Source organism: Marinobacter algicola DG893 (assembly GCF_000170835.1).
GTDB lineage: Bacteria > Pseudomonadota > Gammaproteobacteria > Pseudomonadales > Oleiphilaceae > Marinobacter > Marinobacter algicola.
Window position 1 is genome coordinate 57,672 of the sequence record NZ_ABCP01000010.1, and the last position, 44,148, is coordinate 101,819.

Annotated in this window: 40 protein-coding genes (1 of these 40 cut by a window edge); 19 read left to right on the forward strand and 21 right to left on the reverse strand. The window is 55.2% G+C overall.

Translation table 11 applies throughout. The features are described 5' to 3' along the window. Window positions 1-470, reverse strand: the 5' portion of a protein-coding gene (locus tag MDG893_RS09265) for a TetR/AcrR family transcriptional regulator (RefSeq protein WP_040474463.1). Its footprint begins 160 nt before the window's first position; the window shows 470 of its 630 coding nt (coding positions 1-470); it begins with the start codon at window positions 468-470; the stop codon falls past the left edge of the window. A gap of 122 nt (window positions 471-592) precedes the next feature. On the opposite strand from MDG893_RS09265, the gene MDG893_RS09270 reads away from it, so the two are divergent. Beyond that, a complete protein-coding gene (locus MDG893_RS09270; protein ID WP_050776487.1) occupies window positions 593-2,194 on the forward strand; it encodes a 4-hydroxyphenylacetate 3-hydroxylase family protein in 1,602 nt (533 codons plus the stop codon). Window positions 2,195-2,531: 337 nt separating this feature from the next. Beyond that, window positions 2,532-3,323, forward strand: coding sequence for a DMT family transporter (locus MDG893_RS09275; RefSeq protein WP_007153509.1), 792 nt, complete (start codon window positions 2,532-2,534; stop codon window positions 3,321-3,323). Window positions 3,324-3,473: 150 nt separating this feature from the next. Here the strand turns inward: MDG893_RS09275 and MDG893_RS09280 are convergent, their stop codons facing one another. The 3 genes from MDG893_RS09280 to MDG893_RS09290 all read right to left on the reverse strand — a co-directional run bounded on the left by MDG893_RS09280 (window position 3,474) and on the right by MDG893_RS09290 (window position 5,596). After that, window positions 3,474-3,878 (reverse strand): GlcG/HbpS family heme-binding protein, encoded by a 405-nt coding sequence (locus tag MDG893_RS09280; protein WP_007153510.1) that lies wholly within the window; start codon window positions 3,876-3,878, stop codon window positions 3,474-3,476. Window positions 3,879-3,959: 81 nt separating this feature from the next. Next, window positions 3,960-4,679, reverse strand: a complete 720-nt coding sequence (locus MDG893_RS09285; RefSeq protein ID WP_007153511.1) for an IclR family transcriptional regulator — start codon at window positions 4,677-4,679, stop codon at window positions 3,960-3,962. Beyond that, the gene (locus tag MDG893_RS09290) at window positions 4,676-5,596 is read right to left on the reverse strand and encodes a LysR family transcriptional regulator (RefSeq protein WP_007153512.1); all 921 of its coding nucleotides are present in this window, start codon (window positions 5,594-5,596) and stop codon (window positions 4,676-4,678) included. Before MDG893_RS09290 ends, MDG893_RS09285 begins: the two co-directional genes overlap by 4 nt. A 97-nt stretch (window positions 5,597-5,693) precedes the next feature. Here MDG893_RS09290 and MDG893_RS09295 point away from each other — a divergent pair, with 97 nt between their 5' ends. From MDG893_RS09295 to MDG893_RS09305, 3 genes are read left to right on the forward strand one after another with little or no spacing between them, the layout of a single operon-like run. Beyond that, complete coding sequence (locus MDG893_RS09295) at window positions 5,694-6,476, forward strand: CmcJ/NvfI family oxidoreductase (RefSeq protein WP_007153513.1); 783 nt, start codon at window positions 5,694-5,696, stop codon at window positions 6,474-6,476. A gap of 7 nt (window positions 6,477-6,483) precedes the next feature. Next, window positions 6,484-7,815, forward strand: coding sequence for an aldehyde dehydrogenase family protein (locus MDG893_RS09300; RefSeq protein WP_007153514.1), 1,332 nt, complete (start codon window positions 6,484-6,486; stop codon window positions 7,813-7,815). Between the two features lie 9 nt (window positions 7,816-7,824). Further along, window positions 7,825-8,601: a 2OG-Fe(II) oxygenase family protein gene (locus MDG893_RS09305; protein ID WP_007153515.1), complete on the forward strand. Its 777-nt coding sequence runs from the start codon at window positions 7,825-7,827 to the stop codon at window positions 8,599-8,601. 160 nt (window positions 8,602-8,761) lie between these two features. Here the strand turns inward: MDG893_RS09305 and MDG893_RS09310 are convergent, their stop codons facing one another. After that, on the reverse strand, window positions 8,762-9,376 hold the full coding sequence (locus MDG893_RS09310) for a TetR/AcrR family transcriptional regulator (RefSeq protein ID WP_007153516.1): 615 nt from the start codon (window positions 9,374-9,376) through the stop codon (window positions 8,762-8,764). Window positions 9,377-9,530: 154 nt separating this feature from the next. On the opposite strand from MDG893_RS09310, the gene MDG893_RS09315 reads away from it, so the two are divergent. Continuing rightward, the gene (locus MDG893_RS09315; RefSeq protein ID WP_007153517.1) at window positions 9,531-10,391 is read left to right on the forward strand and encodes an alpha/beta hydrolase family protein; all 861 of its coding nucleotides are present in this window, start codon (window positions 9,531-9,533) and stop codon (window positions 10,389-10,391) included. Between the two features lie 130 nt (window positions 10,392-10,521). On the opposite strand, the gene MDG893_RS09320 is transcribed toward MDG893_RS09315, so the two are convergent. After that, window positions 10,522-11,412, reverse strand: a complete 891-nt coding sequence (locus MDG893_RS09320) for a LysR family transcriptional regulator (protein ID WP_007153518.1) — start codon at window positions 11,410-11,412, stop codon at window positions 10,522-10,524. A 163-nt stretch (window positions 11,413-11,575) separates the two neighbouring features. Between MDG893_RS09320 and MDG893_RS09325 the strand changes: the two genes are divergently transcribed. Beyond that, a complete protein-coding gene (locus tag MDG893_RS09325; RefSeq protein WP_007153519.1) occupies window positions 11,576-12,694 on the forward strand; it encodes an S-(hydroxymethyl)glutathione dehydrogenase/class III alcohol dehydrogenase in 1,119 nt (372 codons plus the stop codon). Between the two features lie 56 nt (window positions 12,695-12,750). Continuing rightward, window positions 12,751-13,593 (forward strand): S-formylglutathione hydrolase, encoded by an 843-nt coding sequence (gene fghA / locus MDG893_RS09330; RefSeq protein WP_007153520.1) that lies wholly within the window; start codon window positions 12,751-12,753, stop codon window positions 13,591-13,593. Between the two features lie 157 nt (window positions 13,594-13,750). Here fghA and MDG893_RS09335 read toward each other — a convergent pair whose 3' ends face one another. Next, window positions 13,751-14,794, reverse strand: coding sequence for a zinc-binding alcohol dehydrogenase family protein (locus tag MDG893_RS09335; protein ID WP_007153521.1), 1,044 nt, complete (start codon window positions 14,792-14,794; stop codon window positions 13,751-13,753). 111 nt (window positions 14,795-14,905) lie between these two features. Here MDG893_RS09335 and MDG893_RS09340 point away from each other — a divergent pair, with 111 nt between their 5' ends. Continuing rightward, on the forward strand, window positions 14,906-15,850 hold the full coding sequence (locus tag MDG893_RS09340; protein ID WP_007153522.1) for a LysR family transcriptional regulator: 945 nt from the start codon (window positions 14,906-14,908) through the stop codon (window positions 15,848-15,850). Between the two features lie 287 nt (window positions 15,851-16,137). Here the strand turns inward: MDG893_RS09340 and MDG893_RS09345 are convergent, their stop codons facing one another. From MDG893_RS09345 to MDG893_RS09355, 3 genes are all read right to left on the reverse strand, one after another. Next, window positions 16,138-17,145, reverse strand: a complete 1,008-nt coding sequence (locus MDG893_RS09345) for a zinc-dependent alcohol dehydrogenase family protein (protein ID WP_040474465.1) — start codon at window positions 17,143-17,145, stop codon at window positions 16,138-16,140. Window positions 17,146-17,167: 22 nt separating this feature from the next. Beyond that, window positions 17,168-18,175, reverse strand: a complete 1,008-nt coding sequence (locus MDG893_RS09350; RefSeq protein ID WP_007153524.1) for a zinc-dependent alcohol dehydrogenase family protein — start codon at window positions 18,173-18,175, stop codon at window positions 17,168-17,170. A gap of 74 nt (window positions 18,176-18,249) precedes the next feature. Then, window positions 18,250-19,008, reverse strand: coding sequence for an SDR family oxidoreductase (locus MDG893_RS09355; RefSeq protein ID WP_007153525.1), 759 nt, complete (start codon window positions 19,006-19,008; stop codon window positions 18,250-18,252). A 159-nt stretch (window positions 19,009-19,167) separates the two neighbouring features. On the opposite strand from MDG893_RS09355, the gene MDG893_RS09360 reads away from it, so the two are divergent. Then, window positions 19,168-20,061 (forward strand): LysR family transcriptional regulator, encoded by an 894-nt coding sequence (locus MDG893_RS09360; RefSeq protein WP_007153526.1) that lies wholly within the window; start codon window positions 19,168-19,170, stop codon window positions 20,059-20,061. A gap of 246 nt (window positions 20,062-20,307) precedes the next feature. After that, window positions 20,308-21,419 (forward strand): IS3 family transposase gene (locus MDG893_RS09370; protein ID WP_085985285.1). Its coding sequence is split into 2 segments (ribosomal slippage): window positions 20,308-20,569 and window positions 20,569-21,419, totalling 1,113 coding nucleotides; the frame shifts between segments, so codons are not numbered across the junction. 587 nt (window positions 21,420-22,006) lie between these two features. Here MDG893_RS09370 and MDG893_RS20915 read toward each other — a convergent pair. From MDG893_RS20915 to MDG893_RS09380, 3 genes are all read right to left on the reverse strand, one after another. Then, on the reverse strand, window positions 22,007-22,528 hold the full coding sequence (locus tag MDG893_RS20915) for a hypothetical protein (RefSeq protein ID WP_007153528.1): 522 nt from the start codon (window positions 22,526-22,528) through the stop codon (window positions 22,007-22,009). Window positions 22,529-22,619: 91 nt separating this feature from the next. Next, a complete protein-coding gene (locus MDG893_RS09375) occupies window positions 22,620-22,952 on the reverse strand; it encodes a tRNA-binding protein (RefSeq protein ID WP_007153529.1) in 333 nt (110 codons plus the stop codon). 35 nt (window positions 22,953-22,987) lie between these two features. After that, a complete protein-coding gene (locus MDG893_RS09380) occupies window positions 22,988-23,668 on the reverse strand; it encodes a glutathione S-transferase family protein (protein WP_007153530.1) in 681 nt (226 codons plus the stop codon). A gap of 110 nt (window positions 23,669-23,778) precedes the next feature. On the opposite strand from MDG893_RS09380, the gene MDG893_RS09385 reads away from it, so the two are divergent. The 6 genes from MDG893_RS09385 to MDG893_RS09410 all read left to right on the forward strand — a co-directional run bounded on the left by MDG893_RS09385 (window position 23,779) and on the right by MDG893_RS09410 (window position 32,581). Further along, the gene (locus MDG893_RS09385) at window positions 23,779-24,015 is read left to right on the forward strand and encodes a TIGR02647 family protein (protein ID WP_007153531.1); all 237 of its coding nucleotides are present in this window, start codon (window positions 23,779-23,781) and stop codon (window positions 24,013-24,015) included. A gap of 162 nt (window positions 24,016-24,177) precedes the next feature. Continuing rightward, window positions 24,178-24,768 carry a PEP-CTERM sorting domain-containing protein gene (locus MDG893_RS09390; protein WP_007153532.1) on the forward strand — a complete coding sequence of 197 codons (591 nt, stop codon included), beginning with the start codon at window positions 24,178-24,180 and terminating at the stop codon, window positions 24,766-24,768. 342 nt (window positions 24,769-25,110) lie between these two features. Next, a complete protein-coding gene (aupA, locus tag MDG893_RS09395) occupies window positions 25,111-26,448 on the forward strand; it encodes an alkane uptake protein AupA (protein ID WP_007153533.1) in 1,338 nt (445 codons plus the stop codon). A 13-nt stretch (window positions 26,449-26,461) separates the two neighbouring features. Next, window positions 26,462-29,644 (forward strand): Ig-like domain-containing domain, encoded by a 3,183-nt coding sequence (locus MDG893_RS09400; protein ID WP_007153534.1) that lies wholly within the window; start codon window positions 26,462-26,464, stop codon window positions 29,642-29,644. Between the two features lie 160 nt (window positions 29,645-29,804). Further along, window positions 29,805-32,099, forward strand: a complete 2,295-nt coding sequence (locus MDG893_RS09405) for a molybdopterin-dependent oxidoreductase (protein ID WP_007153535.1) — start codon at window positions 29,805-29,807, stop codon at window positions 32,097-32,099. Window positions 32,100-32,119: 20 nt separating this feature from the next. Beyond that, on the forward strand, window positions 32,120-32,581 hold the full coding sequence (locus tag MDG893_RS09410) for a DUF2489 domain-containing protein (RefSeq protein WP_007153536.1): 462 nt from the start codon (window positions 32,120-32,122) through the stop codon (window positions 32,579-32,581). Window positions 32,582-32,917: 336 nt separating this feature from the next. On the opposite strand, the gene MDG893_RS09415 is transcribed toward MDG893_RS09410, so the two are convergent. The 3 genes from MDG893_RS09415 to MDG893_RS09425 form a co-directional block, all read right to left on the reverse strand. Continuing rightward, on the reverse strand, window positions 32,918-34,282 hold the full coding sequence (locus MDG893_RS09415; protein WP_007153537.1) for an HDOD domain-containing protein: 1,365 nt from the start codon (window positions 34,280-34,282) through the stop codon (window positions 32,918-32,920). A 129-nt stretch (window positions 34,283-34,411) separates the two neighbouring features. Further along, entirely contained in the window at window positions 34,412-36,487 is a 2,076-nt protein-coding gene (gene recG / locus MDG893_RS09420; protein ID WP_007153538.1) for an ATP-dependent DNA helicase RecG, read from the reverse strand. A gap of 8 nt (window positions 36,488-36,495) precedes the next feature. Then, the gene (locus tag MDG893_RS09425) at window positions 36,496-37,455 is read right to left on the reverse strand and encodes a hydrogen peroxide-inducible genes activator (protein WP_007153539.1); all 960 of its coding nucleotides are present in this window, start codon (window positions 37,453-37,455) and stop codon (window positions 36,496-36,498) included. An 89-nt stretch (window positions 37,456-37,544) separates the two neighbouring features. Here MDG893_RS09425 and MDG893_RS09430 point away from each other — a divergent pair, with 89 nt between their 5' ends. Next, complete coding sequence (locus MDG893_RS09430; protein WP_007153540.1) at window positions 37,545-38,417, forward strand: NAD-dependent epimerase/dehydratase family protein; 873 nt, start codon at window positions 37,545-37,547, stop codon at window positions 38,415-38,417. Between the two features lie 69 nt (window positions 38,418-38,486). Here MDG893_RS09430 and MDG893_RS09435 read toward each other — a convergent pair whose 3' ends face one another. From MDG893_RS09435 to MDG893_RS09455, 5 genes are all read right to left on the reverse strand, one after another. After that, window positions 38,487-38,873 carry a RidA family protein gene (locus tag MDG893_RS09435; protein WP_007153541.1) on the reverse strand — a complete coding sequence of 129 codons (387 nt, stop codon included), beginning with the start codon at window positions 38,871-38,873 and terminating at the stop codon, window positions 38,487-38,489. 103 nt (window positions 38,874-38,976) lie between these two features. Next, on the reverse strand, window positions 38,977-41,124 hold the full coding sequence (locus MDG893_RS09440) for a RelA/SpoT family protein (protein WP_040474479.1): 2,148 nt from the start codon (window positions 41,122-41,124) through the stop codon (window positions 38,977-38,979). Window positions 41,125-41,309: 185 nt separating this feature from the next. Further along, on the reverse strand, window positions 41,310-41,522 hold the full coding sequence (rpoZ, locus tag MDG893_RS09445; protein WP_007153543.1) for a DNA-directed RNA polymerase subunit omega: 213 nt from the start codon (window positions 41,520-41,522) through the stop codon (window positions 41,310-41,312). Window positions 41,523-41,613: 91 nt separating this feature from the next. After that, window positions 41,614-42,246: a guanylate kinase gene (gene gmk / locus MDG893_RS09450; RefSeq protein ID WP_007153544.1), complete on the reverse strand. Its 633-nt coding sequence runs from the start codon at window positions 42,244-42,246 to the stop codon at window positions 41,614-41,616. 118 nt (window positions 42,247-42,364) lie between these two features. Beyond that, on the reverse strand, window positions 42,365-43,231 hold the full coding sequence (locus MDG893_RS09455) for a YicC/YloC family endoribonuclease (protein WP_040474466.1): 867 nt from the start codon (window positions 43,229-43,231) through the stop codon (window positions 42,365-42,367). Window positions 43,232-43,393: 162 nt separating this feature from the next. Between MDG893_RS09455 and rph the strand changes: the two genes are divergently transcribed. Further along, window positions 43,394-44,110: a ribonuclease PH gene (gene rph, locus MDG893_RS09460; RefSeq protein WP_007153546.1), complete on the forward strand. Its 717-nt coding sequence runs from the start codon at window positions 43,394-43,396 to the stop codon at window positions 44,108-44,110. The last annotated feature ends 38 nt before the right edge of the window (window positions 44,111-44,148 follow it).

The following is a 44,148-nucleotide window of genomic DNA, read 5'->3' on the forward strand; positions in this document are numbered from 1 at the left end:
TGCTGAGCCGGCATGCCAAGCTCTTGAAGAGCATTCTGCGTGGGCTGTAAGGCATCACGCAATCGGGCGTTGAGTACTTCGTTCAGTTCCGGCGTAAGGCCCCTGGGCTTCATTCCCTGGAAAAGATAGAAACCCAGATCAAGATCGTGCGGGTTCTCGTGATAGAACTCGAAAAATGCTCTGGCTGCGGCCTGCAGGCAGTCCACTGTCAGTGTATACATTGCCCTCGCTTCCTGGACTCTTTCATTCAGGCGTTCAAGTGACTCCCCCAGAAGCGCGCCGTACAACTCCTCTTTGTTGGAAAAATAGCTGTAAATGGCGCCGGGCGAATAACCGGCTCTGTGCGCAATTTCTCGGATACTGGCCTTTTCCATCCCGAGCTCGAAAAACGCGCTTCTCGCAGCGTTGAGTATGATCTCTCTTCGGGCGTCAGTCAGAGTTTGATTCCTGAGTTGTCGTGGGTTTTCCAATGTTATGCACTCCTATGTCGAATTTGGCAGGACGACAAATACTCCTTACTGACTCAGTATAAACGTTGACAACTATAATGAACACTGTTCAATATATTAAAGAATCGTTCAAGGAGATGATTATGAAAGCTCAAAAAGAAACTACCCCCCCTACCAAAGTTAAGCTGATGTCAGGCGACGACTACCGGGAGTCGCTAAGGAAATACAACCCAAAAGTCTTTGTCGATGGACGGCAAGTTGCCAGTGTTGTAGACGAGCCCGCTTTTCGGCCAGGCATCAATGCGCTGGCCTTCACCTACGACTATGCTCTTCAGCCTGAACTCGAGCCGATCGCACTGGCAACCCAATCCAACCGGAATCGTGTCGTCAGCCGCATGCTGCACGTAAATGAATCGTCGGGGGATTTGTTAAACAAACTTGAAGCGGTGCGGGTTCTATGCCAAGAAACAGGATGCGCACAGCGCTATTTGGCTCACGACGCTCTTAATGGTGTTGCGCAGGCCGTTGCCCGAATTGATGATGCAAAAGGCACGACCAAGCATAGGGACCGGTTCAATGCGTATCTAGCCCATGCTCAAGACGAAGACCTATCGATTGGCGTGGCGATGACGGATGCCAAAGGTGACCGAAGCAAGAAGCCCCACCAGCAGGCCAATCCAGACACCTATGTCCACATCGTCGAGAAAAACGGCAAGGGCATCGTAATAAGTGGTACGAAAGCCATCGTGACTGGCGGGCCGTACATGCATGAACTCCTCGTCATGCCGGGACGAGACATGGGGGTCGAGGACAAAATCTTTGCTGTCTGTTGCGCCGTCCGCGTGGATGACCCGGGTATCACGATCGTGTCGCGTCCGGCAGGACGTCCCGGAGAGAAGCTCGAGCATGGCGATGCCCTATTCTCCCGGAAGTATGGCCAATCCACCGCTGTTGTAATGTTTGATCGCGTTTTTGTTCCCTGGGATCGAGTGTTCTACGCGGGCGATTGGGAGCACAGCAACGTACTGACCTACAGCTATGCCACTCATCATCGGCACAGTTGCATTGCGGCTAGGGCGGGATTCGGAGACCTGCTGATAGGCGCCGGTGCTCTCATGTGTGAAGCCAACGGTCTTAATCCCGGCAGTAAAAGCAACTTGCGGGAGCAAATGGTGGAGCTTATCAAAATCACGGAAGGGTTCTTTGCCTGCGGGGTTTCTGCAAGCGTGTACGCCACCCAAGACCAATACAGTGGATCCTTTATGCCCGATCCGGTGTACAGCAACATCGGCAAACTACTATTAGCGACACAAATTTATGACATGCATCGCATTGCTCACGAAGTATCGGGTGGACTAATCGTGGCTTTACCTGGGCCGGATGAAGATCACAATCCGGCGACGGCCGCGAAGCTATCAGAGGTACTGCAAGCCAATCCCGACATCCCCTACGACAAACGCATTCAGACTGCACGGTTTATCGAAGATCTGACAGCATCCTATCAGGGCGGCTGGTACTCCGTGATCAGCCTGCATGGGGGCGGGTCACCGGCCGCTATGAAGCAGGAAATCTGGCGCAACTACCCTGTAGGTTCCAAAGTGGAACTAGTGGAACGCCTGCTGGAAAGGGGCGTCCTTCACGACGAAAACCGGCCAATCACCAAGAATCGCCAACCGGGACGTTGCTGCGATACCGGCTGCACGAAACCTGGACAGCCGATGATGATTCCTTTGAAAAAAGTTTGACTTTAACTCGCTTGATCCTCTGCTCAGAGGTGCCACAAGAAGGGCCGGTGGTTGTGACAGTACTGGCCCTTTTTGTCTGAGTCGGTGTCATCTCTCTTGATTATTACCTGATGGGTAAAGATGTTTTATCCAGAACTCTATTGTTGCAACGGCCGGTCAGCTCCACACTTTGTGCCAACATATTGACTTTGAAGGGGCTAATCCATGACGACGGATGAACTGAATAAAGCCCGCCTGGTAGGGTTGGTGATTCTTATCGTGCCGCCGCTATTTTGGGCCGGTAATTTCGTTGTGGGAAGGGCTGCGAGGGCCGACGTTCCGCCCATGATGCTCGCATTTGCTCGGCATTTTGTTGCGTTCGGATTTCTTCTTCCATTCGGGTGGGCAATACCTGCAACGGTATTGGGAAATACGCTGGCAGCTTCTCAGAACATCGTTCGCCGGCCTGGTAGCATTCAACCTGTTTACCTACACCGGCCTGCACTCGACTACCGCTTCCAACGCCCAGTTGCTCAACTCAACCATTCCCGTGCTGATCATGCTGTTCAGCGCTCTTTTCTATCGGCATCGATTAAGCCAATGGCAAATGACAGGCCTTTCGCTGTCATGTATCGGGGTAATGGTCATCATTCTTCGTGGTGAACTGGAACGGCTGGCCGCAATGCAGTTCTCCACAGGCGACCTGACCATTTTCGCGGGAATGTGTTCGTTTGCGCTGTTTTCAACTTGGCTCCGCTCTCTTCCTTCCGACCTGAATAGACTGGGACTTCTGGGTGCGCAGCTTGCAATTGCCGTAGTGGCACTATTTCCATTCCTTGTCGGAGAATACATTTCAGGGGCGCGGCCTAACTGGAATGCCACTGCCTTTGCAGCGATGCTCCACGTTGGTGTTGCTGCATCCCTCCTGGCCAACCTGTTTTACATGTTTGGTGTGGCCCGGGTTGGACCCGCGAAAGCAGGCATGTTTATCCTCCTTGTCCCGCTTTATGGTGCTTTCATGTCGGTGATCTTTCTGGGTGAAAGCCTTCACCTTTACCATGCGACGGGAATGGCCGCGATTATCGCCGGCCTGATATGTGCTCGTGTGGGAGATAGCGCAGTGGTAACCCAGAGGGCTCCGCTTAGATAGGTGCTAGATTTACAGTGTAATTTTTGAGGTCTGCTTGATTTTTTTGCATCGGGGGGATTACCACACCAACAACGATAAATTCGGCAACGCCAATCGCGAAGGCGGTTACCGACAGAGCCCAGACACCGGGATGCATTCGTTCACTTCAGCTCATATCCGCCCCGCTGCATAGAGTGCAATGATTTGATCGTCCTCCACCGTTGCGCCAGCAACACCAACCGCACCAACGATCTTTTCGTCCTCATCGTGCAACACCAGGCCACCACCAAAACTGATCAGCCCGCCGTTGGCATTCTCGATGGTGTAGATGGAGCCGCCTGGGTGGGCTTTCGCACCGAGTGCATTGCTGTCGGCACGAAAAAGCGCGGCGGTTCTAGCTTTCTTGGTGGCCACATCGATGGTGCCGGGGACGGCGTTTTCCATACGAACGAATCCTTTCAGGAGGCCTGAAGTGTCGGTAACCGCCACGCTGATGGCAAAGCCCTGCTCGGCCGCGCGCTCGCAGGCCCGGTTGATAACAGTTTGAACGTGAGTATCGGTGATTGAGTCGAACATAGTGCAGCTCCGTGATGTTTGTGAGCTGCTCATTATTCCGACAACCTGAACGCGGGATAAGGGGGTTGGCCTGTTTGCCGCCTATAGTTTGATAATGTCGAACATTTCCTTGAACACCTGTCTCGCTAATCGGTTCAGCGTCGGTTCATCAAGAATTTTTGAGGAGCCGGCAACCCCGAGTGCAGCTTCTACACGGCCGTGACGCCGCAGCGGGATCGCCAGGCAATTCAGACCGGGTTCGGCCTGCTCGAGATCCAGTGCGTAGCCTACTTCGACGATCTCTTTTAGTTCCGTTTCGAGTGCTGCGCCGACCTTGTCCGCGCGTCGCAGGCTGCGAAGCAAATCAGGATTAAAAGCCAGGAACACCTTGCCGATGGCTGAAGTCGTAAGCCCTTCCCGAAGGCCCCTGGGGCTGCCGAACCGCAGACTGCCGGCGCCTTCGATGGCATCCACATACAGATATTCCCTGGAACCGCAAGGCACGGCGAGATAACAGGTTTCGCCACACCGTTTGGCAAGACCCTCAAGAGCCGGCGCGAACCGTTCCTTGAGTTCCAAATCCTGATCAGCCAAGGGCTGGGCGATTTCACGGATCCTCAACCCTAGCCCGTAGCGTGTGCCACGCCGGGTAACGTATCCCATCGCAGCGAGGGTATTCAGCAGTCCATGCAGGGTACTTTTGTTGGGCCCCACCCTTTCGGCAAGATCAGTCAGCCGGGCCTCTCCGCCTTCGGCCGCCAGAGCCTCGAGTAACAACAACGCTCGTTCCACCGATTGGATACGCTTGTTTTCGTCGATCATGGTTTCTGTATTTTTTCAGACCACATGCGATTCGAAACCTGAAGCAGCAAATCCCGTATCCAGATATTCAGAGGGTCCTGCGATGAGCGCTGGTGCCACACGGCGATCACGTCGAACCCGGGGATCTCGGCATTCAGCTCAATCGGTTGCAACGAGTCGTCAGGCAGGAGTCGCGAAGGGATAAAGCCTACAAGATCAGTTTCAGAAATCGTTGCTTTGGCAGCCGTGAAGGTTGGCACCGAAAGCATGGCTTGGCGCGGATGCCCCTGGTCTTCAAACCAGCGATGGACGGCACCGGTAAAATCCCCTCGGGAGGGGGAAACCACCACCTGAGGCATGCTGGCGATCTCGGCAACCGACATAGTGCTGCGAACCGCCTCATTGGCCTTCCCTGCCACACAGACATAGCGCTCCGAATACAGGGTTAACGACGGATAACTCGGTGGCGCAAACTTCGGATTGGTCAACACCAGATCCACGCTGCCATCAAGCAGGTCATTTGCCATCTCATCAAGCTCAAGTTTTTTCACCGCCAGCCTCAGACCCGGCGCTTCCCTTCTCAGGCGCTGCATCAGAAAAGGCAGGATGGTTTTCTGCTCCAGGTCGGTGGAGCTGATGGTAATGGTCCGCGTCGTTGTTGCGGGATTGAACTCATCCTGCTCCAGCAACTCGCCAACGGCATTCAGGATGAGATCCAGCTTCGGCCCCAACGTTCGGGCATACGCCGTCGGAGTAACGCCATTGCCGCTGCGGATAAACAGGCGATCATTGAAGGTGGCGCGGAGCTTTTTCAGCTGGTCACTGACCGCCTGCTGGGTCACCCCGAGTTGATCCGCCACACGGGACAGGTTGCCTTCGCGAAGCAGGCACTGAAGCGTTCGTAACTGTTTAAGGTCTACCCGGTTTAAAGCATTCACTTGTATCTCTTACATCAAATCCTTGTTTCAAATCCTATCGGCTACTCCCTAAGCTGGCAAACCAAGAATCCAGCAACCCTACCCGCAAGGAGGAGCCATGTTCAGCATCAACTACGTCCAGCCCGTTGGCGGCCTCGAATACGACCAACGATACAAGGGTCCAGGTGCCTCCGAGCTCACTCAATCCGTCGACACCCGACACATTGACGTCACAGACATTCGCAACCAGGTCAACGACTTCAACCTGGACGACCAGGGCTTCGAGGCGGTCCGGGTCGCCTTTGATTTTGACGACTACCAGAATGACGACGCCATTCGCGAACATTTGTATCCGCAGGTGATCGAGTACCTCCGTGACCGACTCAAGGCCAGCGAGGTGCTGGTCTTTGACCACACTTATCGGTCAACCAGTCGTCAGGACCAAACCATCCATAACCGGGCGCCAGTGAAGACTGTTCACAACGACTACACCGAGAAGTCTGCGCTCCACCGCATGTTGGAAGAGACCGAGCAACGACCAGAGCTTCGCGACCGCCCTTACCGGTTGGTGAACCTGTGGATGCCTGTCGGCCATCGTGTCGAGGAATCCCCATTGGCTGTTCTGGACATCAATACCGTGGCTGCGGACGACTTCCATCGCATCAAACTGGTGTACCCCGATCGCATCGGTGAGATAGCCGGGATCTCCTACAACCCGGATCATCGCTGGTACTACCTGTCAGACATGGAACCGGGCGAGGCCCTGCTGCTGAAAGTCTTCGATTCACGTTCCCCCGCGGGCATATTTGGCACCCCACACACCGCGGCCGACCCCGTGAACACACCGGACAACGCCCGCAACAGAAACAGCCTGGAAGTGCGAGTCATCGCCTTTAGTTGAGGAAGCCATGAGCGAATTTCTTGTGTCATTGAATCCGTTGAATCAGGAGCCGGTCGGACAGGTGCCAATCACCTCCCGGTCCGAGCTGGCAGACATTGTGGGCCGGAGTCGGATCGCGCAGGCGAACTGGGGCCGGTTATCGCTGGAAGAGCGGGCAACCCGCCTGAGGGCTGCCTACCATGCGCTGGCGCCTGCTCAAAATCAACTCGCCCGACTGATCAGCCTGGAAATGGGCAAGGATGCACGACGCGCAACCTATGAGGTCGCCGGTACTGTAACGAATGCCCCCTATTTCATTGAGGAGGCCGCCGCTGCCCTGCAAACCGAACAAGGCGAAGGCCGCAGCCGTATCCAGTATCGGCCGCTTGGGGTTGTTGCTGTCATTTCACCCTGGAATTACCCATTAGCAATGGCCAACAACTTGCTGATCCCTGCCCTGATGGCGGGCAACAGCGTCATTCTGAAACCCTCGGAACACACGCCGCTGGTTGCCGATCTGTTCGTTCGCGCACTACAGGGTCATCTGCCCGAGCATCTGATTCAAATTGCCCACGGCCACGGAGACGTCGGTCAGGCGCTGGTGAAATCTGACATCAATATGATCGCCTTTACCGGGTCGATGGCCACCGGTCGCAGCATCATGGCGGACGCTGCCGAAGGCGTTAAACGCCTGGTCATGGAACTCGGTGGCAATGATCCCCTGATTGTCATGAAAGACGCCGATCTGTCGGCTGCTGCGCGATTTGCCGTTGCCAGCTCGTTCGAGAATGCCGGGCAAATGTGCACGGCAACCGAGCGAGTGTATGTAGACCGTACCGTTGCCGAGGAATTCAAACGCCAGGTGGTAGCGGCTGCATCGGCTTATCAGGTCGGCCCATGGGATCAACAGGGCGTCGACATAGGCCCGATCGCCAACACTACCCAGCATCAGCTTGTGCTGCGACATCTCAAGGATGCGGAGACAAAAGGCGCACGCTTTCTGCTCGGCAAGGCCGACTACCCAGCGCCATTTATTCAACCCACGGTTGTCGATGGCATGACCCCCGACATGCTCCTTGAGCGCGAAGAGACCTTTGGCCCGGTCGTTGCCATGGCTGAATTTGATGCCATCGAAGACGCCATCGCCCGTGCCAACGATTCCATCTACGGCCTGGGGGCGGTGGTCTTTGGCGGCCGGGGCGCCGCAGCCGTAGCTGACCAGCTGGAGGCCGGCATGGTGTCAGTCAACGGCGGGGCCGGCGGCAGCCCCTGGGTTGGCGCCAAACAGAGTGGCTTTGGCTTCCATGGCTCGGCCGCAGGCCATCGCCAATTCGCGCAAGTACGGGTCATGAACTTTTAAGAGGTGACTATGAAACAGCATCAGGAATCATTTTTCGTCGTTGCCCGCGAGCCGGGCGCAGAAAACCCGTCGCTACCGACTTGGGCAAATAGCGTGCCGAACCCAGCGAAACTGGACGAGAGCCGTGAGGCCTCGGCGGTGTCACGGCGGGAAATTCCGGAAGTGCCTGGAGCCTATCAGCTGCTCAATGTCTTTAGTCGCGAGGAGTGTTACCGCCTCATCGAACTGACCGAAAACCTGGGTTACCTGAAAGACGCGGCGGTCTCACTGCCTCGTGAAGTTCGCCACAACGACAACGTGACCTGGGTTGTGGATGAAGTGACCGATCGCCTGATCTGGCAGCGGGTGCGCGATGCCGTGGCCGACAACCTGGACCTCTTCGGCAACAAGCAGCCTCTGGGCATCAACCGGCGCTTCCGTTTCTATCGCTACCGCGAGGGAGATTTCTTCAAGTTTCACATCGACGGTGCCTGGCCCGGCTCCAGAGTTGTTGAGGACCGACTGATTGCGGATGCCTTCCCGGACCGGTTCAGCCAGATGACGTTCCTGATTTTGCTCAGCGACGACTTCGAGGGTGGTGAAACCCGCTTTCTCGTCGATGCAGACGACCCTACCAAACCGGCAAGGCGAAGCGACAACGTACGCGAGATCGATGTACGAACGCCGGCCGGCGGCGTTCTGTGCTTTCCCCACGGCCATCACCCCCTGCACTGCTTGCACAGTTCAGCGGAGATCACTTCGGGCACTAAATACATCATCCGTACCGACCTGCTGTTTGAACGCTAGCCGCGGGCGTGGTGGTCACCAAAGAATGCGAGATGCCAGTCAAACATCGGAATCACGCAGTGGCCAACATATGGATGTCTGCGAAGGTTTAGCGCAGGCTTCCAAATTGTACGTATCCAGAAGAGCAATCCGTTATGGCTTTGCATGATCACCCATTGGATCACCTCTGAAGCGATCGCCATGCGGATTCCGCGAATTCTTCCCGATAATCCCGAGGCGAGGTCTGTACCCGGCCAGCCAGCCAGGCTTTGCAGTAATTTTCCGACGGGCCGACGATCAGAGAGATTACGATCTCGAACGGCTGAACAATGCTGTTACTTTCGTTACCGAAGCCAAGCAACTTTGCTTTGAGTTCCCGGAAGCCTTTCGCATTCCGATCTTTCAGCTCCTCCTGAAATGGCCCTTTGGCGACTGCTGATCGCGCCTGATACAGGAACCTTGCCCATTCGGGATTGGCGACAACCCAGTCGAGATAACTACAGATAACTGAATACACAGCCTCGCGAAGGCTGTTGGTGTTGGCTAACTCCCGGTCCAGATGTTGTCGCTGATCATCCTGAGCTGCAAAAAAGAGTGCGCTTAAAATACCCTGCTTGTTGCCAAAGTGGTGATAAATCGCCCCTACACTCGTTTCGCAGCGGGCTTTGATGGCTTCGATCGTGGTGGCCTCCACCCCAAGCTCAATAAAACAATAGAGCGCCTGTTCCAGGATGTCCCTTTTCAGCGCAGCCCTGCGGCCCGGAAACCGTTTTTCTAAAATATGGAATTGGTTCATCAAATCGATATTAGCCTGTTTGAACTAGCCGTGACCTTCATTCTACCGTTTGACAGCTTCGGCAAAACCAGAATAATCTTCTTTTACCGAATATTGTTCTTTTATTTCACAACTGCCGAATTGTTTTGGCAACAGCGGCTTACTAATTGGGTAAATGATGGAAAAAACCATAATAACCTGTGACGACGGCTACCGGCTCACCGGGCATTTTTTCAGACCAGCAACAGACGTTCCTCGCGGTGCCGTTCTCATCGCCCCTGCCACCGGGTTTCGACATCAGGTCTATTTCATTTTTGCTACCTGGCTGAGCGAGCAAGGCTTCGCCGTGCTGACGTTTTCCAATAGAGGCATTGGGGATTCTCGCAACGGTATTCCTCTAGCAGAGATCTCTAGCGACCTGGTCGACTGGGGTACGCTGGATCTGCCGGCAGCGCTAGAAAAACTCGTCGCTCTTGCACCAGGCCTGCCGGTAAGCCTTGTTGGCCATAGCGCCGGTGCGCAGTTGATCGGTTTAATGCCCAACTTCGCTCAAATAGACAGCTACGTTCTGATTGCAGCATCGTCAGGCCATTTCGATAACCTGAAACTAAAAACAAAGCTGGCCGCCAAACTACTGTTCCACGGTTGGCAACCGCTCTCCGTTGCAGTCAAAGGATACTGGCCGACCAAAATCATCGGTTTCGGTGAGGATCTTCCCGCCGGTGTCGCCAGGCAATGGCGACAGTGGTGCCGTTCGCCTGGGTACGTAGAAAACAGTTTTGGAGAGGAAATAAGGCAGCATCACTATGCGGATATAAAAGCCCCCGTGCTGTCGCTAACCGCAACAGATGACCACATTGCCGTGCCTGCAAACGTGGAAGACTTTCTGCGCCTGCTGCCCAACGCCCAGATAAAAAAACATTTTTTGGAACCAGGCAGTTTTGGCCTGAAAAAAATCGGTCACAGCGACCTGCTGCGCAGCCGATGCAAAGCCTGCTGGCCGCATATTCTGGAAGGCTTGGAGTCCAACGGCTGAACCTGATACCTCCACTCTACCACGTCAGCTTTGAATTCCGGGGCATAGCTTTGTTTAGGAATGTCCGCATTAACGGGGTAGAACCCGTTGAAAGAAGCTCGGGCCAAACCCTGACGTTTAACTGATAATCTTATCGGTGTTCACGGCCCTGGGAGCCAAGTGACTCCACAAAAAAATCTAACAGCATCCTCACCTTCGGCGACAGGTGACGGTTATGGGGATACACCGCCCAGATACCGTCGTCATCCTCCTGATAGTGGGTCAGCAGCGGCACCAACGCACCCGAATCCAAGGCCCGCTTTACGTAGTAATCCGGCAACTGAACAATGCCTATGCCTTTAAGAGCCGCATCCAACAGCGCTCTGCCACTGTCACAACGGATATTGCCGCTTACCCGCACATTCCGCGGTTGGCCCGCTTCCTGGAAACGCCAATAATCCAGATTGCCCAGAAGGCAGTTGTGGTGGGCCAGCTCTGACAGGGAATGCGGTGTTCCGCGGGCCGAGAGATAAGCCGGGGAGGCGCAAACGTAAAGTGTCCGGGACGCTAGACGCCTCGCCATCAGGGTGGAGTCCTCAAGTTTACCAAGCCGCACCGCCAGGTCGTAACCCTCGGCCACCAGGTCCAGCGTCTGGTTGGTAAGGTTCACCTCTACTTCGAGCTCTGGGTAGCGCATCACAAAGTCGTTGAGCAGGGGAGCTATCGACTTCTCGCCGTAGGTCACCGGGGCCGTTAGTTTCAACCTCCCCCGTGGTACTAACTGCATATTCGTGATTGAGCGTTCCGCCTCTTCGAGAGCTTCCAGCACCTGTCGGCAATGCTGGTAATAAATCTCCCCGGCCTCGGTCGCGGAGACCCTGCGAGTCGTTCTATAGAAAAGACGAGTGGAAAGCCGGGTTTCAAGCGCACTGATCTGGCGGCTGACCTGGGCAGTCGAAATGCCCAGCCTTTTGGCGGCCCGGGTGAAATTTCCTGTTTCCGCCACAGCGACGAATTCGTTTACGCCTTCCCAATGGTACATACCCTGCCCTTTTCAGCTTTCATCAGCCCTATTATTCCACATTGGTAAAGGTGAATTGATATATAACCACATTATCAATCAATACGAAATAAATACAATGAGCTGGCGAGTCCGGCGGTTTCCCGCCTTCCAAATATGATTAAAGGAGAGAAATATGGCTGAGATGATCAAATCAAAAGCGGCAATTGCCTGGGGCCCCGGTCAGCCACTGTCAATCGAAGAAGTGGATGTGATGCCTCCGAAAGCGGGAGAGGTATTGGTGAAAGTCATCGCAAGTGGTGTGTGTCATACCGATGCCTTCACGCTCTCCGGAGAGGACCCAGAGGGTAACTTTCCAGTGATCCTTGGCCACGAGGGTGGCGGAGTGGTGGAAGCAGTTGGTGAAGGAGTTACAAGCGTCGAGATCGGAGACCACGTTATCCCCCTCTATACGCCAGAGTGCGGCGAGTGCAAATTCTGCCTCTCCGGGAAGACCAACCTTTGCGGAAAAATCCGCGAAACCCAGGGGAAAGGCCTGATGCCCGACGGTACCAGCCGTTTCTACAAGGACGGCCAACCTATCCATCACTACATGGGCTGCTCCACCTTTTCCGAATACACCGTACTGCCAGAAATATCCCTGGCCAAGGTCAACAAAGACGCACCCTTGGAAGAAGTCTGCCTGCTGGGCTGCGGAGTGACCACGGGTATGGGAGCGGTCATGAACACCGCCAAGGTTGAAGAAGGCGCTACGGTTGCGATCTTTGGGCTCGGCGGTATCGGTCTCTCTGCCATCATCGGCGCCACGATGGCCAAGGCCAGCCGCATCATTGCCATCGACATTAACGAGAGCAAGTTCGACCTGGCTCGTCAGTTGGGCGCGACAGATTGCATCAATCCCAAAGACTACGAAAAGCCCATTCAGGAAGTGATCGTCGAGCTGACTGATGGCGGTGTAGATTATTCCTTCGAATGTATCGGCAACGTCGACGTTATGCGATCTGCCCTGGAATGCTGCCACAAAGGCTGGGGTGAGTCAGTGGTCATTGGTGTTGCCGGGGCTGGCCAGGAAATCTCCACCCGTCCATTCCAGCTCGTCACCGGCCGAGTCTGGAAAGGTTCCGCTTTCGGTGGCGTCAAGGGTCGCTCTGAGCTACCCGGTATTGTCGAGCGCTACTTGCAGGGCGAGTTCAAGCTCAATGATTTCATCACCCACACCATGGGCCTGGATGATATCAATGAAGCCTTTGAGCTGATGCATGAAGGCAAGAGCATCCGCAGTGTCATCCATTTCGACAAGTAACCCTGCCGGCCGCCGGTCCAACCGGACCGGCGGCCCATTAACCGATGGAGCTTCCTGTGACAATTGAAAACCTGAGCAGCAACAAAAGTTTTGATGGTTGGCATAAACAGTACCGTCACCAGTCCGACAGTCTCGGCTGCGCCATGCGTTTCGCAATTTACCTGCCACCTCAGGTCTCGAACGGGCAAAGAGTACCGGTACTTTATTGGCTGTCCGGCCTAACGTGTACCGATGAGAACTTCATGAATAAAGCCGGAGCCCATCGCGTGGCTGCAGAGCTAGGCATTGCCATTGTGGCACCGGACACTAGCCCACGTGGCGAAGACATTCCTGACGATGACAGTTACGATCTTGGCCAGGGTGCAGGCTTCTATGTCAATGCCTCGGAAAGTCCTTGGAACCAGCATTACCACATGTACGATTATGTATTGAATGAGTTGCCAGCGTTGATTGAGTCTGTCTTTCCCGTCACTGACCAGCGCTCGATCGCCGGACATTCAATGGGTGGTCACGGAGCTTTGGTCCTGGCTCTGCGTAATTCCGACCGATACCAGTCGGTGTCAGCCTTCAGCCCTATCAGCAACCCGGTCAACTGCCCGTGGGGGAAGAAAGCCTTTACCGCCTATTTGGGTAAAGACACCTCTCGCTGGGCCGATTACGATGCCAGTATGCTACTACGGGAGTCCCGTCGGTTCGTGCCAGCCCTAGTCGACCAGGGGGACGCAGACAATTTCCTCACGGAACAACTTCATCCTGAGGCCCTAATGACTGCGGCCGAGATCACCAATTACCCTCTTGAGTTGAATTTTCGCCAGGGTTACGACCATAGCTACTATTTCATCAGTAGCTTCATTGAGTCGCATCTCCGTTTTCACCAAAAACACCTGTTCAAAGAGTAACGGCAATCAAGACAGCCGCCGTAATCGAAGCAGTGGACCTCATATACCACTACAATGATTGATTATTTGGTTGAGGTGTTTTCAGCCGAAATTCAGGAATGACCAACGTGACCAAAAGGGATGGCTTTAGCCATCCCTTTCGGGAATTTCAAAGGCTTCACTTCTCAAAACCTTCCAAAACAATTTTGCCAACCGCTTTGCCGGCCTCCAGCTCGGTGTGTGCAGCACGCAGGTTTTCGGCGTTAATCAGACCAAGGTTTTTTCCAGCCGTGGTTCGAATAACCCCCTGATCCACGAGACTCGCTACCGTCTCCAGAAGGTCGTGCTGCACCTGCATATCATCGGCGCCATGCATAGAACGCGCAAACATAAATTCAATGTGCAGTGACAGGCTCTTGGGTTTGATTTTCATCACATCCAGCTCAGCAGGATCGTCAATCATGGCGATCTTGCCAAATGGCTGAAGCAGAGCCACATAATCATCAAAATACTGATCGGTGGCATTCAGGCTGGCGACATGTGTGATCGGGGCAATTTTGCCCTCTGACACCAATTGTTCAACCTGCCGCTGCAGTGATTCCCGGTGGTTTACAACGAAATCGGCCCCCAATGATTCGACCCATTCGCGGGACTCTGGGCGGGAGGCTGATGCCACAACGGTGGCACCCGTCAATTTCTTCGCCAGCTGGATCAGAATGGAACCAACGCCGCCCGCAGCGCCAGTCACAAGGATCACCTGGTCAGTCGGATGCACATTTCCCGGCTGCTGCTGTTCAAGCCCGAGGTGATCAAACAGCATTTCCCAAGCCGTGATGGTAGTCAGGGGCAGTGCTGCGGCTTCCGCATCACTCAGGCTGGCGGGTTTGCGGCCAACGATGCGTTCGTCAACGATCTGGTATTCCGCATTGCTGCCCTGTCGAGTTACATCGCCTGCGTAGTACACCTGATCGCCGGGCTTGAACAATGAGACACCCTCACCTGTCGCAACAACTTCTCCAACAGCGTCCCAGCCCAGAACTTTAAACTCGCCCGGCTCCGCCGCTGCACGCTGACGCACCTTGAAATCTACCGGATTGACGCCAATCGCCCTGACCCGGACCAAAAGGTCCCTTCCGTTCGCCATTGGTTTCGGTAATTCAACATCCTGCAGGGGTTTCGGATCGTTAATGGGTAAGGATTCAGTGTATCCAACAGCTTTCATGTTTTTCTCCACAGTAAGCGGGTCGTGTTTGATCGTGGTAAGCAGTGTGATCTCTCTTTACACTATGAAAAACAGGCCAATCCCATAAACATAATCAAATAATTTTTTAAAATGACCTTCGACGATCTGACCGTTGTGCTTAAAGTGGCTGAATTCCGGAACATTACCGCTGCAGCCACCAGCCTCGATATGCGAGCCGCGACCGCCAGTGCCGCCGTCAAGCGCGTGGAACAGGAATTGGGGGTTGAGCTGTTTATCCGTTCTACCCGCAAACTGCGACTCTCGGCAGCCGGCGAAAAGTATCTGCCTCAATGCCAACAGGCATTGGGATTACTGAACGAAGCCAGGCAGTCCATTCATTCCAGCAGCGAAACAGTGGCAGGTGAAATTCGGCTATCAGTCTCCTCCGATCTGGGAAGGAACCGGGTAGTGCCCTGGATTGACCAGCTCATGGCCTCGCACTACGGGCTCAGTTTACGCGTCCAGATTACCGACAGTAATGTGGACTTTTTCCGGGATTCGGTCGATATGGCCCTCCGGTATGGGTCACCGGACGATTCCAACTTGTATGGGTTCAAAATCTGCGACGTTCCCCGCCTTCTCTGCGCAACACCCGAGTACCTGAGCGAACACGGTACGCCAGAACACCCCCACGACCTGGCAGTTCACAACGGACTTTTCTATCAGTTGCAGGATATTCCCTACGATTTGTGGACCTTTAAACGGGACAGTGAAGAGTTCCGAGTAAAAATGAAAGGCAACCGCGCATCGAACGACGGCGATCTGGTTAGACGCTGGTGCGTGGCCGGACACGGCATAGCCGTGAAATCCTGTCTCGACATGTCGGACGATCTGTTGGCCGGCCGAGTCATCAATGTCATGCCAGACTATACGCCACCAATTGCGGAGTTATGGTTGATTTGCCCAACACGACAATCCATTACGCCAGCAGTGCGATTGTTGAGGGATTCTCTGAAACAGTATTGCCATGACATCATGAAAGAAATGAACCAGAAAGGGGTCCTATCTCAACAACAAAAACAAAAACAAGGATAAGACGTCTTTCAAAGCGTAGCTTAGCCATGGCGGCTTCAGGCCTATTCGCTCTACCAGAAAATCAATGAACACCCGGACCTTTGCGGTTAATACATTGGATTTCGGATACACCAGCCAAAGCGCAGGTGACCGCTTTGAGCGACAAGCGGGCTTTTCTGCATGTACTATCTCGATATTATAGTTCGCCGAATAAGCGTTCCTGCTTTACGCCTAAGTATGAAGCTTACAGCACGCTAATTATTATCAGGCACTGACTGAGTTGAGAGACAAGCGGAAGCTACGAACTGTTAATCAAGTACGGCCACTATTTTACCAATCTGCTGATTTGACTCCAGATAGTGATGCGCTGCTACTATCTCTTCAAATTTAAAGCTTCGATCAATGACAGGCTTGAGTGTTCCTTCGGATAAACCCGAGTGGATAAATTGCTTTGCTCTGCGAAAACGCCCGATGTCTTTTATAACTTCAGTAAACACATACCCCCTGACTGTCAGACTTTTACGAAGTGCTATTTTTAAGGGAAAAGGAGTTATTTCGGGACTTAATGCTCCGTGTACTATTATTGTTCCTTCAGGGCTCATTGCTTCAGCAATGTCAGCTATCTGCGGCCCACCGACAGCATCAAATGCGATGTTTAAATTGTTTGCTCCCAAGATGCTTTTCAAGCTATCCAGTAGCGGTTCTTCTTGGGTTGCAATCACATGGGCCGCGCCAGCCTTGAGCACAGCAGCCTTTTTAGCTCCTGTTAGCGTTGTAGCGATAGGGATCCCCCCCAGAGAATTCACGATTTGAATCGCAGCCAATCCAACACTGCTCGATGCGGCGGTTATCAGCACTGCATCGCCTTTTTGCACGTTAGCAATTTCGACCAAAGCGCCATAAGCTGTCAGGTACTGCATCCAGGCTGCTGCGCCTTCAGCAAAGGTTAGCCCTGCTGGTTTAAGTGCCACATATTCACTTGGAACGACAATCTCTTCTGCGTAGCAGCCATTCTGAGAAAGCCCCATCTGAGGGACAATGCAAACCTCGTCCCCAAGGCGTAAATGATTTACCTCTTCCCCGACTTCAATAACTATCCCGGATGCTTCATAGCCGATTCGCGAAGGGAGGTCAGCCTTTTCTATATACTGGCCTCGCCTGAACATGGCATCAGCACGATTGAGCCCAACAGCTTTGACCGCAATACGAACATCAGTGGCCTGCAAACCTGGACTCGCCAGCGAGTCAATAGTTAACACCTCGGGGCCACCTAATTCATGGAAACGAACAGTTCGAATTAGTTTTCCTGGGCTCATATGCATACTCAACAATGACTTTTTAAGCAATTACATCAATAACTACTTTACCCATGGACCCCAACTCTACGGCATTATGTGCATCCATTGCCGTGTCAAGGGAGAAGCGTAACGGATCGAGTAGTGGCTTAATTTGTCCAGCTTCAACGAGAGCCGTAATTTGCCGCAGAATGTCACCATGATGTTTGCGCCCCTCTCCGCTGAGCATTGGGTGTAACACAAAAATCCCTGACAATGTTGCAGAGCGTAATGACGACGGTGCGAGGTTATGTGAGCCGAATGCAGCACAGCTTAAAATATGTCCATAATGTGCAATGATACCTAATGAGGCATCGAGTACAGAGCCACCGACAGTGTCGTAAATGATATCGAATCCTTTGCCTTGGGTGTATGCGTCCACGTACTCAGCAGGGCTTGCAGTGTGATAATCAATTGGCGTGGCACCAAGCGCCTTGAGCAGTTGTTGTTTTCCAGTCGATGCAGTGGCATAAACGTCGGCACCTAAGGCCTTAGCAATTTGCACAGCTACATGCCCAACTCCGCCAGCTCCACCCTGGATAAGGACTTTCTGGCCCGCTTTGACATTCGCCTTGTCAACCAAACCTTCCCAAGCGGTAAGTGCAACCAGAGGTAAAGCCGCAGCTTCACGCATGGACAAATTTTTCGGTTTGGGAGCAAGTAACTCAGCATCTACGTTGGCATATTCAGCCAATGAGCCTTGCAATCCTCGCACTCCGCCAGTCAGACCATAAACTGCATCGCCTACTGCAAAGTCGGTGACGCCGTCGCCGATAGCAACAATTTCTCCAGCCAAATCGGTGCCAAGTACTGCGGGTAATTCCGGCATGGCATAAGGAGCGATACCTCGGCGGATCTTGTAATCAATAGGATTGACGCCACTCGCAAATATTTTTACTTGCACCTGACCTGCTGATGGAGAAGGTAAGTTAATCAGGGCATCCCGGAATACTGTACCTTCTTCATAGCTATCTAATATCAAAGCACGCATTTGTCCGTTTAACGCAGTCATCAACAACCTCACAATCTGAATATTCAGCGGGTGGTTAAATCACCCGCTGGTTAATAGGTCTTTTATTAAACGAATTAAAATTCTTGAACAGTTGGGCGCAGAACAATCTCGTTGATATCCACATCCGCAGGCTGCTCAATTGCGTATGCGATAGCACGAGCAACAGATTCAGATGGAATTTCATTTTGCTGATAAAAATCTTTTACAAAGGCTGCACCCTGAGCATCTGAACTTCCATGTTTTAATTCAGATTCGACTGCACCTGGTGAAATGATTGTTGAACGAATTTTACCCCCAACTTCATGGCGCAAGCCTTCGGCAATAGCGCGAACAGCGAATTTGGTTCCGCTATAAACCGTGCCGCCGGGACTGAATACTTTGATACCCGCTACGGACGAAATATTGATAAAGTGGCCGGACCCCTGTTCCTGAAAGATCGGAAGCGCTGCGGCTACTCCATACAGCAGACCTTTAACGTTGATGTCAATCATGCGATCCCATTCGTCAACTCGAGTCTCAGCTAACGGTGCAATCGCCATTAACCCTGCATTATTGATAACCACATCAACTTTACCGAAGCGCTCTTGTGCAAGATTTACAAGGGCCTTCACTTCGTCCTGGCTAGTCACATCTGTCGCTTGAACCGCAACTTTTCCGCCCGCTGTACGTATGTCAGCAGCAATAGCTTCAAGCTTGTCGATGCGTCGGGCACCTAAAACAACAGATGCGCCAAGACTGGCTAAATGTCTTGCCGTGGTCTCGCCTAAACCGCTGCTACCACCAGTGATCACAACGACCTTACCGCTGATGTTGTTTGCTAAAACACTACTCATAGTTAATATCCTCAAATCAGTTGAATGAATGACTATGTCTAACTGACAAGCAAATTATCCCTCACCTTCAAAAACCAATAAATGGAAACGTTTTGATTTGACAATTCCAGAATTTGGAATAATATTTGTGTATTCATACCAAACCTGAGTATGACTGTGATGCTTAACAGATTGGAAATGCTCCGGATATTTTGTACTGCTGCGGAGTCTCGCAGCTTTAAAGAAGCGGCTAACCGTCTGGGAATTTCTCCTCAGGCAGTGACACGAGCAGTGAAGGAGTTAGAGCGATTGCAAGGGGAGCTTTTATTTCATCGAAATACGCGACACATACAAGTGACCCTAGTTGGAGAAAAATTTGCTGCGATAGCAAAAGAACGCCTGCGCGCTGTAGATGAATTGTTTCAAACAAGCGCCCCTGACTCGGGTAATGAATTACAAGGGCGGGTTCGTATCGCAGCGCCTGTTGGTTTTGGTCATCAATGCTTGATGCCAGCATTAATGGAACTCTCAACAGTACATCCTCAACTTGATATAGACCTGACACTCAGTGACGAGCGCGTGGATGTAGTTGACGAAAAAATAGATATTGGGATTCGTATCGGCTTCATGAGGGATAGTCGATTTATTGCCCGCCAGCTCGCCAAAATTAATCTGTATGTCGTGGCTTCGCCTGACTTAATAGATAGAGTGGGAAGGCCTGCGTCTATTGAAGATCTAAACCACTTGCCGGTTACAGGGTTAGTAGATCGCAATACGGGAAAGCTTTGGCCATGGGTTTTTTCCATGGACAGACAGTGGATGCCATCCATAACACGTTTTCGAAGTGCCGACGCCGAAGCTGAATTAATGGGTGTACAAAATGGTCTGGGGTTTGCTCAAATTCCTGACTTTTTGGCCCAAGACTTATTACGCCAAGAGAAACTTGTGAGAGTGTTAGAAGAGGCCGAGCCTGTGCCTTGGGATTTATATATTTATCGCCCTCAACGTGGTCCAGTACCACAACGTATTCGATTAGTTTTTGATCACTTGGTGTCAAGATTGAGTGTCCACTAATGGCACATAAGTAATATTCATAAAGTGCGAATACTACATTAGCTCACTTTACTGCAAAAACCGTAACCAATATCTTCGTTGAGTCACCAGGAATCATAACAAAGTGCATTTAGCTGCCAACATGCTGCCAAAACTCTGTCTCCTGTGCATATTTTTTTGCTTTTTGGATAGTTGTAACCATCCCCTAAAATCGGTGCATGCGTAATTAGAGTTCTCCGGCCTACAATGAGGCAAACGGAGAACGACATGAAGAAATCACGGTACAGCGAGTCACAGATCGTCAAGATCCTGAAGGAGGTCGAGGGCGGCCGCCTGGTCAAGGAAGTCTGCCGGGAATACGGCATCTCCGATGCGACCTACTACAACTGGAAATCCAAGTACGGGGGCATGGAGGCCTCTGATGTGAAGCGCCTCAAAGAGTTGGAAGAGGAAAACCGCCGGCTGAAGCAGATGTATGCCGAGCTGAGCCTGGATCACAAACTGCTGAAGGATGTGATCGAAAAAAAGCTGTAAAGCCAGCCGTTCGACGAGAACGGGTGGATTACCTTAAGCAGGCTCACGGCGTCAGCATTCGCAGAGCCTGCCGAATCGCTGGCATCAGTGACTCTGTGTACCGGTATCGGCCGGACACCTCCCGGGATGAACCGGTGATTGCAGCGCTTCAAAGCGCGACTGAGCGCTATCCTGCCTACGGTTTCAGCAAACTGTTCAAAGTGCTGCGACGCTGGGGGCACGGATGGAATCACAAGCGGGTACACCGGCTGTATTGCGCACTCAACCTGAACAAACGACGACGGGGCAAGAAACGACTCCCAACACGAAACCCGGAGCCATTGAGCGTGCCAGTCACCGTTAATCGATGCTGGTCCATGGACTTCATGAGCGACAGTCTGTTCTGTGGTCGCCGGTTCCGCACCTTCAACGTGGTGGACGATTTTAACCGGGAGGTACTGGCTATCGAGATTGACCTGAACCTGCCAGCACCGAGGGTCATACGGGTTCTGGAACGCATCATTGCTTGGCGAGGTTACCCGGCAAAACTACGCATGGATAACGGTCCTGAATTCATCTCGATTGCCTTGGCAGATTGGGCTGAGCAACACGGTATCGAGCTGGAGTTTATCAAGCTGGGCACCCCCATTCAGAATTCGTATGTTGAGCGCTTCAATCGGACTTATCGGGACGAGATCCTGAACATGTATGTCTTCCGGAACCTAACCGAAGTCCGAGAAGTGACCGAATCCTGGATGACGGAATACAACGATGAGCGTCCCCACGATTCACTGGAAGACCTGACGCCATGGGAATACCTGGCGAAACACCAACGGGCGGACAACTCTAATCAGCGGTGCAACTAAAACAGGGATGTTTACACACCACTGCCGATCACTAAATTGTCCGTTTCATAATCCATCAGTTTTCCCTTCATTTTTCTATTGATGATGGTTCTAGGGTTGTTGGCAGAGAGGCCGTGTTCGTTTTAGGAAAGGTTGCTGCGTGCATTCTGCAGCTGAAAGTCCGACTAAAAATGCTTTTTAGGAGCTGCTCCATGCTTTCGGGGTAGGGCTTCCGGGAGGCTACAATTATTATTCAGATATGAATTATTGCCACTCCTAACTACTATGTGCGATTTTTAATCAACCGCATGATCACAAGATGGCATAAGCACTAGTTTGAAAGAACTCGAATTGAACTCTTCAGGCAAAGGAAGCCGTCTGGAGAGGATAAATTTCGCCATTCTGCGGAGGGGAAATTATCTCTGGTAGGGCGCAGCACGAATGTTCGCTTTTGTTTAATAGCGTGATATGACACTTCGCATCGACAACATCGTCACGGCTACACCCAGCCAATTTGTGGTTGCACTACCACAAACTAACCCATAGTTCCGAGAAAGCCCTAAACAAGCGCATAGTCGATCACGTTACCGTGTCCGCACCTATAAAACCTAAGAATCCTGTATAAAATATTCAACGGTGGGGTGGGGACGAGGATCTTTCGTGCAGTGGCGTATAACCACGATTGAGCCACCCTGCCGGACGGTTGTGGGTGATCTGAGTGGCCGGCCGCATTCTTCGCCATCCACTTTGTGCTTACAGAGTTCCTGGGGCCCGGAACCGTCGCTGTCTATCGTAGGGGGACCACCGCCGCCAGGCGATGATGTGTCAGGGTTCCGGGATGTTCTGACGTAATCGAGCAGTATCCCCAGCCCGATCACCAATACGGTCGCTGTTGCTGGGTCCAGCCCCCACACCTGGAGCCCGGAATACTTGCGATTACGTGACGATGTCACGGGAATGCTGTACCTGTGATACCCGGCCAGCTCATTCTTCGCGGGTAGGTTTCCAGCCACCTCAACGCCTGGTATTGCCTCCAGGGACCGCACCAGCTCTTGTTTCGACAATTCCGATGCATGAGACAGTACAGATAGAAGCGAACCGGTATCTTCATACGATAGTAACTGAGACATGCCAAATTCCTTTGCTCATGCCTTCTGGACAACGACAACGGCCGTTAGGGGGTACCATTAAAAATAGATCAGTTATTGATCAAATCAAGAGTCAAATAAGCCTCTGCCCATTACTCACCTTGTGATCCGTGCTTACCAGGGTTATCGCCCCCTCATCATTCTTGATCCCCGTCACCAGGCACTCGGACATAAATTTACCAATCTGTTTTGGCGGGAAGTTGGTCACGGCGAGCACCTGCTTACCCAACAACAACTCAGGGTTGTACAGGTCGGTAATCTGCGCACTGGATTTTCGAACGCCCACTTCCGGGCCGAAATCGACTTTCAACTTGTACGCTGGCCTGCGGGCTTCCGGAAACTCGTTTACCTCGATGATGGTGCCGATGCGCAGCTCTACGTTCTCAAAGTCTTCCCAACTGATCATTCCTGGTGTGTCCTCTGTCCGTTAAAAGAAAGTGGCTATTTTCTGTGGTCCGCGAGCAAGGTGCCGACGGTGAACGCGATGTCCTCGTGCTCGGTGTCCCGCCACGGTTCCGCGAGGGATTCGGCTTCCCACTGCTGCATACTGCCCAATGCCAGAACTCTCTCGACGTAGGCGGCGGCGCCTTCGCTCAGCTTCAGCCCATAGGTGCGTACCCGATAGACGACAGGGGCAAAGAAGGCATCCACAGCGGTAAAGCGGTCACCGGCGAGGAAGGGACCACCGAACTGCTGCAGGCCATGAGACCACAGGCTGTCGATGCGATCGACATCCTTTTGCAGGCCTTCACTGATTGCGTTCATGCGGATACGCAGGCCCACGTTCATGCTGCAGATATCCCGCAGCGACTGGAATCCGGAGTGCATTTCAGCAGCCGCACAACGTGCCCAGGCACGGGCCTTTGCGTCTTTGGGCCATACGCCCTCGTGGCGCTCGGCCAGATACTCGATGATGGCCAGCGAGTCCCATACGGTTGTGCTTTCATCCGTCAGGCAGGGGACTTTGCCGCTGGGGCTCAGGCGCCTGTACGCCTGCCAGGTGGGTTCGTCACCAAACACAATGAGCTGTTCATTAAACTCAATGCCCAGCTCCTTCATAAGCACCCAGGGGCGCAACGACCATGACGAGTAGTTCTTGTTCGCAATATGAAGGGTGTACATCCCTGTCTCCATTCAGGTGGGGTGGTTTATCCGGAAATCAGTTTTGCCCAATACCGCAGCTTCGTATACAACTACACTAAGGCCATTAAAAATAACACAAGGAACGCACTATGCCTTTCTCTTCCGACCATATTGACGAACTCAACCTTCTGGCTATGTTCGACCTGTCTTCCGCGCAGGAAGGCCTCAAGGTTCACCAGCATTCGGCCGCACCAGAGATGGTGATAGCGGCTGAACGTCTTCACCAGAAGGGGCTGATTACGCAGAAAGATGGCGGGTACCTGACAAGCCTGGGCAGTGAAACCGCAGAGCATGCGCAGAGGGTTTTGTCGGTGCTGACCAGTTAACTCTGGCGCCAGGCTCCGGCAGTGTCAGCTTTACTTACACTATTGAACAGTAGCAAAAACTGCGCCTTACCTATGTATCGATACCCACACTGTTTTTGATCTATGGCACCTTTAATGCTTCGTTTCTTCCTGCAGCAGGAAACCCATCGGGAGTAGGAAGAAATGAACACAAGAACTAAGTTTTGGCCACTGATGGCTGGAACGTTGGCATCGGCCATCATGGTGTCAGGCTTTACCGTCGCAGCGCCCATCAATTGCGATGATGCCCATAATTACATGCAGATGGACGATTCGCAGGCCGCAGCATGCCTTGCGTCCGGCAAGAACAACCCAAGCTTTACCGGCAACCCTGCCAATGATGTTTTTCTCAACAACGCTGCAGGAGCGGGTTATCAGTTTGTAGAGAAATCCGAAAACGCGGGCAACCCTACAGCCCTGTACAGCCTGGAATACGGTCAAACTGACGGCATCGGTACCTGGGAATTCGATAGCAGTCTCTGGGATGCCTACAGTACCATTGCGATCGGCTTCAAGTTTGGCGGTGGAAACAAAGCGGACAACTGGTTCGTGTATGAACTTAACTCGTTGGTTTCCTCTGGCGACTGGGCTTACTTTGGCAAAGGAAATGGCCTTTCGCACGTGAGCTTATACGGAATAGGCTCTGTTACCGTACCCGAACCTGGCACACTGGCTTTACTGGGTATTGGCATCATCGGTCTGACCCTGGCGGGCCGGAAACGCCGTGTGAGCTGAAACGTCAAGTTTCAATACACGTTACCGCAGTATCAAAAGGCTCCCCAACGGGGGCCTTTTTTTGTGCTCGCCAAAAACCTGCAACAGTTCACAACTCTCCGTTACATAAACAAACATCTTACGGCCTGATAAGACTCTGTATTTCCTTCATTTTTAAACCATCTTTACGTGGAAAGTGGTCAATTCGACACCCAAAGCTGTCAAGACAGCCAACGTCCCGATAAGACAAGGGCACTACACTGCTTTTCGAACAAATGTACCAACAATAATTGCCAGCCCTGTTACCCGACTCCGGGGCACGGTAAAGGTCCATAACAAAGACAAACAAATGGAGTGTGTTTCATGGTTTCAACCTCCCGCTTTTCCCTGCGTGCGATAACGCTCGCCGTTGCAGCCGCCTCGGCCGGTTTTTCATTGAATGCCTCTGCCAGCATGGGCAACATCGGTACAACCTATGGCGTGATGCCCGTGGACGTGGCCACCGCACAGTCCCTGTCGATGTTCAACGAGCAGGTGTCCGCCACCTATTACAATCCGTCCTATTTAACCAGTGACGAGCGTGGCGAGCTTACCGGCGGCATTCTTCATGCGGAGCAGGAACTGCGCTCCAGTCGTTCCGATGCAGACGGCGATATCATTTCGGACTCGCCGAGCCAGCACGTCCTGATCGGCATGAAAACCAACCTGGCATCCCTGACCCGCTTTGATCACCCGATTTACCTGGGCTTCATCGCAGGCGTTGAGAAGTATGGCAAGGAAATGCTGGCGTTCTCCTCGGAAACCTCCGAAACCGGGCAGTACCTGCAATACGGCAAGGAACCTCTGTTCCTGAACATTGGTGGTGCCACCCCACTCTGGCGGGGCATCTCGGGTGGTTTCTCGGTGCGCGTCACCCTGGAGGCAGCCGCTCAACTGGATGCCGTTTCTACGCTTGGCGGTGAGACCAGCCGCGAGCGACTGGCGGTTAACGCCGAGCCCTCGCTGAAGTCCATCCTTGGCACCACCATCAAGTGGGGCGACACCTTCTGTCCGGACAGTGACTGTTTCCTCGATGGCTGGGAAAGCGCGGTTACCTATCGCACCAAGTCATCCGCTTCGACGTCTGTTGACTCCAACATCATCGTTACCCAGACCATTCCCGACCCGGGCCTGAGCCTTGCGGTGGCCACCATCGACTCCTTCCAACCGGAAACCTTTGCCATCGGCACCCAGTACAAGGGTGACGGCTGGCGCATCGGCGGCAGCATTGAGCAGCAGAACTGGTCTGAACTGGAAGACGAGTTCGCCGGCGATACCATCAAGGACCAGGAGAATGTCAGCGCAGCCAATCGCATCCGTTTTGATGACATCCTGGTGCCTCGCATCGGCGCTGAATACCAGCTCAGCCGTCACTTTGCCGTACGGGGCGGGCTGGCGTATGAGGAGTCTCCCCTCAAAACCACCCGCAACCCGGAGCTGAACTATCTGGACACCGACAAGATCGTGGCCGGGCTTGGCATCAGTGCCACTTACGAACGCACCCGCGTGCTGGCCTACCCGGTACGTTTGGATATCGGTTACCAATATCAGCAGTTGCAGGATCGGGATTTCACCATCGTCGACTATGACGGCAACGAACAGCAGGCAACCGCCGACGGTGACGTTCACGTTATCAGCGGCTCCATCACCCTGAAGTTCTGAGGAGAGGTTTGCCATGAAACACAACAACACATTGGCACTGATTCCCGCAATGCTCCTGGCCGCATGCGGCGGGGGTGATGAACAGACCATCGACGAACCCACAACACCGGGAGAGGTGGTCTACTCCTATCCGGCGGATGGTCAGAGCAACGTCAGCCCCAAGGCCGACATGGTGCTGCGCTTTTCCCATGCGCTGTCTGACAACGATGTTGCCAGCAAAATCCGCATCACCGATGGCAGCACCGACCTGAGCTTCACGGCCGAAAGCGTGGATGGTGGGCGCAGTCTGACATTGTCGCCACAGGGCGAACTCAGCCCGGGAGCCAATTACACCATTGAGTTTACCGAGGCACTGCAGGCCGAAGGCGGCCGTACGATTCCAAACCCCAATGCCTTTGGCCCGGAGGGCGTGCAGTTTTCAACACGGGGTGCCTTCAGCGGCATCGCCGGGCTGGACAACCTGAGCCCGGAGTTCACCGTTGCGGAAATGATTCCCTCCGAGGGCAATGTATTCCAGCCCATGAACTTCTCCACGTTCCGACTGCAAATGACCCAGACCGTACACCCGGACTGGAAGGCACGCGGTGGTGTCATTGAAATCACTGACAGCAACGCGAACGTGGTGCCGGCCACCGTTCTTGTGAAAGGCCGGGACATCACTATCGACCCCTGCCTTGCAGACTCAAAAGAGCGCTGTGGCCGTGAGGAGGACATACTCACCTCGGGCGAGACCTACACCGTGTCAGTCCGCAACCTGCCGAGTCTCCATGGCGGCACGCTGGACGACTTCAGCGAAACTATCACCCCACGCGACACCGGCCCAACCGTTGTTCTGTCCCAGCAAGTGGTGGATTCCGGTCTGAATGCCGGCGAGAACGCCGAGAACACCCGCAAGTCTCGGCTAAACGGGCAAATCATCAACGGCATCACCCTGAACTCCGTCCTGCAGGGCAATGCTGGGCCGTCCCAGCAAACCGGCGATTTGTTTGCAGAGCTCGCTTACGCGCCGGCGTTTACGGCCGATGAGCCCCTGCCACTTAGAGTTCCGAAAGGCAGCGTGCTGACCAGCAGCAGCCTGGATGTCCGTGTCAACGGTGAGGTACCGGTTATAGATCCGGCAACCGGAAACATCCAGAAAACCGGTGATATCAAGGTGACCATGTTGTCGGACGCCACCGGTTACCTGATGCCAAACCCCTACACGGATAACATGAACGCGCCGCGCCACGTCAAACTGTTCATGGACGTTGCCATGAACACGGAAGAGGCGCAGCCCAATGCTTCGTTATCCCAGGACCTGCTGGGGGTAGAGCTGACCGGCATCGCGATCGTGGAAGATGGCGTGTTAACCATAGACGCCATCGGCATGGTCGAACCCAACCTGCTGGGCCAGGAATTCACCGACGCCACCATTGCGTTTCGCATCGAAGCCGCGACGGATTCCGAGTCCGCACTGGATGCCGCCGAACAACGGGACGAAGAACTGGCAGACAACGCCGGCCCGCAGTTAGTAAGCTGGATGCCAGGGCCGGACGATGCCTTCCCGGGTGATCGTGATCAGATGCAGCGCCCTGGCGACCCGATCGTGCTGAATTTCGACGAACCACTCGATGCCGATACCATCGCCGATGGCATTGTGCTGGACGCAGCAGGCACACCTCTGACGGTTAGCGACGACACACTGGACGCCAAACTGGACGGAACCGCCCTGGTTCTGAACCCGGTCGGCGGGCTGGAGCATGGCGTTGACTACACCGTACAGATTAGCAACGCGTTGACTGACCTTGCAGGCAATGGTGTCACACCGCAGAACCTCAGCTTCGCCCTCCCTGACATTGGGGGAAGCTCGGTTACCCAGAGATCACCCTTGGCACTGACAACGTATCCTGGCTACCCCTGCGTAACAACCGCCGTCAACTTTAGCCAGGGCACTCACGGGCGCTGCCGGGATGCATCCGACAGTGGCGCCGCCGGTGACCTACTCCCAATCACCAAACTTCCCACGGACCGGCCTATTGTAGTGGTGTTCTCCAAGTCGATGGACTTGGACACCATTAACGAAAACACCTTCATTGTCGAAAAAGTCACCAATGCGTCGACACCCATAGGTTCTGGCGAATCCGTCAGCGGACGCCTGGAGAAAAACAACCAGCGCATCCGCTTCTACCCCAACAACCCATGGGACACCGCCGATGGCAGTTTTTACCGCTACACCATGAAATCCGCCAACGGATCGGGTAATTGTGGCAACGCCATTTGCTCAAAACAGGGCTACCCATTGCAGACAGATCTGCTGGTGAATTCCACCGACGCCGGTGGCCCCAATATGACCATTTACTTCAGTGGCGTGGAAGCACAGGATACTGTCTATACCCCGCTGCGTAACCTGCCAATCCGTGATACCAATTCCAACTTCATCGTGGATTGCGCAACGTTGGGGGGAGAAAGCTGCCTGGAGCCCTTCAACCATGAGGGGAGCGATGCCGAAGGGTTCCTGCCATCCGCCAACGCTGCAAAGCTCCTGGTCGATGGCCAGACTGCAGACGGCGGGCTCCTGGGTGATCTCACTGCCCGTGTCGGTTGCAGTGCAGATGGGCCGGACTGCCCGCGTAACAAATTCATCTACCAGACCTACGCCCTGAATACCGAGGTTACCGGCCCGGCCGTAGACCCTGAAACCGGCCAGGATGGTGTTGGCGTTCTGCTTTACCCCACACTACTGGCCACCACCTCGGCGGATGTCTATATCGGTCTGCCAGCTCTGCTGGGCGGAGAGCAGGTATCAACCACGGGCCCACAGATCCTGCGGATGCGATACGCCAAAGACGACCCGAACTGCACCAGCAACTGTGCCCGCAACAGCCTAATTCCCGGGATCATCATCGAGACGGATGACGGCCCGGTTTTCAAGACTGAAGCTGACCTTTTCCTCGATGCGCCGAATCTGGTCGCGCCGCTGGGCGCCGAGCACAACCTTTACAGTTACCCGTTCACGCTGGATCTGGAAGGAAGGGTCAAGTTCTTCGACGATGGCAGGATGCAGATCGAACAAAGAACCAGCAACGTTCCGCAAATCAACGTTGAAGCAGTTGCCTTTGGCTTCGCGACGGTCGACATCCCGTTGATCATTCCCCAGCAGGGTGTCTACCTGAACTTCCTGTCCAACCCCATCAAGGAAATTCCGGCAGAGTACTAACTTCAGGCTCCGCTACTTATGGCCAGCCTACGGGCTGGCCTTTTTTGTGGCCTGAAGAGCCGAAAAGCGGTTTTCCTCTCCCAGGTATTTCCTGCTAATCTGGTTTTCTATTGAAACCAACTTTCAAACACATAATCAATAGACATACCGGAGAGACCCCATGGAAAACGGCACCCACTACCGTACCTGCCACCTGTGTGAAGCCATGTGCGGCGTGGCCATTGAGGTCAGGGAAGGCCATGTCACCTCCATCAAGGGTGACGAAGACGACCCGTTGAGCCAAGGTCACATCTGCCCCAAAGCCGTTGCCCTCCAGGACCTCCACGAAGACCCGGAGCGCCTGCGCAAACCGGTACGACGCACCACTGACGGCTGGCAGGAAATGGAGTGGGACGAGGCTTTTGATCTTGTGGCCAGCCGCCTGCACCGGGTACGCAAAGAGCACGGCCGCAATAGCATTGGCGCCTATCTCGGCAACCCCAACGTACACAACCACGGCTCGCTGGTGGCCACCATGCCATTCCTCCGGGCCCTGGGCACCCAGAACCGTTTCTCTGCCACCTCCAACGACCAATTGCCCCATATGCTGGCCAGCCTGGAAATGTTTGGGCACCAGATTCTTTTTCCGATACCGGACATCGACCGCACCGAGCTGTTTATCTGCATCGGAGCGAACCCCATGGCCTCCAACGGCAGTTTGATGACCGTGCCGGACTTCCGTGGCCGTCTCAAGGCACTGAAGGGGCGCGGCGGCAAAATGGTGGTCGTAGACCCGCGCCGCACCGAAACCGGCAAACTGGCTGACGAATTCCATTTCATCCGCCCGGGCACAGACGCTCTGTTGCTGATGGCCATGGTGCATACCCTGTTCGAAGAGGACATGGTCAATCTTGGCCATGCGGAACAGTGGACGAAAGACGTGGATCTTGTGCGACTGGCCGCACTGGGATTTACACCCGAGGCTGTCAGCGATACTACCGGCATGCCGGCGGCCGATATCCGCAACCTTGCACGGCAACTGGCCACAACACCGAGGGCTGCACTGTACACCCGCATGGGCACCAGTACCCAGGCCTTTGGCGGTGTTGCAACCTGGCTTGCCTACGTGCTCAACATCCTGACCGGGAAGCTGGACAGCACTGGCGGCATGATGTTCACACAACCCGCGATTGATCTGATCGCACTCGGTGGTATGTCTGGCCAGAACGGTCATTTCGGCAAGCGGTTCAGCCGGGTGAAAAAACTGCCTGAGTTTGCAGGCGAATACCCTTCAAGCACCATTGCCGATGAGATTCTCACACCGGGTGAGGGACAGATACGGGCATTCGTAACGGTGGCGGGCAACCCGGTGCTTTCGAGCCCCAACGGCGGACGGCTTGACGAGGCCTTCGCCGGCCTCGACTTCATGGTATCGGTGGATTACTACCTCAATGAAACCACCCGCCATGCGGATGTCATACTGCCTCCCACCGCTGGCCTGGAACGCAGCCACTACGATCTTATCTTCAGCATGTTTGCTGTTCGCAACACCGCCAAATACAGCCCTGCCCTGTTCGATGCCGGCAAAGACACCCGCCACGACTGGCAGATACTGCTGGAGCTGGCGCACCGTCTGGAGAAAAAACGTAAAGGTGGTCGCCTGCCCCTGCGTTCCGAAATGGGTTGGCGCGCGTTCAAACAGATCGGGCCGGATCCGATCCTTGATCTTATGTTGAGGGCCGGTCCCTACGGAGCCAACATCGGTCCTGCACGCGGCCTGGTCCAGCCCGCCATCGACCTGGTGATGGATATACTTCCGGAGCGTCACCCCCTGCGGAGTCTGGCAAAAATGAGCCCACTGAACCGCCACTGGCAGGACTTGCCCAAGGGACTTTCCATCAGCGCACTGAAGGAACTGCCCAACGGTGTGGATCTCGGGCCGCTTCGCCCCTGCATGCCCGGCAGATTGTTTACCCGCGACGGCAAGGTAAACCTCGCCCCACGCCGGTATCTGCAGGATCTGGGGCGGCTTCACGCCTTGCTGCAGGCACCTCCCGCCGACCGTCTGTTACTGATCGGACGCCGGCACGTTCGCAGCAATAATTCCTGGATGCACAACAGTCAGCGGTTGGTTAAAGGCAAGGAGCGCTGTACCCTGATGATTCATCCGAAAGATGCTGCCCGCTGCGGCCTTCAGGCTGGCGATTCCGCCGAGGTTGGTTCCACCTCCGGTCAGATTGTATTGCCGGTGGAGATCACCGAGGACGTGATGGCAGGGGTGGTTTCAATACCCCATGGCTGGGGCCACCATCGGGAAGGTACCGGTCAGAGTGTGGCCGTTGCCCACGCCGGCGCCAGCATAAACGACGTGTTGAGCGATCAGGAAATTGATCCGCTTGTTGGCACGTCCGTACTCAATGGACAGACTGTATCCGTGAAAGTCTGGCGCGCAGACCGCCAGCGCAAACAGGCCTGACATTCTCAAGGGAGACTTCTATGCCGCCGTGGCTTCAATGGACACTGATTATTGCCGGTCTGCAGGCTATCGCGCTGCTGGTCGCGTTTATCGGCCGCCAGTTCCGTGCCCTGCGGGATAGCAGGAGGCGGCAGGAGAAAGCCGAATCTTTCCAGAAAGAACGCCGCGACAGCATGATTGAAAGTATCCGGGTATTGGCCATGGCGGTGGAAGAGAATCAGGTTGAATACTCTGAAGCCTGCCTGCGAATCAAGGGCCTTTTGGACCATGTGGCGCCGGAATTGCTGGACCAGTCCCCTTTCCGGGTGTTCCAGGAAGTGCACGACCAGATCCAGCACATGCCGACCCATCGTGCCCGCCAGGAAACGGATGCCCGCTTTGTGGAAAAGATGGACCGCGAGCGGCTGACGGTCGAGAAAGAGCACGCCGACGCCATCCGCCGCGCCGCAACGGCCATTCGACACCATCCGTTCCAGGCTTAACGCCTGTCGATGTGGGGCTGACACTTCAGTATTTTGTAACAGTTTGTAATCAAGATTCGTCACTGATTTTTTGATTAGCTTTACAAATCAATCTCTTCAGATGTCACGAAATTATGACGCCCCGCTCATTCACCAAACACCAACGTAGCCAGCTTTTATTTCACTCCATATTGGCTAAGTTTAAAAAAGCGCGTTGCCACTACTGACCCTGCAACGGCTCACGTTGTTTTCTCCTGAACACGTTTGGTTTGATCTGCAACAAGCGGGTGAGCTTGCCGGCCTTCGGGCCGGCTTTTTTGCGGGGTTTAACCAGAGAGGTTAGGCGGTAGACGGGACCTACTGGTTCATCATTCCCGCCATCGCCATAATGCTATCCTTGTTTTCGACCAGTTCATCAAACTGCGCTTCCACCTTTTCCCTGTCCAGACCGAGGGATTCGTAGCACGCATCCGACACTTCTTCACCCGCACCCAACGCAACACCACGCTTGGTCAACAGTTGCCGCCCCAGCCAGAGCAGCTTACTGTACACTGCGTGGGGACCATCATAGCCAGGGTTCTTCTGGTTGCGGATCGCCAGACAGACCTCGTCAGGCATACCCCAGTTCTGCATCAGTTCCGCCGCAATCTGCTCCCGGGTCACACCCAGCAGATAATGCTCAATCATTGAGGAATCGAGATGGGGGTTCGCTTCCAGCGACCGGCACACCAGCTTGAAATGGGGAGGGAATACCTGCGCCAGCACCAGATAGCCAAAGTTATGCAATAGCCCCGACAGATACGCAAGACCAAAAACCGGACGCTCGCCACGAGGCATCATACTGGCCAGGATACCAGCCGACTGAGCTTGCCATATCGCCTGCTGCCAGTAATCCACGTAGCCTTCCGGATGATCCTGAGGCTGCTTCAGGGCACGCCCCAGGGAAAGCCCCATGGCCAGGTTCATCACCAGGTCGAACCCCAGAATCCGAGAGACCGCGTCGTGCACAGAACGCACCTGCCCCGCCGCTGCGTAGAAGGACGACGACGCCCAACTGACAACCTGAGCCGCCAGGCTGGGGTCGCTTTCCACAACGTCCACCAAATCACCCATCACGGCGTTTGGGTTTACCCGCAGGTGAATGATGCGCTGGGCAGTTTCAGGCAGTGGGGGCAGCTCCAGTGTATCTTCCAGGCGCTGCTGGATACGCAGCGAGGTAAACCGTCGAATGGCGGAATGAAACTGATCCCTGTCCTTTTCCGGACTGCTGAGATTCACGGCGATGCTTTCCGGCGCCACCGAAAAGGAATGACGGTCGCCCGCGACGGTAATTCCCCGGAACTCGTCACCGGGCATGACCATGCACAAATTCTGATCACCCAGGACCAATGCCACAGAGGCCAACTCATCCACCCGCACATCCACGATCGTGGGCCAGCCGGTTAGAGACGGTAACGCCGGCAGTTCGGTCAGGCCAGAGCGCTCACGAACCCGGACCTGTTCCCGTCGCTTCATCACCCGCAGGTCCCGCCCCAACTGTTTGTTCAGGGCATTGATATCCAGCAGGTCACCCTCGCGGCATATAACCTGGAGATTCCCCTCCTCATCCGTGAGCAACACCATTCGCAACAGTTCGTCGCCCCGAGCCTGGCTCACATCCCTAAGGGAAACGCCGGCAGCAGACTCACCCAACGCCTGCCTGACTACGACAGGTAGCTCCATAAGTTTCTCCCAAAATGTAGACGGTGCCCCGTTGGACACATTGGTTTCACTCAGTATAGGGCACAAACAGCGACCCAACTTTGACACCAGGCGGGTTTTCACGCGATTTCTGATGCCGGCGCGGCGCCTTTAGACGTCGCCGTAGCGAATTCGCTCCCCCAACCAACGGCGAATCAATCCGTTCACCAGCGCCGGTTGCTTCATCAGTGGCGGTGCCATTTTGCGGATTGGTTCGATCCAGCCCTTGTCCCGTTCGAAATCTGCCAGCCGGAATTGCATCATACCGGTCTGGCGGGTGCCTAACACTTCTCCAGGCCCGCGTATTTCCAGGTCTTTCTCGGCAATTTTGAAACCGTCCTGACTGTCTCGCAGGGCCTGCAGACGCGCCTTACCATTCATCGACAATGGTGGATGGTACATCAACACACAGAAACTGGCCTCTTCACCCCGGCCAACCCTGCCCCGCAGCTGGTGCAACTGCGCCAGGCCCAGGCGCTCCGGGTTTTCGATGATGATCAGCGAAGCATTGGGCACGTCCACGCCCACTTCAATCACGGTGGTTGCCACCAGAAGATCGAGTTCGCCGTTCTTGAATTGTTCCATCACCGCCGCTTTTTCAGCCGCCTTGAGGCGACCATGAACAAGCCCCACCTTCAGGTCCGGCAGCCGTTCCGCCAGTTCCTGTGCGGTCCCTTCCGCCGCCTGGCACTGCAGCGCTTCTGATTCCTCAATCAGCGTGCACACCCAGTATGCCTGCCGACCTTCCTTACAGGCCTTTCGTACCCGATCGGTTACATCGTCACGCCGGCTGTCGGGAATGGCGATGGTTTCAATAGGCTTGCGGCCGGGGGGCAACTCATCAATCACCGACGTATCCAGGTCCGCATAGGCGCTCATGGCCAGCGTACGCGGAATAGGGGTCGCTGTCATAATCAACTGGTGTGGCGCCATGGTGCCGCCGACGCCCTTCTCCCGCAGGGCCAATCGCTGATGCACGCCAAACCGGTGCTGTTCGTCCACAATCACCAGTGCCAGGCGGCTGAACGCGACATCTTCCTGAAACAGGGCATGGGTACCTATCACCACGGTGGCTTCGCCACTGCCAACGGCCTCCAGAGCCTCCTTTCGTGCCTTGCCCTTAATTTTTCCCGACAGCCACGCCAACTGGATGCCAAGTGGCTCCAGCCAGCCGCGAAAATTCTGATAGTGCTGTTCCGCCAGTATTTCAGTGGGCGCCATCAGCGCCACCTGGGCACCGGCGCCAATGGTCTGTAATGCCGCCAGCGCCGCCACCACGGTTTTGCCCGACCCCACGTCTCCCTGCACCAGCCGCAACATGGGTACCGGCTGACTGAGGTCCTGACGGATCTCGGTCATAACCTGTCGCTGCGCCCCGGTAAGGCTGAACGGAAGCAGATCCAGGAAGCGTTCGGGCAGATCACCGGTTGGTAGTAACGGCAGCGCCTCCCGGGCCTGAACCTGCTGTCGTACCTGCAAAAGGCTCAGTTGGTGGGCCAGCAGCTCTTCCATGACCAGTCGTTGTTGAGCCGGGTGCCGCCCCTCCATCAACAGATGAACCGGCGCGTTGGCCGGAGGCGAATGCACCAGCTCCACCGCCTCGGTGATACCAGGCAACTGATAATTGGCGAGAAGCTCCTCCGGCAACCAGTCACGAATCGGATAGCGTTTAAGGTAACCCAGAGCTTGCTGGCAAAGAGCGCGCACCCGCGGTTGTTGAATGCCCTCTGTCAGGGGGTAAACGGGCGTTAGCGTGGCCTCACCCTGCGCTGGCATCGGCGGCGGGTTGACCTGATATTCGGGATGGTAGAATTCGTAACCGGCCCGCCCCGGTCGGACCTCGCCGAAACAACGCACTCGCGCGCCTTCTGTGAGTTGGTTCTTCTGGGCGGCGTTAAAGTGAAAGAAACGCATGACCAGGAAGCCACTGCGGTCTTTCAGAGTTACCTGCAGGCTGCGGCGCCGGCCCATCACCAGATCGGCTTTCATCACCTCACCTTCCACCACTCCGACATCACCAATACGGAGGTTGCCCATGGGGATAATGCGGGTGCGGTCCTCATACCGATGGGGAAGATGGAACAGCAGATCCTGCAGCGAACGGATGCCCAGTTTCGACAACTTGTCGGCCAGGGCATTACCGACGCCTTTCAGGGTGGTAACGGCAATGTCGTCCAGTGACATCATGGCCTGACTCAGGCGGTTGCAGCCGCGGCCGGCGTATCAATCTTCGCTTTCTCGATCACCCGGCACTGGCTGGCCGCCAGCGATAGTACATCAATCGCTTTTGGTCGTGGGAAAGTGACCCGCCAGGCCAACGCCACCGTGCGATAAGGCACCGGTGCCGCGAAAGGCCTGACGGCGAGTATGTTTTCGTCATACTGCATTGCTGTGGCGGCGGACAGCGGTAACACCGTAATACCGAGACCGGAGGCCACCATATGGCGGATGGTTTCCAGTGAACTGCCTTCGGTCACCAGAGAGGGTGCCGCAGCACTGGGATTACGGGTGACCGCATCCACCAGAGGCGGGCAGGATTCCAGCACCTGGTCACGGAAACAGTGGCCGGGGCCGAGCAGTAGCAACTGCTCCTGCGCCAGTTCCTCCGCTGTCAGACTCTCGCGCTTGGTCAGTGGGTGACCTCCTGGCAGCAGTACCACAAAAGGCTCGTCGTAAAGAGGCAGAGTAACGACCTCAGGTTCTTCAAACGGCAGCGCGATGATAATGGCGTCCAGTTCTGACTGGCGCAGTTTCTGGCGCAGTGTGGCGGTGTAGTTTTCCTCGATGTAGAGCGGCATCTCGGGCGCGGCGCGGCGCAGCTCCGGCAACAGGTGCGGGAACAGGTAGGGGCCGATGGTGTAGATGGCGCCCACCTTGAGGGCGGCATTGAGCTGGTTCTTGCCGTCCTGTGCCATGTCACGGATAACACCCACCTGATCCAGAACCCGCTGGGCCTGGTCGATGATACGCTTGCCCGTTTCGGTGACCCGGATGCTGTTTTTGCTACGCTCAAACAAGGGGATGCCGAGTTCGTCCTCGAGTTTCTTGACGGCCACACTCAAGGTCGGCTGACTGACATGACAGCGCTCGGCGGCGCGGCCAAAATGCCTTTCCCGGGCAAGGGTAACAACGTATCTTAACTCGGTCAGAGTCATGGCGGGCTCCGGTCAGAATTCGTCCAGGTCAGGGATCGTACAAACGTTCCGTTAATTTATTAGCCAAAGCATAAGGATTGATATTGTCTATGGCAATCACTGAGCACCAACAAACGCCAAGAATACTGGTCGCGGGCTGTGGCAAGCTCGGCGGCGCCATTGCCTCTCAGCTATCCAGGACGGCAATGGTATACGGCCTGCGGCGCAATCCGGACAGGGTTCCGGAAGGCGTCCATGCGCTGGGGGCAGACCTCCTGGTACCAGAGCAGGTACGTTCAGTACTGCCGGACAATCTCGACATTGTGGTTTATTGCCTGACACCCGCAAGCTACGACAACGAGGGCTATCACAATGCCTACGTAAAGGGCCTGAAGAACCTGATCGGCGCTCTGGACGGACACAAACTCACGCGGCTGGTATTTATCGGTAGCAGCAGTGTCTATGCCCAGGACGATGATTCCTGGGTCGATGAGAGCAGCCCAACCGACCCCGACCGATACAGTGGCCAAGCAATCCTCGAAGGTGAGAGGATCGCCCTGGAGAGCGGCAGTCCGGCAACCGTAATCCGTTTTAGTGGCATTTATGGACCCTCGCGGGCGCGCTTCCTCGATGCCGTGATGAATGGCGACATGGATCCGGCCTCGCCCGGTCCCTACAGCAACCGTATTCACGAAGCGGATGCGGCTGCGGCCACCTGCCATATCGTGGAGCGGGCACTTGTCGGCCAGCCACTTGAAGATTGCTACCTCGCCAGCGATTGCGAGCCTGTGCGGCTGGATGAGGTGGTGGCATGGGTACGTGAACAACTACCCTGCGCAAAACCCGGCCCCAACGCCCGCCAAGGAGGCCGCGCAGGCAGTAAGCGCTGTAACAATCGGCGGCTGCTGGACTCCGGATTCCATTTCCGCTACCCGGACTTCCGGGTGGGCTACCGGGAGATGATTGCCGAAAAAAGCCAGTAGGCCTGGCGACCAGCCTACCAACGAAAAAGGCGGCCCATGGGCCGCCTTCGGTGTTAATTTGAGCGAGTATCAGCTCAGCACCATCACCGCTTCCATCTCAACCGGAACGCCCTTGGGCAACGCCGCGACGCCCACGGCAGCGCGCGCCGGGTAAGGCTCCTGGAAGTAGGTGGCCATGATTTCGTTCACCGTTGCAAAGTTGCTCAGATCCGTCATGTAGATGTTGACCTTGACGATGTCCTTGAGCTCTCCGCCACTGGCCTCGCAGACGGCTTTAAGGTTCTCAAACACCTGGCGGGTCTTGGCGGCGAAATCACCCGCGACCACCTCCATGGTTTCCGGCACCAGCGGAATCTGCCCCGACAGGTACACGGTGTCCCCGGCTTTCACCGCCTGGGAGTAAGTGCCGATGGCCTGTGGCGCGTTATCAGTCTGTATTACGGATTTGTTGGTCATGACCTTGGGGTCCTCTTTATCAAAACGCCAATCCTCACCTTTGGGTGGCTGGCGTGTCAACAGGCCAAACGTCGCGGCCCTGGCCTATTGCATCACGGTTACGTCAGTGCCTTACCCGGTTGATATGGGTGACAGAGCGAATATTCCTGATCCTCCGCATCACCCTGGCAAGATGCCGGCGACCGTTCACATGCACCACAAGGCTGACAATACCCAGCCTGGCGTTTTGCTCTTCCACATTAATGCGCTCGATGTTGCCATCCGCCATGGCCACTGCGTTGGCAAGCTCTGCAATGACCCCACGCTGGCGCTCAAGCTCCACACGAAGCTCAACGGAGAACTCGTTGGCAATGTCCTTGGCCCACTTCAGATGAGTGAGACGCGCCCTGCCTTCATCGTCCTCCGGCAACCGTGAACAGGTATCCGAGTGAATGACCATGCCATTGCCCGAGTCCATGGCACCGACTACCGGGTCACCGGGAATTGGCTTGCAACAACTGGCAAACCGAACCAGCAGGCCTTCGGTGCCACGGATGGTGACCGGGCTGTTATTGGCATTATCCATGATGGTCGCGGATGCTACGTCCGATGCTTCATCATCTGCACCGCCGCTGACCAACTGGCGTGCCACGAGATAGGCCATGCGATTGCCCAGGCCAATATCGCTGACCAGGTCCTCGAAACTGTCCACCTGGTTATGGCGGACCACCGCCTGGATCTGATGCTCGTTGATCTCCGACAGGCTGGTGCCAAACCCTTTGAGGGATTTCTTCAGCAGGGTTTTGCCGAGGTCCAGGGATTCAGCACGCTTCTGGTTCTTGAGCACATGGCGAATACTGCTGCGGGCCTTACCGGTTACCACGAAACTGAGCCAGGCGGGATTGGGCCGGGCTCCGGGGGCGGTAATGACTTCAACGGTCTGGCCGCTTTGCAGCGGCTGGCTCAGGGATCCGAGGTTGCGGTTGATACGGCAGGCCACACAGGCATTACCGATGTCCGTATGGATGGCGTAGGCAAAGTCAACGGGAGTCGCTCCGCTGGGCAACTCCATGATTTTGCCCTTGGGCGTGAACACGTAGATCTCGTCCGGGAACAGGTCGACCTTCACATGTTCGATGAATTCCAGGGAATCGTCCGCTCGCTCACGCATCTCCATCAGGCCTTTGACCCAACGGTCCACCCGTGTCTGGTTGACGCTGGTCACGCTGGAGGGCTCGTTCTTGTACATCCAGTGAGCCGCAATACCATTATTGGCGATGTGCTCCATTTCCTCGGTGCGGATCTGGATTTCAATGTTCACATGCATGCCAAACAGCGTGGTGTGCAGGGACTGGTAGCCATTGGCCTTGGGCATGGCAATGTAGTCCTTGAAACGGCCCGGCAACGGCTTGTAGAGGCTGTGCACGGCACCGAGAATGCGGTAGCAATCGTCCTCGGTGTCGGTGATGATGCGGAAGGCGTACACGTCCATGATTTCGTGGAAGGATTTCTGCTTGAACTTCATCTTGTTGTAGATGCTGTTCAAGTGCTTTTCCCGGCCCAGAATGCGGCCTGGCAGGCTGCGCTCCTCCAGTTTTTCCTGCAGTTTGCCACGGATATCGTCAATAATTTCCCGGTGACTGCCCCGAAGCTTTGCGACTGCCTTGGAAATGTACTTTGAGCGCATCGGGTACAGTGAGGAGAAGCCCAGGTCTTCGAGTTCGGTACAAATGGAGTGCATACCCAGGCGATTGGCAATCGGGGCGTAGATATCCAGGGTTTCGTTGGCGATGCGCTGACGCTTCTCGTAGGGCATCGGGCCCAGGGTGCGCATGTTGTGCAGTCGATCCGCCAGTTTGACCAGGATCACGCGGATATCCCGTGCCATGGCCAGGGTCATTTTCTGGAAATTTTCGGCCTGGGCCTCAGCGCGGGAACGGAACTCAATCTGGGTGAGCTTGCTGACACCGTCCACAAGCTCGGCGACATCCTCGCCAAACTGCTCAGCCAGCGCGTCCTTGGGGATACCTGTGTCCTCAATGACATCGTGGAGCATGGCCGCCATCAGGCTCTGGTGATCCAGCTTCAGGCTGGCAAGGATTCGGGCCACCGCCAGGGGATGGGTGATGTAGCGATCGCCGCTTTTGCGCATCTGCCCTTCGTGGGCCTGTTCGGCATAATAGTAGGCTCGTCGCACCTGATTGATGCGATTGGTATCTAGATACGTGCTGAGTTCATTGGCCAGCACATCAACCGTTGCCTCTGCCGACACCGCGCCTCCGTGGGGATCATAAATGCCAGGGATAAAAAAACCCGAATGCACGCATTCGGGTCCTTCCGACGTTCTTCCAGTCATGCCTATAGATACACTATAAAACCGCAAGAACAGATTTCAATGCTTTGGACGGGTAACCAGAAAATATTCCCGTCTTCGGCCACATTCAGCGACCTTCAGCCTTATTCGTCGTCATCCTCGGTGAGGAGATCGCGGGAGATCTTGCCTTCAGCGATTTCACGCAGGGCAATAACGGTAGGCTTGTCGTTCTCTTCTGCGACCAGCGGCTCAAAGCCCTTGGTTGCGATCTGGCGGGCACGCTTGGTGGCCAGCATAACCAGCTGGAAGCGGTTATCAACGTTTTCAAGGCAATCTTCAACGGTAACTCGTGCCATAACTTCCCCGACAATAGCAAAATGACTGATTTCAGCAGACCGCGTAGTTTACTGCGGCCGGTTCAATTTGTATACAGGCAATATGCGCCGATCAATGGCGCTCGGACAGCCTGATCAGTAGCCCGGAGTGCCTGACCTGCTGGGTCTGCATGCGCAGGCGATGGCAACGAACAATCGCCAGCAGGTCGTCCAGCGCGGTATCAAAATCATCGTTAACCACCAGATAATCAAATTCCACCGCGTGGCTGCACTCATCCGCCGCCTCATTGAGGCGACGCGCCACCACCTCCGGTGCGTCTGTTCCCCGGCCGGTCAGGCGATCCTTTAACGCCTCCGGCGATGGTGGCACGATGAAGATGCTGACACAGTCCGGCATCAGGTGGCGGACCTGCTCCGCACCCTGCCAGTCAATTTCCAGGATCACATCCTGCCCCGTAGCCAGTGTCTGCTTCACCCAGACCTGGGAGGTGCCGTAGTAGTTCCCGAAGACATCCGCATGCTCCAGGAAGTCACCCCGGCTGATCATTGCCTCGAAGGCCTCTCGGGTGACGAAGTGGTAGTTGACGCCATCCTGTTCCCCCGTCCGCATAGGCCGGGTTGTGTGGGACACGGAAACACCCAGCTTTCGGTCCTGCTTCAGCATCTGAGCCACCAAGCTGGTCTTACCGGCACCGGAAGGGGCGGAAATCACATACAGCGTGCCTTGTTCTGATTCCTGGCTCATGGGGCAAACAACTCCAGCATTGACGGGACTTTCAGTTGGCGCGGGACAACCCAGGCACCACCACAGTAACGAGGGCGGGATTATACGGCGTTTAGGCCGCCCTCGCATCCAGGGGAAACTACTCCAGATTCTGCACCTGCTCCCGCATTTGCTCTATCAACACTTTCAGGTCAACCGCTGCCCTTGTCACCCGGGCATCAATGCTTTTGCTGCTGAGCGTGTTGGCCTCGCGGTTGAGCTCCTGCATCAGGAAATCCAAGCGGCGACCGATGGCATCGTCGGACTGCAGAGTATCCGACACCTCGGTGATATGGGCTTCCAGGCGATCCAGCTCTTCGGCGACATCGCTTTTCTGGGCCAGCATGACCATTTCCTGAGCCACGCGATCCGGGTCAAGCTCCACCTTTGCCTGCTCGAAACGATTTTTCAGGTGCTCTTCCTGGGCACGAATCAGTTCCGGCATTCGTTCCCGAACCTCAGTCACCCGCTCCCCCATGGTCGTCAACCGGTCCTCAAACAGAGGCCGCAGGCGCTCACCTTCCCGCTCCCTGACGGTCACCAGCTCACTCACGGTACGCTCGAACAACGCCCCGGCCGCCTCCCGGGCCGGGCCAAAGTCCTGCTCGGTGGAGGCCAGTACTCCCGGCCAACGGAGTATATCCAGGGCGCTAATGTGGGCCGGGTTGTCCAGCATTCGGTTGATGTGGTTGGCCGCTTCATTGACGGCGCTCGCCACCTCCTCGTCAATCTCGAAACCCTGGGTTGCCGATTCATTGGCCTGAAGACGAAGGGCGACATCCACCTTGCCGCGCCGCAATTGCTTGCGCAGCTGCTCACGGAAACTGTTCTCCAGATCCCGAAGCGCTTCGGGCAAGCGAAAGGACGGCTCCAGGTAACGATGGTTCACCGTGCGAATTTCACAGGTAAGTGTTCCCCAGTCTTCCTGGGTATCCTGGCGAGCAAAGGCCGTCATACTTCTGATCATGGTGACTCCGCGTTTGGGAAGAAGCAGTACTTCAGTTTAGCAGGCCGACTGCCCCAACATCGAACAGACGCCTCGGACTGCGTGTTATACTCCGCAATCTTTCAACATTGCAATCGACCGGGGATTCTCCCCGGACACTCACTACCAATACCAGGAATGACTATGAGACCGAGCGGAAGAACGCCGGAACAACCCAGAGACATCCGCATCACGCGCCACTACACCCGCCACGCCGAAGGATCTGTATTGGTGGAGTTCGGCGACACCAAGGTAATCTGTACCGCCTCTGTCGAAAATAAGGTGCCGCCATTCCTGCGCGGCGAAGGCAAGGGCTGGATCACCGCCGAGTACGGCATGCTGCCCCGCTCCACCGGCAGCCGTATGGGCCGGGAAGCCGCCCGAGGTAAGCAGGGTGGCCGCACCGTGGAAATCCAGCGCCTGATCGGCCGCTCCCTGCGCGCAGCGGTTGACTTGAGCGCTCTAGGCGAACATTCCATCACCATCGACTGCGACGTCATCCAGGCCGACGGCGGCACCCGCACGGCGGCGATTACCGGTGGCTGCGTGGCGCTGGTGGACGCGCTGAATCATCTGGTGAAAGAAGGCCGGCTGAAGACGTCGCCGTTGAAACAGATGATTGCAGCGTTTTCCGTAGGCGTCTACAAGGGCACACCGGTGTTGGACCTGGATTATCCGGAGGATTCCGAAGCCGAAACCGACATGAATGTGATCATGACGGATCAGGGCGGCTTCATTGAGATTCAGGGAACCGCCGAGGGCGCGCCGTTTGAACAGGAAGAGCTGGATGGCATGCTGAAACTGGCCAAACTGGGCATTGGGCAGTTGTTTGAGGCGCAGAAGGCGGCTTTGGCCCAGTAGCCGTTAGCATTGAGGTCTGGGCGGGCTTGGGAAGATGG

Excerpts from the sequence above, each read along its gene's own strand:
- MDG893_RS09270 (WP_050776487.1), top strand. The coding sequence starts at position 593 with ATGAAAGCTCAAAAAGAAACTACCCCCCCTACCAAAGTTAAGCTGATG.
- MDG893_RS09280 (WP_007153510.1), bottom strand. The coding sequence starts at position 3,878 with ATGTTCGACTCAATCACCGATACTCACGTTCAAACTGTTATCAACCGG.
- MDG893_RS09285 (WP_007153511.1), bottom strand. The coding sequence starts at position 4,679 with ATGATCGACGAAAACAAGCGTATCCAATCGGTGGAACGAGCGTTGTTG.
- MDG893_RS09295 (WP_007153513.1), top strand. The coding sequence starts at position 5,694 with ATGTTCAGCATCAACTACGTCCAGCCCGTTGGCGGCCTCGAATACGAC.
- MDG893_RS09300 (WP_007153514.1), top strand. The coding sequence starts at position 6,484 with ATGAGCGAATTTCTTGTGTCATTGAATCCGTTGAATCAGGAGCCGGTC.
- MDG893_RS09305 (WP_007153515.1), top strand. The coding sequence starts at position 7,825 with ATGAAACAGCATCAGGAATCATTTTTCGTCGTTGCCCGCGAGCCGGGC.
- MDG893_RS09310 (WP_007153516.1), bottom strand. The coding sequence starts at position 9,376 with ATGAACCAATTCCATATTTTAGAAAAACGGTTTCCGGGCCGCAGGGCT.
- MDG893_RS09315 (WP_007153517.1), top strand. The coding sequence starts at position 9,531 with ATGATGGAAAAAACCATAATAACCTGTGACGACGGCTACCGGCTCACC.
- MDG893_RS09320 (WP_007153518.1), bottom strand. The coding sequence starts at position 11,412 with ATGTACCATTGGGAAGGCGTAAACGAATTCGTCGCTGTGGCGGAAACA.
- MDG893_RS09325 (WP_007153519.1), top strand. The coding sequence starts at position 11,576 with ATGATCAAATCAAAAGCGGCAATTGCCTGGGGCCCCGGTCAGCCACTG.
- MDG893_RS09335 (WP_007153521.1), bottom strand. The coding sequence starts at position 14,794 with ATGAAAGCTGTTGGATACACTGAATCCTTACCCATTAACGATCCGAAA.
- MDG893_RS09340 (WP_007153522.1), top strand. The coding sequence starts at position 14,906 with ATGACCTTCGACGATCTGACCGTTGTGCTTAAAGTGGCTGAATTCCGG.
- MDG893_RS09345 (WP_040474465.1), bottom strand. The coding sequence starts at position 17,145 with ATGAGCCCAGGAAAACTAATTCGAACTGTTCGTTTCCATGAATTAGGT.
- MDG893_RS09350 (WP_007153524.1), bottom strand. The coding sequence starts at position 18,175 with ATGACTGCGTTAAACGGACAAATGCGTGCTTTGATATTAGATAGCTAT.
- MDG893_RS09355 (WP_007153525.1), bottom strand. The coding sequence starts at position 19,008 with ATGAGTAGTGTTTTAGCAAACAACATCAGCGGTAAGGTCGTTGTGATC.
- MDG893_RS09360 (WP_007153526.1), top strand. The coding sequence starts at position 19,168 with ATGCTTAACAGATTGGAAATGCTCCGGATATTTTGTACTGCTGCGGAG.
- MDG893_RS20915 (WP_007153528.1), bottom strand. The coding sequence starts at position 22,528 with ATGTCTCAGTTACTATCGTATGAAGATACCGGTTCGCTTCTATCTGTA.
- MDG893_RS09375 (WP_007153529.1), bottom strand. The coding sequence starts at position 22,952 with ATGATCAGTTGGGAAGACTTTGAGAACGTAGAGCTGCGCATCGGCACC.
- MDG893_RS09380 (WP_007153530.1), bottom strand. The coding sequence starts at position 23,668 with ATGTACACCCTTCATATTGCGAACAAGAACTACTCGTCATGGTCGTTG.
- MDG893_RS09385 (WP_007153531.1), top strand. The coding sequence starts at position 23,779 with ATGCCTTTCTCTTCCGACCATATTGACGAACTCAACCTTCTGGCTATG.
- MDG893_RS09390 (WP_007153532.1), top strand. The coding sequence starts at position 24,178 with ATGAACACAAGAACTAAGTTTTGGCCACTGATGGCTGGAACGTTGGCA.
- aupA (WP_007153533.1), top strand. The coding sequence starts at position 25,111 with ATGGTTTCAACCTCCCGCTTTTCCCTGCGTGCGATAACGCTCGCCGTT.
- MDG893_RS09400 (WP_007153534.1), top strand. The coding sequence starts at position 26,462 with ATGAAACACAACAACACATTGGCACTGATTCCCGCAATGCTCCTGGCC.
- MDG893_RS09405 (WP_007153535.1), top strand. The coding sequence starts at position 29,805 with ATGGAAAACGGCACCCACTACCGTACCTGCCACCTGTGTGAAGCCATG.
- MDG893_RS09410 (WP_007153536.1), top strand. The coding sequence starts at position 32,120 with ATGCCGCCGTGGCTTCAATGGACACTGATTATTGCCGGTCTGCAGGCT.
- MDG893_RS09415 (WP_007153537.1), bottom strand. The coding sequence starts at position 34,282 with ATGGAGCTACCTGTCGTAGTCAGGCAGGCGTTGGGTGAGTCTGCTGCC.
- recG (WP_007153538.1), bottom strand. The coding sequence starts at position 36,487 with ATGATGTCACTGGACGACATTGCCGTTACCACCCTGAAAGGCGTCGGT.
- MDG893_RS09425 (WP_007153539.1), bottom strand. The coding sequence starts at position 37,455 with ATGACTCTGACCGAGTTAAGATACGTTGTTACCCTTGCCCGGGAAAGG.
- MDG893_RS09430 (WP_007153540.1), top strand. The coding sequence starts at position 37,545 with ATGGCAATCACTGAGCACCAACAAACGCCAAGAATACTGGTCGCGGGC.
- MDG893_RS09435 (WP_007153541.1), bottom strand. The coding sequence starts at position 38,873 with ATGACCAACAAATCCGTAATACAGACTGATAACGCGCCACAGGCCATC.
- rpoZ (WP_007153543.1), bottom strand. The coding sequence starts at position 41,522 with ATGGCACGAGTTACCGTTGAAGATTGCCTTGAAAACGTTGATAACCGC.
- gmk (WP_007153544.1), bottom strand. The coding sequence starts at position 42,246 with ATGAGCCAGGAATCAGAACAAGGCACGCTGTATGTGATTTCCGCCCCT.
- MDG893_RS09455 (WP_040474466.1), bottom strand. The coding sequence starts at position 43,231 with ATGATCAGAAGTATGACGGCCTTTGCTCGCCAGGATACCCAGGAAGAC.
- rph (WP_007153546.1), top strand. The coding sequence starts at position 43,394 with ATGAGACCGAGCGGAAGAACGCCGGAACAACCCAGAGACATCCGCATC.